The following is a 55755-nucleotide window of genomic DNA, read 5'->3' as shown; positions in this document are numbered from 1 at the left end:
GCTCCGTCCAGGGCCGCGGGCTCAGCGTGATCGCCGGCGCGAGGATCACGTCGTAGCTGTCGAAGAAGTGCTGCCAGCGCTGGTAGATCGCGGTCTGCTCCTTCATCGCCCGCGTGACATCGAGGGCGGAATAGCCCAGCCCCTCCTCGACATTGGCGCGCACATTCGGGCCGACCTGGTCGGGCGTGTCGCGCACCTTGTCGAGATGGCCTGCGAGGAAGCCGACCGCGCGCAGGATCTCGAAGACCTCGTCCGTGCCGCTGCAGTCCGGCGTCGCCTCCTCGGCGGCATGGAAGAGATGGGAAAAGGCGCCGATCTTCTCGGCAAAGGTCTCGCGGACGAGCTTCTCGGTCGGGGCGAAGCCGAAATCGGGCGTCACCGCAACCTTGAGCGAGGCGAGGTCGATTGCCTCCGGCCTGGCGAAATCCTCGGCCCGGCGGACGGTCTTGCCATGGATCGTCGTCGCCAGCGGGTCGGCGGCATCGTCCCCGACCATCGTCGAGAGCAGCAGGCACAGGTCCGGCACATTGCGCGCCATCGGCCCCAGCACCGGGAGCGGATACCAGCCCAAGGCGCGCTTGTCGCTCGGCACCAGGCCCGGGCTCGGACGGAAGCCGACGATGCCGTTGAAGGCGGCCGGATTGCGCAGCGAGCCGCCGGTGTCGGAGCCGGTGGCGAGCGGCACCATGTTGGTCGCCAGCACGACGCCCGAGCCGCCGGAGGAGCCGGCCGCGCTCTTCGTCGGGTCGAAGGGATTGCCGGTCACGCCGTAGACGGCGTTGCGGGTGTTGGCGCCGGCGCCCCATTCGGGCGTGTTGGTCTTGCCGGCGATGATCGCGCCGGCCTTGCGCACCGAGGCGACGATCAGCTGGTCTTCCTTGGGGACGAAATCGCGATAGAGCGGGCTGCCATAGGTGGTGCGTAGGCCGGCGACGTTCTCCAGATCCTTGACGCCGACCGGCAGGCCGTGGAGCGCCCCGAGCGTCTCGCCGCGCATCGTGGCCTCGTCCGCGGCGCCGGCGGCCTTGCGGGCCGCCTCGTCGTCGCGCGCGACCATGGCATTGACCGCCGGGTCGACCGCGTCCATCCGGCGGATGCAGCTCTCGAGCAGCTCGCGGGCCGAGAGTTTCTTCGTGCCGATCAGGGCGCGGGCGGCCGTGGCGGTGAGATCGCAGGGTTCGGTCAAGGCATCGGTCTCCATTGCGTCCGCGCCCCGGCAAACGCTATGCCGGGTCGGCCGAAGGGCAGCCTAGGAAAAAGGCAGGCACCATGTCCATGAAAGATCGATGCATGGCGGACCACCGCTGCGGCATGGCGCGATGACGACGCAGCCGGCGTCCTTCTGGCGCGAGACGCGCGATGGCGTGCAGATCGCCGTCAGGCTGACGCCGCGCGGCGGCCGCGATGCGCTCGACGGGAGCGAAACCCTGTCCGATGGACGCTGCGTGCTGAAGGCCCGCGTGCGCGCCGCGCCGACGGAAGGCGAGGCGAATGCGGCTCTGATCCGGCTCCTGGCCGGGGTGCTGGACCTGCCGCGGTCGCGCATCTCCATCGCGGGCGGCGCCACCGCCCGGCTGAAGACCGTCGCCGTGGAAGGGCAGAGCGCCGATCTCGCCCCAAGGTTGGTGGCTCTTCAACTCCCACGCGCTTGACGAATTCGGGCATTTCCTGTTCCAGAAGCGGCATGGACAACGATGCGCAGCATTTTCCCAGGCGCCTGACGGAAGGTTACCGCTCCTTCCTCGACGATCGATTCGTCCGCGAGAAGGGCCGTTACGAGGAACTCGGCGAGAACGGCCAGACCCCGAAGATCATGCTGATCGGGTGCTGCGATTCGCGCGTCTCGCCGGAGGTGATCTTCGATGCCCGGCCCGGCGAGATGTTCGTCGCCCGCAACATCGCCAACCTCGTCCCGCCCTACCAGCCGGACGACCAGCTCCACGGCACCTCGGCGGCGCTCGAATATGCGGTGCAGGCCCTCAGGGTCGAGCACATCGTCGTGCTGGGCCATGGTCGCTGCGGCGGCATCCGCGCCTTCGCCGATGACAGCCAGGCGGCGCTCTCGCCCGGCGACTTCATCGGCAAATGGATCACCCTGATCGGCCCCGCCGCCCAGCGCACCGGCGGGCGCGGCCGCAACGAGAGCTTCGAGGATTACCTGGCGCGGCTGGAACTCGCCTCGATCCAGCAGTCGATCGAGAACCTGCGCACCTTCCCCTGCGTGAAAATCCTCGAGGAGAAGGGCCGCCTGCAGCTCCACGGCGCCTTCTTCGCGGTCCATACCGGCGTCTTGATGATCCTCGACCCGGCGACCGGACAGTTCATCCCCGCCGTCGGCGAGATGCCCAAGCGCGTCCAGCAGATCCGCTGCGTCGAGGGCTGAGCGTCACTCTCCATCCGCGAGCGGGTGGAGATCCCTCACCATGCTCTTCAGCCGCTCGTCGAGGACATGGGTGTAGATCTGCGTCGTCGCGATATCGGCATGGCCGAGCAGTTCCTGCACGACCCGAAGATCGGCGCCGTTCTGCAGCAGATGGCTGGCGAAGGCATGGCGCAGCACATGCGGGCTGAGGGATGCGGCCGATAGCCCGGCCGCGCCGCCCAGGGCCTTGAGGTCGCGCGCGAAGGCCTGCCGCGTCAGATGCCCGCTCACGCCGTCGGAGGGAAAGAGCCAGCGCCCCTGCTCCTGCCCGGCTTCGCGAAGCGCCGCGAGCCAGCCCCGCGCCGCAGCCCGCGCCGCCTCGTTCAACGGCACCAGTCGCTCCTTGTCGCCCTTGCCGCGCACGATCAGGAAGCGCTCGCGCGTCGTCGCCGCCGAAATCGGCAGCGCGATCAGCTCGGAGACGCGAAGGCCGGTCGCATAGAGCATTTCGACCAGGCAGCGCATGCGCAACGCCTTGAGCCGCGCCGGCGGGGTCGCCCCCTCGCGCTCGCAGGCCTCGCGCGCCGCAGCCAGCAGGCGGTCGACATGGTCGACCGACACCACCTTCGGCAGCGGCCGGCCCTGGCGCGGCCCCTCGATCGCCGCGGCAGGGTCGTTCGGGCAGAGCCCTTCCGTATAGAGGAAGCGATGGAACTGCCGGACGGCGGAGAGCCGCCGCGCCGCCGAGGAGGCCTTCAATCCGCGCGCCGCGACATCGGCGAGCCAGTCGCGGATGGTGCCGGCGGTGACGGCATCCAGCGACATCCCCGCAATGAAGCCGAGGTAATCCTCGATGTCGCGCTCATAGGCGTCGAGCGTGTTGCGCGCGGCGCCGCGCTCGGCCGCCAGCATGTCGAGGAACGCGTTCAGCCTTTGCCGCGGAACGCGGCTCATTTCGGCTGCAGCTTCGCCGGCGGCACGATCTCGACCATCTCGCGCTGCTCCGGCTTCACGAAGGCGACGAGCGCGAGCATGCCGGCAAGGACCAGTCCCGCGATGACCGCGATGACAAACAGGAAGCGCAGCAGCGTCGGCACGTCTGGCGAAGACCCCAATCCCGGAGACCACCTCTTATCCGGGTGCCGGCCGGGCGAAGCAAGGGCGCAGGCGCCACAGCTCGGCTCGATCGAGCCCGTGACGAAAGCATGACGACAGGGCAGGCCCGTGCTACATCGCCGGCAAACGCGACATGACGAGATGACGACCGCCGCTCTCCCACTCCCCCAGACCGCCGATTTGCGCGGCGCGCTCGGCCAGCGCGCGCTCGTGCTCGTCGGCATGATGGGTTCGGGCAAGAGCTCCGTCGGCCGCCGGCTCGCGAACCGCCTCGGGCTGAGCTTCGTCGACGCCGATACGGAGATCGAGACCGCGGCCGGCATGTCGATTCCGGAGATCTTCGCCCAGCGCGGCGAGGCCGAATTCCGCGACGGCGAGCGCCGTGTCATCTCCCGCATCCTGGCGACGCAGCCGGCGCTGGTGCTGGCGACCGGGGGCGGCGCTTTCATGAACACGGAAACGCGCCAGCGGGTGAAGGAGCTCGCCATCTCGATCTGGCTCAAGGCCGAGCCCGACGTGCTGATGCGCCGGGTGCGCAAGCGCTCGAACCGGCCGCTGCTCCAGACGGCCGATCCCGAGGCGACACTGCGGTCCATGCTCGCCCAGCGCGAGCCGGTCTATGCGCTCGCCGACATCACCATCCAGTCGCGGGACGTGCCCCACGAGGCCGTCGTCGACGACATCGTCGCGGCGCTGGAGCGCCATCTCGCCGAGGCGGCAACGCGCGGAGTTTCAGCCTGATGATCCTTGCCCCCTCCACTCCGGCGGCCCGTACCGTGGTGCCGGTCGCGCTCGAGGGCCGCGCCTACGACATCCATATCGGCCGCGACCAGCTCGCGGAAGCCGCCGCCCTGATCGCCGCGCTGGCGCCGGGCGCCCGCGCCGCCCTCGTCACGGACGAGACCGTCGCGCGCCTGCATGCGGACGCGCTCGAGGCCAGCCTCGCCCGGGCCGGCATCGGCACGACCCGGATCACCATCCCGCCCGGCGAGGCCTCGAAATCCTATGCCCGCTTCGCCGCCGTCTGCGACGCGCTGCTCGATGCGAAGATCGAGCGCAACGACCTCGTCATCGCCTTCGGCGGCGGCGTGGTCGGCGACCTCGCGGGCTTTGCGGCGGCGGTGCTGCGGCGCGGCGTCCGCTTCGTCCAGATCCCGACCACGCTGCTGGCCCAGGTCGATTCCTCGGTCGGCGGCAAGACCGGCATCAACTCGAGCCATGGCAAGAACCTGATCGGTGCCTTCCACCAGCCCGCGCTGGTCGTCGCCGACACCGCTTTGCTCGACACGCTGAGCCAGCGCGAGTTCAAGGCCGGCTATGCCGAGGTGGTGAAATACGGGCTGATCGACGACCCCGCCTTCTTCGACTGGTGCGAGGTCAACTGGAGCCGCGTCATCGCCGGAGGCCCCGAGCGCGACCAGGCGGTCGCCGTCTCCTGCCGCGCCAAGGCGGCCATCGTCGCCCGCGACGAGCGCGAGGAGGGCGACCGCGCCTTGCTCAATCTCGGCCACACCTTCGCGCATGCGCTGGAGCGGCTGACGGCGTATGATTCCAGCCGTCTCGTCCATGGCGAGGCCGTCGCCATCGGGCTCGCCCTCGCCTTCCGCTTCTCGCAGCGGCTGGGGCTCTGCCCGGGGCAGGATGCCATCCGCGTCTCGCGCCATCTCGACAATATCGGCCTGCCGAGCCGCCTGCAGCAGGTGCCGGGCGGCGCCGGCAGCGCCGAGGACATCGTCGCGGCCATGGCCCAGGACAAGAAGGTCAAGCGCGGCGCGCTGACCTTCATCCTCGCCCGCGGCATCGGCCGCAGCTTCATCGCGCCGGGCATCCCGGCGGACGACGTCCGGGGCTTCATCGCCGACGAGTTGGCGGGCTGAGCCTCGGCCTTCTCAAGGGCTGAACACCAGCACCACGAACACGAAGAACACGCTCAGATGCACGGCGCCTTCGAGCATCGTCGTGCGCGTGCCGGTGAAGGTCAGCGTGCTCAGCAGCAGCGTCATCGCCAGGATGATCATGTTGGCCTCGGACAGGCCGAGCACGACCTCCTGGCCGGTGAACAGGCCGATCGCCAGCACGGCGGGCACGGTCAGCCCCAGCGTCGAGGCGGCGGCACCCAGGCAGAGATTGATCGCGCGCTGCAGCTGGTTGGCGCTGATCGCGCGCAGGGCCGCGATGCATTCCGGCGTGAACACCACCATCGCGATCAGGATGCCGCCGAGCGCCACCGGCGCGCCGAGCTTGATGATGCCGAAATCGAGCACCGCTGCCAGGCTCTTCGACAGGATGACGATCGGCAGGATGTTCGCGAGCAGCAGCAGCACATGCGTCAGGGTTGCGCCGCCGCCATGGCCTTCGCCCGCGAGCGGGCCCAGCTCGACCTTCCTGTCACCGGTTCCGGCAGGCGGCGTGCGCACCGGGGGCGCCTGCTCGCGCGTCGGCTCCAGGAAGAAGGAACGGTGGCGCCCGGTCTGGAGCACCAGGAAGGCGCCGTAGAGCGCGAGGGTGAAGAGGGAGAAGGAAACCGATTGCAGCGTGGTCAGCGTGCCGTTGCCGGTCGAGGTGGTGAAGTTCGGCAGCACCAGCGGGATCACCGTCAGCGGGATGATGACGGCGAGATAGGACGACGCGCCTTTCAGATTGTAGCTCTGGGCGAAATGGCGCCGGCCGCCGACGATCAGGCCGATGCCGACGACGCCGTTGAGCACGATCATCAGCACCGCGAACATGGTGTCGCGCCCCAGCGTCGGCGCGCCCTTGGCGCCGAGCATCACGGCGGAGATCAGCGCGACCTCGATGATCACGATCGACAGCGTCAGGATCAGCGTGCCGTAGGGCTCGCCGAGCCGTTCGGCCAGGATCTCGGCCTCGTGCACCACGCCGAACGCCGCCCAGATGATGATGCCGAGCAGCCAGGCGAAGATCAGCGCGGAAGCGAGCGGCGCGCCCAGCTGGGCCAGGAGCCCGTCGCCGAACAGCAGGAAGGCGGCAACCGTCGCCCAGGCACAGGCGAGGCGGAGGATCATCGTGCTCAAGAGCAGGTCCCGGACATCAGGTGGTGTGAAACAGGCATGCGAAAGCCGGCCCCGAAAGGCAGCACTCTTCCACGTAACACATCTGGGTGTCGTTTGTTCGCGCCACGCCGCGGCTCTGGACGAACCGGCCGGGCCGTCGCTCAGTCGCGCGAGATCTTCGCCGCGAGCGGGCTTGGGCCCGGCTCGCCCCCGGCTGCAGCGACCTTGTCCGTAACGAGATATTGCGCGCGCGCTAGCGCCGCGAAGCGCCCGCCTCTGGCGACCAGCTCGTCGAACGAGCCCATTTCCTCGACCCGCCCCTGCTCGAAGACGAGGATGCGGTCGGCATTGCGGATGGTGGCGAGGCGGTGGGCGATGACGAAGGTGGTGCGGCCCTTCATGACCTCCTCCAGCGCCTTCTGCAGCTTGACCTCGGTCGCGGCGTCGAGCGCCGAGGTCGCCTCGTCCAGGATCAGGATCGGCGGGTTCTTCAACAGCGCGCGCGCAATCGACAGGCGCTGGCGTTCCCCGCCGGACAGGGTGCGGCCGCGCTCGCCGACAAGGGTATCGAGCCCGTCGGGCTGGCGCGCCATCACCTCGCTCGCCTGCGCCCGGTCGAGCGCCTCCATCATCTCGGCATCGGTCGCCTCGGGCTTGCCGACGGCGAGATTCTCCCGGATCGAGCGGGCGAACAGCATCGGCTCCTGGAAGACGACGCCGATATTGCGCCTCAGCGAGATCAGCGAGATGTCGCGGATATCCGTCCCGTCGACGGTGATCCGGCCCGATTGCGGGTCGAAGGCGCGATGCAGCAGCCCCAGCGTCGTCGACTTGCCCGAGCCCGTCGAGCCCACGACCGCGATGGTCTCGCCCGGCCGCACGGAAAAGGAGACGTCGCGCACTGCGGAACGCTTGCCGTCATAGGAGAAGGAGACATCCTCGAAGGCGACCGCGCCTTCGAGGCGGCCGGCGTCGCGAGCTCCCGCGGGGTCGCGCACGCTGGGCAGCGTGTCGAGCACCTCGAAGAATTCCCGCATCTTCGGCGCCTGCATGAAGATGAAGTTCACGAAGGAGACGATCTGCTCCAGCCGCCCCACCAGCATGGTGGCGAAGCCCATGAAGGTGACGATCTCGCCCACGGTGGTCTGGCCGTGCATCAGGAGCCAGGTGCCGACGACGAAGATGCACAGCACGGTCAGCGTCGCGGAGGCCCGCGTCGCCACCGTCGCCATCGCCCACCAGGAGAGCACCGGCATCTGCGCGGCGAGCAGGCTTTCCATGGTCGAGCGCAGGCCCCTCACCTCCGCCTCGACGCGGGTGAAGCTCTGGATGACGGGCACGTTGCCCAGCGCATCGGAGGCGCGCTCGGCAAGGTTCGAGTGATAGGTCTCGACATGGCGCTGCAGCCGATCGGTCTTGCGCAGCACGAAGGCGGTGAGCGAGCCGAACAGCGCAACGAGGCCGATCAGCAGCAGGCCGAGCTGCCAGTTCTTCCACAGCGTGAAGGGCAGCAGCACGAAGAGCGCGACGATCGAGGCGCAGTGCTCCCGAAAGAAGGAGAGCCACAGCCCCCACATCGCATTGGTGCCGTCGAGCATCACCTTGAGCACGCGGCCGGAATGGGTCTGGGTGTGATAGGCGAGCGGGAGCGTCAGCGCATGCTCGAAATAGCGCGCCATCACGCCCAGCCGGCTGCGGTGGGCAAGCTTGTCCGCCTGCAGCGCCACGAAGACGCCGAGACCGATATTGGCGAGGCCGAAAGCGACCCAGGCGAGGATCAGGAACTGGATGGCGTCCCAGGTCAGCCGCCCTCCCGAGGACTGGATGCCCGTCAGCCGGTCGATCAGCGCGCCGAACAGCATCGGCTCGGCGAAGGCGACGCCCGCGAGGAGGATATTGGCGAGCGCCAGGATCGCGCCCAGCCGCCGCTCCGGGCCGAGTTCTGACAGGACGCGGGTGTAGAGCGAGAGCAGCGACATCGAGCCACAGCTTTAGCGGAACGAGGGCGCCCTGCAAGCCGCCAGGCTGGCGTGTCCCTCGAGGGCGGCGCCGATGCGGGGCGGCACGCGAAAGGGCCCGAAGCCACCGAGGGACGTCAGTTCCCGTCGAGGCATGCGATCAGCGCTGCTTCCGTCACCTCCGCCATCGCCATCGGAAGCTTCAGGGCCTGCGTCTTCTGGCCCGGCCGCATCAGCAGGATCACGGTCTCAGCTCCGGGGCAGGCCGGATCGGCGCAGATGATCTCGTTGACCGCGACGCTCGCCTGCTCCGGCAGGTCGAGCAGCCGGCGGATACCGGCCTTGAGCCTTTCGGCCGCGGCCTTGGCCGCGATCCTCGCCTCGTCGTCCGGGCGCGCCCCGTTCCTGCCGAAGAGCCCGAGGCGCATCGCGCGATCAGGCCGGCAGCGTCAGCACGCCGGCCGCGCCGTCCTCGGCCCCGAAGGCGAGGCGCTTGCCGCCCTTGTCCCAGGCGAAGGCGGTGATGCCGCTGCCGCGCTGCGCCGGCCGCACCAGCAGCTCCGAGCCGTCCGTCAGCCGCACCAGCAGGATGCAGCCGTCATCGTAGCCGATCGCCAGCACCAGGGCGCCCGGATGGAAGGCGACGCGGGTGACGCGGGCATGGCGCACGCCGCATTCGCGCGGCGCCTTGCCCTGCGGGCCGTCCCCCTGGAACGGCCAGACGATGGCGCCGTCCGCCCCGCTGGAGGCCAGCCACAGCCCGTCATGCGACCATGACAGGGAGCGCGGCTTGGCCGGATAGCCGGTCATCCGCATATGGCCGGCCTTGTCGCCGAGCTTCCAGCCATGCAGGGCGTTTTCCTGCATCGAGGTGACGACGAAGCGCCCGTCCGGGGACCAGGCCGCGTCGAGATGCGAGCCCTTCCACTCCAGGAATTCGGGCGTGGCCTCCGTGTTCGGATACCAGAGCGAAACGCCGTTCATCTGGGCGATGGCGAGCCGATAGCCCTTCGGCGCGAAGACGAGGCCCTGAGGCGTGCTCGCCGTCTCCAGCGTGCGCACGCGGCCCTTCTCGTCGCGGGCCTGCACGCTCTTGCCGCTGTTCCAGGCGAGGTTGCCGGACGGCGACAAGGTGATCGCGTCGATCCAGCGGCGCTTCGGATCCTTGGCCAGTTCCTCCGGCGCGCCTTCCATCCGGGTGACGACGACGCGGCCGTCATCGCCGCCGGTGATCAGGCGCTCGGCGTCGCCGGTGGCGCAGAGGATGCCGCCGCCATGCGCCTCGACCGTGTCCGTGGCGCCGTCGCGCCAGCGCAGCACCTGGCCCTCGGCGAGCGCGAAGGCGAGCCCCTGCTTCAGCCAGCGGACGGCAACGACATGCGCCCCGGCTTCGATCGGGACGACATGCTCGCGCAGCGAGACGGAGGAAGCGGGTGCGGTGTTCATGCGGGGGGTCTAGCGCAGCTTGGGAGGCGAGGGAACGTCCTCGCCGTCATTCTCGGACGCAGCGAAGCGAACACCCGGGAATCTCCGGCAGGAGATGCTCGGGTCAAGCCCGAGCATGACGAGGAGGACTTACGCCGCGCAGGCTTCGAAACCCTTGCGCAGCTCGTTCTCGTTGAGGTCGCGGCCGATGAAGACCAGCCGGCTCTGGCGCGTCTCGCTGGGCTTCCAGTCACGCTGGAGATCGCCGTCGAGGATCATGTGCACGCCCTGGAAGACGAAGCGGCGCTGCTCGTTCTTGAAGGCGAGGATGCCCTTGGAGCGCAGGATGTTCGCCCCCTGGAGCTGCGCGACATCGTTGATCCAGGGCATGAACTTCTCGGGGTCGACCTCGCCGGGGATCGTCAGCGAGATCGAGCGGATATCATCGGAATGGTGGTGGTGATGCCCGGATTCGAGGAAATCCGGCTCGATGTCGAGGATGCGGTCGAGATCGAAGGCGTTGCGGTCCAGCAGCGACGGGATATCGACGTCGCAGCGCTGGGCCTTCTGCAGCTTGGCATAGGGGTTGATGGCGCGGATCGCGGCCTCGACCTCGGCCAGCTCCTCGGCCGAGACGAGGTCGGTCTTGTTCAGGATGATGACGTCGGCGAAGGCGATCTGGTTCTTCGCCTCCGGCGCGTCCTTGAGCCGCTCCTTCAGCCATTTCGCATCGGTGACGGTGACGACCGCATCGAGGCGGGTCGCGTCTCCGACATCCTGGTCGACGAAGAAGGTCTGCGCGACGGGGGCCGGGTCGGCGAGCCCCGTCGTCTCGACGATGATCGCGTCGAACTTGCCCTTGCGCTTCATCAGCCCGTCGAGAATGCGGATCAGGTCGCCGCGAACGGTGCAGCAGATGCAGCCGTTGTTCATCTCGAAGACCTCCTCGTCGGCTCCGACGACGAGGTCCCCGTCGATTCCCGCCTCGCCGAACTCGTTGACGATGACGGCGAACTTCTTGCCGTGCTCCTCGGTGAGGATGCGGTTCAGAAGCGTGGTCTTGCCGGCGCCCAGATAGCCGGTGAGCACCGTGACGGGAATCTTGTCGGACATGGGTCTGCCTTGGGGTCTACCTGATGGCTGATGGCGCGGAACGGCCTGGCTGTCAGGCCGGGCCGGCGGCGAGCGCCTTCTCGATCTCGCTTATATTGTGCTTCATCATGTCGATGTAAGTCCCCGCCGGGCCCGAAGCGTCGGAGAGGGCATCGGAGTAGAGCGTCCCGCCGACTTTGGCGCCGCTCTCCTTGGCGATCTGCTCGATCAGGCGCGGATTGGTGACGTTCTCGAGGAAGACGGCCGGCACCTTCTGCGCCTTGATCTGGCGGATGATGCGGGCGACGTCCCTGGCCGAGGCCTCCGATTCGGTCGAGACGCCCTGCGGCGCGATGAACTCGACGCCATAGGCCTTCACGAAATACCCGAAGGCGTCATGGGTGGTGATGGCCTTGCGCCGGGCGGCCGGGATGCGCGCGACCGCCGCCTTCACCTCGCCTTCGACCACGTCGAGCTTGGCGAGATAGGCCGCGGCATTGGCGTCGTAGCTCGCCTTGCCGGCCGGATCGGCGGCATCCAGAGCATCGCGGATATTGGCGATGTAGATGCGGGCATTGGCGATGCTCTGCCAGGCATGCGGATCGTCATGGCCGTGGTCGTGGCCGCCCTTGGCGTCGTGCCCCTCCTCCGCCGACTCGATCGGCTTGATGCCCTTGGTCGCCGTGGCGACCGTGGCCTTGCTGCCGGACGACTTGATCAGCCGGGGCAGCCAGCCCTCGAGATGCAGCCCGTTGATGACGACGAGCCTGGCGCCCGCCATCGCCTTCGCATCGGCCGGCGTCGGCGAATAGACATGGGCATCGCCGTTCGGGCCCACCAGCGGCGTGACGCTGACGCGGTCCCCGCCGACCTGCCGGACGAAATCCGCCAGGATCGAGAAGCTCGCGACCACCGGCAGCTTCTGGGCGGCGTTGTCCTGCGCAAAGCCGACGCCCGGCAAAGCGGCGAGCGCGAGCCCGGCGGCGAGGGAGGCGCCAAGGGCGCGGCGGTTGATCATGACGAGGCTCCAGCCAATATGAAACGATATAACGTTTCTATCTCTGGAGATGTGGCCGCATCAAGGCGCGGCGCGCAAGGCCGCCCTGCGAGCCGAACAGGAGCGAGAAAATATAAAGGACACCCGCCGCCAGGATGACGGCCGGCCCCGCCGGCAGGCTCGATCCCGCAGCATAGGAGACGACGAGGCCGGCATAGCCGGAGAGGATGCCGAAACCGGTGGCAAAGAGCAGCAGGCGGGTGATGTCGGCCGTCCAGAAGCGCGCGGCGGCCGCGGGCAGCATCATCATGCCGACGGCGAGCAGCGTGCCGAGCGCGTTGAAGCCGGCGACGAGATTGAGCACGACCAGCGCGAGAAAGGTCAGGTGCACGACGCCGCCCGAGCGGCTGACCGAACGCAGGAAGCCCGGATCGACGCATTCCAGCACCAGCGGCCGATAGAGCGCCGCCAGCGTCGTCAGCGAGATCGTGGTGACGCTCGCCAGCAGGATCAGCACATCGTCGTCGAGCGCCAGCACATTGCCGAAGAGGACATGCAGGAGGTCGATCGCCGAGCCCCGCAGCGAGACAATGGTGACGCCGAGCGCCAGCGAGATCAGATAGAAGGCCGCGAGCGAGGCATCCTCCTTCAGCACCGTCGCCCGCGCCACGGCGCCGGCCAGCAGCGCCACGGCAAATCCGGCCGCGAGCCCGCCGAAGGTCATCGCCGGCAGCGAGAAACCCGCCACGAGATAGCCCAGCGCAGCACCGGGCAGGATGGCGTGGGCCATCGCGTCGCCGGTCAGGCTCATCCGCCGCAGCATCAGGAAGACGCCGATCGGCCCCCCGCCGACCGCGAGCGCAACGATGCCGACGAGCGCGCGGCGCATGAAGTCGAATTCGGCGAAGGGGCCGATGAAGAGATCGTACAGCATCGGCGGCTGTTCTTTCAGGCCGCGTCGCGGCGGCAGGGCTCGGCCTGGCGATCGAAGGCCTCGACCATGCGCCGCGCCTCGAGCAGGTTCTCCGGCGTCAGCACCTCCGCCGTCCGGCCCCAGGCGACAGCCTCGCGCGCCAGCAGCAGCGTCCGCGGGAAGGCCCGCCGCACGGTCTCGATATCGTGCAGCACGGCGACGACGGTGCGGCTCTCGCCATGCCAGCGCTGGACCAGCGCCAGCAGATCGGCGGTGGTGCGGGCATCGATCGCGGTGAAGGGCTCGTCGAGCAGGATGATCTCGGCATCCTGCAGCAGGAGCCGCGCGAACAGCGCCCGCTGCATCTGCCCGCCGGAGAGCGTGCCGATCGGGCGCCGCTCGAAGCCGGTCAGCCCCACGGCCGCGATCGCATGCTCGATCCTGTGCGCATCCGGGGCGCCGATGCGCCCGAAGATGCCGGCCCGGTTCCACAGCCCCATGGCCACGAGGTCATAGACATGGATCGGGAAGGAACGATCGAGATCGGCCGATTGCGGCAGATAGGCCAGGCGCTTGCCCTTGCTGAAGGCGATGCTGCCGGACAGCGGCGCAAGTGTTCCGGTGATGCCCTTGAGCAGGGTCGATTTGCCGGCGCCGTTCGGCCCCACGATGGCGGTGAGGCTGCCCTCCTCGATCGTGCCGGAGAGATGGTGGACGGCCGGATGGCGGTCGTAGCCCAGCGTCAGATCGGCGAGACGAATGGCGGACATGGCCGTTCTCCTCAGCCGATCACGAGAAGCGTCGCGACCCACACCAGCGCGACGACGACGGCCGCCAAACCGACGCGTGCCGCAGCCGACAGCCGCAGCAGCGACCAGCCCGGCGCCTCGGGAACGGCATGGACATGATCGTGCTGGTGCGCGTGGGCCATGTGCCACGATATAATGTTACAGGCCGGCCCGCACAAGCGCGATGCGCGGGCCACCCACAGCGCTGCTTAACGAGCTCGGAACGTCGCCGTCAGAGCGGGTGGTACTGGTACATCCAGGTTTCGGTCAGGACCGCCTCGCCGGCCTTGAGATAGCAGCGCATCTCGACAGGATCGCCGCCCTCGACCGAAAGGTCGAACTGGGCGCGCCAGTGCCCTGCGACATCATCGGGCACCGCCTCGGCGAAGACATAGGAGAAACTGCCGCGCGAGCTCCACAGAACCACCTCCGGCTTCACGCCGAAGGGGATCGTCTCCAGCGCAGGCCCAAGGAACTCGACCATGAATTTACGCACGCCGCGCGGACGCACGGTTCCGGGCTGCCCGCCATTGCCGAGCCGCGTCGCGACGACGCGGCCAAGCTTCGTCGGATAGGGCTCTTCGTCGAGCCAGAAGAGCTTGTAGGCGAGTTCATAGGCATTGCCGGCCTTGGCCGGTTCGTGCGGCACCCACATCGCCACGATGTTGTCGTGGATCTCGTCGTCGGTCGGGATCTCGATCAGCTGGACCGCGCCCTTGCCCCAGGAGCCGACCGGCTCGACCCACGCGCTCGGCCGGCGCTCGTAGAACACGCCGTCGAGATAATGATCCACCTTGCGGTCGCGCTGCATCAGCCCGAAGCCGCGCGGGTTCTCGTCGCCGAAGGCGGAGGCCGTGGTCCGCGGCGGGTTGTTGAGCGGCCGCCACGCGCGCTCGCCCGCCCCGGTCCAGAGCGCGAGCCCGTCGGAATCATGCACCTCGGGCCGCCAGTCGACGGCGGTCGCCTTCGCCGTCTCGGAATACCAGTACATCGAGGTCAGCGGCGCGATGCAGAGCCGGTCGACGTCCTTGCGCAGATGCAGCGCGGTCTCGATCTCCATCGTGACACCCTTGCCGCGATGCATGCGGAAGCGATAGGCGCCCGCCGCGCTCGGCCCCGAGAGCAGCGCATAGACCACGACATATTCGGCGCCCGCTTCCGGCGTCTCCAGCCAGACATGGGTGAAGTCGGGAAATTCCTCCGGCTTTCCGGCCACGGCCGGATCGATCGCGAGCCCGCGCGCCGAGAGCCCGTACTGGTAGAGCTCGCCGATCGCCCGGAAATAGGAGGCGCCGAGGAAGGCGACCCAGTCGTTCTTCTTCCAGTCGAGCGTCTCGCCCTTGCGGCCCGGATGGCCCGTGCGGCTTTCCTGGAAGCGGAAGCCGGCGAAGCCCGCCCCGGTCGGCAGCTCCTTGGCCGGGGAATCCGCCGGCATCTCGAAATAGCTGTCGTCATAGACGATCTCGCGGGCCTTGCCGGCCTCCACGACATGCATCCGGACCGGCTTCTGGAAATAGCGTCCGAGATGGAAGAAGGTCACCGGCCAGGGCGAGGGCCCGTTCGCCCACAGCGCCATCTCCGGCTTGAACCTGATCTTGCCGTGGGCGTCGTAGTCGATCCGCTGCAGGATCTCGGGGCTCGGCGATTGCGGCGCCTCATAGGGCACGGCGGCCATCTGCCTGGCGCGCGCCTTCAACGCCTCGAAGGTGAAATCCTGCGCCTGGCCGAGCTTCAGCCCCTGCTGCGCGAGAGCCTGCGAGGAGAAGCCGAGCGCCGCAAGGGTGGCGGTCGCTCCGGCGCCGGCCAGCAGGGTGCGGCGGTCGAGAAGAGGCTGACGGGGGCTGTCCTGCCCGGCGCTGTCTGGCATGTCGATCCCGGTTTGCGTGTCGTCTTCAAGGCTCGCGCGGAGCTGCCGGAACGGCAAGGGCCGCCGCGCGCCTGTCCCCAGATAGGCAGCCGATCATGGCGAAACCAGCCCGCGCATGGGGCATGACAAAGGAAGCGCGCGGCCGGAGCCGCGCGATGGCACGCCTGCGCGCCGCCTCAATCGACCGTGGTCAGATGCTCGATCTTCAGCACGCGGCGCATCAGATGGACCATGCCGTAGGCTGCAAACAGCGAGAAGAGCGCCATCATCGCGTATTCGAACAGCGCGCCGAGCTCGAACAGGCCGGCGAGCGCCCAGCCGGCGGCCAGCGCCACGCCGAAGAGCTCGACGGCGATCAGGATGCCGAGCGAGATCACGATGGTCAGGCTGCGCCAATTGGTGTGCCGTCCGGCCATGCTGTCCTTCCTCCGGCTGCCGCCCTGGCGGCAGCGCTCCTGCGGGCGCCGATGCGCGCCGCCATGCATCCGACGCAACTAGCGGAGCCGGCCGCGCCATGCAACAAAATCGCGGCCCCGCCCATCGGCCTCGACCAGATGGGGCGCTGTTCGGAGATCGCAAGGAACTGATGCTCGATACGCCTGTCTTCGGCTCGGCCGCGGTTGCCGCGCCCCATCGTCTCGCCTCGGAGGCCGGCCGGGCGATCCTGGCCGAGGGCGGCAACGCCGCCGAGGCCATGGTCGCGATGGCGGCGACGATCGCCGTCGTCTACCCGCATATGAACGGCATCGGCGGCGACGGCTTCTGGCTGGTGCACGAACCGGGCGGAAAGATGCACGGCATCGAGGCCTGCGGCCCCGCCGGCTCGCTCGCCACCATCGAACGCTACCGCCGGCAGGGCTATGACGCGATTCCGGCGCGAGGGCCGGAGGCAGCGCTGACCGTCGCCGGCGCGGTCGCCGGCTGGGCGCTGGCGGGCGAACTCGCCAGGGCGCTGGGCGGCCGGATGCCGTTGCGGGAATTGCTGCTGGACGCGATCGCCCATGCCCGCGAAGGCTACGCCATCTCCGCATCCGAATGCCGCAACCAGCCCAACGAGCTGGCGGCGCTGAAGGCGGCGCCGGGCTTCCTTGCCGCCTTCTGGCCAGAGGGAGAGGCGCCCAAGCCCGGAACGCGGCGCAACAACATCGCCTTGGCCGATACGCTGCGGCATCTTGCCGATGCCGGGCTGGACGATTTCTATCGCGGCGATGTCGGCCGGGAGATCGCCGCCGATCTGGAGCGCATCGGGGCGCCGGTGACACGCGGCGACCTCCAGCGCTTCAAGGCCCGCAGCGTCACCCCCCTCTCCCTGTCCCTGCCGGGCCTCACCGCCTTCAACCTGCCGCCGCCGACGCAAGGGCTGGCCTCGCTGCTGATCCTCGGCCTGTTCGAGAAGCTCGGGCCGGCTGCGCTGGACTCGTTCGGCCATCACCACGGGCTGATCGAGGCGACCAAGCGCGCGCTCAGCCTGCGGGACCGGCACGTCACCGATCCGGCCCATGCCGATATCGCCCCGGCCGAGCTGTTGAGCGAAACGGCGCTTGCCCGCGAGGCGGCCCTGATCGACGCCAGGCGCGCCGCGCCCTGGCCGGTGAAGCAGAGCCACGGCGACACCGTCTGGATGGGCGCGATCGACGCCAAGGGATTGGCGGTGTCCTATATCCAGTCGATCTACTGGGAATACGGCTCCGGCTGCGTGCTCCCGGCGACCGGCATCCACTGGCAGAACCGCGGCACCTCCTTCTCGCTCGATCCGGCGGCGGTGAACCCGCTCCAGCCCGGCCGCAAGCCCTTCCACACGTTGAACCCGGCTTTGGCGCGCTTCAGCGACGGCCGCGTCCTCGCCTATGGCTCGATGGGCGGCGACGGCCAGCCGCAATTCCAGGCGCAGATCCTGACCCGCTACCGTCTCGGTCAGAACCTCGCGGAGGCGGTCGACGCGCCGCGCTGGCTCTATGGCCGCCTTTGGGGCTCGGCCTCGACGGCGCTGAAGGTCGAGAACCGCTTCGACCCGGGGCTGCTGGAACGGCTCGACGCCGCCGGCCATCCCGTGGAAGAAGCGAGCGAGGCCTATTCGGAGGGCTTCGGCCATGCCGGCATGCTGGTGAAGCATCCGCGCGGCCATGTCGAAGCGGTCCATGACCCGCGTTCGGACGGGGATTCGAGGGGGATCTGACACGCATGACCTATGACGACCCGTTCCGCTGCTTCGTCCCTTATCCCGACGTCGCGGTGAAGCACGCGCCGGCCGGCCCGCTCGCCGGGCTGACGCTGGCAGTGAAGGACCTGTTCGACGTCAAGGGCTACCCGACCGGGGCAGGCTCGCCGATCGTGCTGGCGCAATCCGGGATCAAGCCGAAGACGGCCCCGGTCGTGAAGGCGCTGCTGGAAGCCGGGGCGCGCTTCGTCGGCAAGACGCATACCGACGAGCTCGCCTTCTCGCTCAACGGCAAGAACGCCCATTTCGGCTCGCCCATCAATCCGGCCGCGCCGGCCCGCATCACCGGCGGCTCCTCCTGCGGCTCGATGGCGGCGGTGGCGGGGCGCCTCGCCGACATCGCGCTCGGCTCGGACACGGGCGGCTCGGTGCGCGCGCCGGCGAGCTATGGCGGCCTCTTCGGCATCCGCCCGACCCATGGCCGGCTCTCGCTGAAGCGCGCCTGGCCTCTGGCCGAAAGCCTCGACACGCCCGGCTGGTTCGCCCGTGACGGCGAGACCTTCGCCCGCGTCGGCCAGGTCCTGCTCGGCAAGGACCGCCTCGAGCTGCCGGAGCAGCCGCGCCTCCTCCTGGCCGACGATCTCTTCGCGCAGGCGGTGCCGGAGGCCGAGACGATCCTGCGCAACGTCGTTCAGCGCGCCATGCCGGGCCTGGGCCAGCCCGAGGTGGTGAAGGTGGTGCGCGACAGCGAGGCGCTCTACTGGGCCTTCCGCTGGATCCAGGGCCGCGAGGCCTGGGCCGCGGACGGAGCGATGATCGAGCGCTTCGCCCCGCCGCTCGGCCCGGGCGTGGCCGAGCGCTTCGCCTTCTCCAAGGCGGTGACCGACGAGGACTATGCCAGGGGCGAGGCGACCCGGAAGACCTTCCGCGCCCGGCTCGCCCGGCTGCTCGGACAGGACGGCGTGCTGATCCTGCCGACCATGCCGGACATCGCGCCGCTGGTCAGCGCGCCGGAGTCGGAGCTCGAGGATTTCCGCAACCGGGCCCTGCGCCTGCTTTGCCTCTCCGGCCTCTCGGGTTTCCCGCAGGTGACGATTCCCGTCGCGCAGCGCGACGGCGCGCCGCTCGGCCTCTCGCTGCTCGGCCCGAAGGGCTCGGACAAGTCGCTGATCGCCTTCGCGCTGGCCTATGAGCGCGCAACGAGGCTGCGGATCGCCTAGATCACAAGGTGAGAGGAGGCCGCCATGAGCGGACATCATCACGACCACGACCATACGCACGACAACCACTACACGCCGATCGAGGCGCGCGTGAAGGCGCTCGAGACGCTGATGGTCGAGAAGGGCTATGTCGATCCCTCGGCGCTGGACGCCATCGTCGAGACCTATGAGACGAAGGTCGGCCCGCGCAACGGGGCCCGCATCGTCGCCAGGGCCTGGACCGACCCGGCCTATGCCGAGCGGCTGAAGGCGGACGGCACCGCCGCCGTGGCCGAGATGGGCTATGGCGGGCGCGGCGGCGAGCACATCGTCGCCTGCTTCAACACGCCGGAGGAGCACAACCTCATCGTCTGCACCCTGTGCTCCTGCTATCCCTGGCCGGTGCTGGGACTGCCGCCGGTCTGGTACAAATCCCCGCCCTACCGGGCCAAGGCGGTGATCGACCCGCGCGGGACCCTGGCCGATTTCGGCGTGAGCCTGCCCGAGGGCCAGCGCATCCGCGTCTGGGATTCCACCGCCGAGACGCGTTTCCTCGTCATCCCGATGCGCCCGGCCGGCACGGAAGGCTGGAGCGAGGAGAAGCTGGCGAGCATTGTCAGCCGCGATTCGATGATCGGCACCGGGCTGCCGCGCATCGAGGACGCCGTGGAGGATGCACGATGAACAGCGCCCACGATCTCGGCGGCCAGATGGGCTTCGGCCCGGTCGTGCCCGAGCCGAACGAGCCGGTTTTCCACGCCGACTGGGAAAAGCGCGTGCTCGCGATCAATGTCGCGGCAGGCGCCATGGGCGCCTGGACCATCGACGAGATCCGCCATCACCGCGAGAGCCTGCCGCCGGCGCAGTATCTCTCCTCCTCCTATTACGAGATCTGGCTCGCCGCCCTGGACAAGGCACTGGTGAAGCACGGCTTCCTGACCTCGGCCGAGCTTCTCTCCGGCACGCCCGCAGCGGAGCGCCGCGAGCCCAAGCGCGTGCTCAAGGGGCAGGAGGTGCCGGCGGTGCTGCGCCGCGGCTTCCCCTATGATCGCGAGGCGAAGGCGCCCGCCCGCTTCGCCGTGGGCGATGCCGTCCGGACCCTCGTCATGCACCCGCAGCACCACACCCGCCTGCCGCGCTATGCCCGCGGAAAGCTCGGCACGATCGAGCACGTCACCGGCTGCCATGTCTTCCCGGACAGCTCGGCCGAGGGCCATCACGACGAGGCGCAATGGCTCTACACCGTGGTCTTCACCGGCAAGGAACTCTGGGGCCGCGACGGCGACCCGACATCGACCGTCAGCATCGAGGCCTGGGAGAGCTATCTTGAGCCGGCTTGAATCCGATCTCGCGGCGGCGCTCGCCGCCGGCACGCCGATCCCGCGCGACGCGGACGGACCGGTCTTCGCCGAGCCCTGGCAGGCGCAGGCCTTCGCCCTGGTCGTCGCGCTGCAGAACCGCGGCGTCTTCACGGCGGAGGAATGGGCGCAGGCGCTGGGCGCCGAAATCCGCGAGGCGCTGGCGGCCGGCGGCTGCCGCGACGGCTCGGACTATTACGAGCGCTGGTGCGAGGCGCTGGAGCATCTGCTGATCGAAAAGGGCCTCGCCTCGCATGAGGGCGTCGACGCGCTCGCCGCCTCCTGGGCCCGCGCCGCCGAGGCGACGCCGCACGGCACGCCGATCCGGCTGGAGAACGACCCGCTGCGCTAGCGCGTCATGGTCGGGCTTGACCCGACCATCTCGTCAACCAGTGCCTTCTCGTGCCGGGAGATTCTCGGGTCTGCGCTTCGCTCCGCCCGAGAATGACGCCCTGTTCAGCTCCCCATCCCGCCGATCCAGAGGCCGAGCGAGAGCGCGACGCCGAGCACGACGATGAACGCCGCCGCCAGCAATTCGAGGCCGGCGAGCAGGCGCACCGCCCGCAGGCTGCCGCTGCTGGCCATCCTGAGCGCCGCGAATTTGAAGAAGACCGCGAACGCCGCCAGTGCCCCGGTGGTGATCGCGGTGCCCAACGCCATCGCCAGGGCCGAGGCGATGCCCGCCCAGTAGAGCCCCTGGGAGGCGGCGAAGACGAGGATGATCAGCGCCCCGGCGCAGGGCCGCAGGCCCGCCGCGAAGACGACGCCGGCCATGTCCCGCCAGTCCCGCAATCGCGAGACGGTTTCGGCATCGGGCAGATGCGCATGATCGCAGGTCGCCGGGTCATGCGCCGCCCCGCTTTGCCCGAGCGCGACGAAGCTGCCGCTCTTGCGCCAGAGCACGGCGAGCCCCACCAGCGCGACCAGCAGGAAGCTGCCCTGCTCGATCAGGCCGGTCGCGACGTTCATCTGCGCCGCCGTCGTCCGGAAGATCAGCGTCGCCACCGAGACGATGCCGATCGCGACCAGCGCCTGCAGGATCGCCGCCGCCGCGCTCAATCCCAGCCCGCGCCACAGGCTGCGGTTGTCGGCGACGATATAGCCCGAGATCACCGCCTTGCCGTGCCCGGGGCCGGCGGCATGGAACACGCCATAGCCGAAGGACAGGCCCAGAAGCCCCCAGATGGCGGCCGGCGACTGCGCGACCGCCTTCAGCGTCGCGGTCAGCTCGCGATAGAAGCTCGACTGCCAGGCGATCAGCACCGCTCCGATGCCGGTGGTCGAGGGCAGGGCCTCGCGCGGCAGCGCCGTCCCGAAGGGATTGCGGGGGGGCGGCGGGGCCGGCGGGCTGTGGAGCGCGATCAGCCAGGCGATGAGGCCGATCGCGCCCGCGACCAGTGCCAGCGCCAGGGCCGCCGTCAGGATGCGCGCGGAAAGCGCTCGTGGTGCCGGCACCGCCGCCGAGGTCAGGGACATGCCACCAGCGCCCGCGTCGTCACCTCGTACCCGCTCATGTCCGGCGTCGCGGTGATATCCTCCTGCGCCAGTTTCTGCGCCACGTCGTCGGCGAGCTTGGGCGGCCGGTTGACGCGCACGATGCAGGCGGCCGGCGCGTCGCGCGTGACCACGGCGTCCGGCGCATCGACGATCTCGAAGGCGACGAAATAGGTCGGGTCGCCGATCTCGATGCCGAAGGAGCGGCTCTTCGCCGGCGGGCTCTTCAGCGGCAGGGTGTAGTTCAGGGTCAGGATCTTGTTGTCGAAGACCAGCCCCGCATCGCTCGGCGTGCCGAACTCCTGCTTGCGACCATTGACCTTGGCGAGGGTGAAGAACCCGACATCCGGCAGCGAATCCATGTTCACCTTGGCGAGGTCGGCGAGTTCGTCCGGTGTCAGCTTGCCGTCGCCATTCTTGTCGAGCCCCTGGGTGATATAGGCCGAATACGCCTCGTCGAAGCTCCAATGGTGACGGATCGCCTTCACTGCGCCATCGGGGCCGAACAGGATTTCGGCCTTGGCCTTCACCCAGACATGCGGATGGGCCAGCGCCGGGCCGGCCAGGGCGAGAACGAGCAGCGCCGAGAGCAGGATGCGTCCCGTCAAGAAACATGTCCTCCGCAGGGCCGGGCAGGAATGACGTCACCCGAGCACACGTGACCACACGAGCCATCGCCGCGAATCGGGGCCAAATCGCGGCGTTCATCTCGCGTCATTGCGCCTCTCGGGGCAAGCCGCGGCGCGATTGACCGGGCACCGGCCGCCGTGACAGCCTGACAGGCGATGATCCACCCTGCCCCTCGCCTTCTTCCGGAGACGCTGAGCCCGTGATCGCTGCCGACGAGTTGCGCTCGATCGCCGCATGGTCGCGCGACCTCGCGGAAGAGGAATTCGAGGAGGCGCGCCGCGGCGTCTCGCTGAAGAGCTACGGCAAGGGCGCCTCGATCTGCCATGTCGGCGACCGCCTGGAATCCTGGACCGGGGTCGCCGAGGGGCTGGTCAAGATGGCGACGACGTCGAAGACCGGCAAATCCGCCACCCTCGCCGGCATGCGGGCCGGCGCCTGGTTCGGCGAAGGCACGGTGATCAAGGCCGAGCCGCGTCGCTACGAACTCGTCGCGCTGCGCGAGACGCGCCTGGCCCTGATGCGGCGCTCGACCTTCATGTGGCTGTTCGAGCATTCGGCGGCGTTCAACCGCTTCCTCGTCCACCAGTTCAACGAGCGGCTGGCCCAGTTCATCGCCCTGGCCGAGACCGAGCGCACGCTGGATTCGACGGGGCGGCTGGCGCGCAATCTCGCCTGGCTGTTCAACCCGATCCTCTATCCCGACCTCGGCCGCACGCTGGCGATCTCGCAGGAGGAACTGGGCATGCTGGCGGGGATCTCGCGGCAGGTCGCCAATCAGGGACTGGCCCGGCTGGCGGAAAAGGGCCTGATCGAACTCGGCCATGGCGAGATCACCATCCGCGACCTCGACCGCCTCGCCGCCTATGGCGGCTGATCATTGCGACTGACGAGATGCAGGTGCCCGGCCATTTCCGGGGGAGGCCAAGCAACAGAATCTCGATTTTCTGCTGCGACACACAATTCTGCAAGACGATAGTCGCCGAAAGACGAATTGTCTGTCAAGCGCACCCTTGCAAAGCTGGGTGTGGCCTGCGAGCCTCATATCAGAACAAGGCCGCAAAGGCCGAGAGCGAAGCCGCCGCAATGCACGGTGGCTCGACAGGGAGAACGCGATCGTGGCGAGCGGCATCGAAGGCCGGGCGGACACCTTTCCGAAATTGCTGATGCGCAATGCGCGGGACCGCGCCGGGCGCATCGCCTTTCGGCACAAGGACCTCGGCATCTGGCAGTCCTGGAACTGGGCTGAGGTGGCCGAGCAGGTGCGCGGCTTCGCGCAGGGCCTGAAGCAGCTCGGTTTGAAGCGCGGCGAGAAGGTCGCCATCGTCGGCTACAACCGGCCGCGGCTCTATTGGTCGATGTGCGCGGCACAATGGCTCGGCGCCGTCCCGGTGCCGGTCTATGCCGACAGCGTCGCCGACGAGATGGCCTATGTGCTGGACCATGCCGAGGCCGCCTTCGCCGTGGTGCAGGACCAGGAGCAGGTCGACAAGATCCTCTCCATCACCGACCGGCTGCCGCATCTGCGCCAGATGCTCTATGACGAGCCGCGCGGCCTGCGCGACTACGACCATGCCACGCTCCATGCGATCGAGAGCGTGATCGCGGACGGCGCTGGCGCCCTGCGGGAGCAGGCCGCAGCGGAGGTGCTCGACCGGGAGATGGCGGCCGGCCAGGGCTCCGATCTCGGCATCATCCTCTACACCTCGGGCACGACCGGGCGGCCCAAGGGCGTGATGCTCAGCCACACCAACGTCATCGTCGCGGCCGAGATCGGCTGCAGCTTCGACGGGCTGAGCGAGACCGACGAGGTCATCGCCTATCTGCCGATCGCCTGGGTCGGCGACCATGTCTTCTCCTATGCGCAGGCGATGCTGGCGGGCTTCTGCGTCAACTGCCCGGAAAGCCCCGAGACGGTGATCGACGATCGCCGCGAGGTCGGCACCACCTATGCCTTCGCCCCGCCCCGCGTCTTCGAGACGATGCTGACCCTGACCATGGTGCGCATGGAGGATGCCGGCGCGCTGAAGCGCCGGATGTTCCACTATTTCCTCGACGTGGCGAAGCGCTATGGCGAGCAGATCCTCAACGGCGAGAGCGTGCCGCTGAAGGGCCGGCTCCTCTACAAGCTCGGCGATCTCCTGGTCTATGGCCCCCTGCGCAACCGCTTCGGCCTGACCAACATCAAGGTCGGCTACACGGCGGGCGAGGCGATCGGCCCCGAGCTCTTCCGCTTCTATCGCTCGATCGGCGTCAACCTGAAGCAGCTCTACGGCCAGACCGAAGCCGGCGTCTACATCACCATGCAGCCCAATGGCGAGATCAAGGCCGACACGGTCGGCAGGCCCGCGCCGCTGGTCGAGATCCGCATCGACGACAATGGCGAGGTGCTCTACCGCTCGCCCTCGATCTTCGGCGGCTATTACAAGGACCCGGAGAAGACCGCCGAGACGATGACGGCGGACGGCTTCGTCCGCTCCGGCGATGCCGGCTTCTTCGACGAGGGCGGCCACCTCAAGATCATCGACCGCGCCAAGGATGTCGGCAAGCTCGCCGGCGGCGAGCTGTTCCCGCCGAAATATCTCGAGAACAAGCTGAAATTCTATCCCAACATCAAGGAGGCGGTCGCCTTCGGCCAGGGCCGCGACTACGCCACCGTCGCGATCAACATCGACCTCACGGCAGTCGGAAACTGGGCCGAACGCAACAACGTCGTCTACGCCTCCTATCAGGAGCTCGCCGGCCACGACCTCGTCTACGACATGATCGCCAGGCACGTCGACGAGGTGAACCGCTCGCTCGCCGCCGAGCCGATGATGGGCGGCGCGCAGATCCAGCGCTTCCTCATCCTGCATAAGGAGCTCGACGCGGACGATGGCGAACTGACCCGCACCCAGAAGGTCCGCCGCGGCTTCATCGCCGAGCGCTACGCCCCGCTGGTCGCGGCGCTCTATGACGGCTCCCGGATCGCCGACATCTCGACAGAAGTGACCTTCGAGGACGGGCGCAAGGGCGTGATCTCGGCCCGCGTCAAGGTGCGCGACGCCAGGACCTATCCCGTCACCACCGAGGGAGCGCCGGCGCCGGCGAGGGCGGCATGAATGCGGAGCCGATGACCATGACCGGCACTCCCATCCGCGACACAGGCGAGGTCCTGCTGTCGGTGGAGGCGATCTCCCTGCGATTCGGCGGCGTGAAGGCGATCAGTGACGTCTCCTTCGACATCCGCAAGGGCGAGATCCGCGCCATCATCGGCCCCAACGGTGCCGGCAAGACCTCGATGCTGAACTGCATCAACGGCTTCTACCAGCCGCAGGAGGGCCGCATCGTCTTCAAGGGCGAGCGCCGCGCCAAGATGCGCCCGCACCGCGCCGCGGCCGGCGGCATCGCCCGCACCTTCCAGAACGTCGCGCTGTTCAAGGGCATGTCGACGCTCGACAACATCATGACCGGCCGCACGCTCAAGATGAAGAAGGGCTTCTTCTGGCAGGCGCTGCGCCATGGGCCCGCCATGCAGGAGGAGATCGCGCATCGCCGCGTGGTCGAGGACATCATCGACTTCCTGCAGATCGAGCACATCCGCAAGCTGCCGGTCGGCAAGCTGCCCTACGGCCTGCAGAAGCGCGTGGAGCTGGGCCGGGCGCTGGCGATGGAGCCCGAGCTGCTGCTGCTCGACGAGCCGATGGCCGGCATGAACCTCGAGGAGAAGGAGGACATGTGCCGCTTCATCCTCGACGTGAACCAGCAGTTCGGCACGACAATCGCGCTGATCGAGCACGATATGGGCGTGGTGATGGACCTCTCCGACCGCGTCGTCGTCCTCGAATACGGCCGCAAGATCGCCGACGGCACGCCCGACGAGGTCAAGGCGAACCAGGCTGTGATCGACGCCTATCTTGGCGTGGCGCACTGAGGAGATGGCCCGATGAGCGACATCGCCACCCGTCCCGCGCCGAGCCTGCTGGCTAGCCCTATGGTCAGGTTCGGCCTGATCCTCGTCGCCATCCTGCTGGCGATCGCGATCGGCGTCCGGCTCGACCCGACCAACACCCTCTACGCCATCTTCGTCGACCCGTTCCAGCAGATGGTCCAGGCGCCGGACCTTCTGGCCCAGACGGTCTGGGAAGGGCTCGTCTCCGGCGTGCTCTACGCCCTGATCGCGCTCGGCTTCGTGCTGATCTTCAAGGCCTCGGGCGTGTTCAACTTCGCCCAGGGCATCATGGTCGTGTTCGCGGCGCTGACACTGGTCGGGCTCTACGAGAAGGGCGTTCCGGCCTTCCTCGCGGTCATCATCACGCTTGGCGTCATGTTCGCGCTGGCGGTGACCATCGAGCGGGTCGTGCTGCGCCCGCTGGTCAACCAGCCCGACATCATCCTGTTCATGGCGACCTTCGGGATCACCTATTTCCTCATCGGCTTCGGCGAGGCGCTGTTCGGCGGCAACCCCAAGCAGATGATCGCCGACCAGCTCTGGCTGCCGCGCGGCGCCATTGACCTGAAAATCCTCGGCGGGCTGGTGACGCTGCAGAAGATCGACATCGCCGCGGCGGTCATCGCCTCGCTGATGATCCTGCTTCTGGCGCTGTTCTTCCAGTACACCCGCATCGGAAGGGCCCTGCGCGCAGTCGCCGACAGCCACAAGGCGGCGCTCTCGGTCGGCATCTCGCTGAACCAGATCTGGGTCATCGTCTGGTTCACCGCCGGCATCGTCGCACTGATCACCGGCATCATGTGGGGCGCCCGCTCCGACGTCTCCTTCGCGCTGGAGATCGTCGCGCTGAAGGCGCTGCCCGTGCTGATCCTGGGCGGCTTCACCTCGATCCCCGGCGCCATCGTCGGCGGCCTCATCATCGGCATCGGCGAGAAGATCGGCGAATTCTACTGGGGTCCGCTGGTGGGTGGCGGCATCGAGAGCTGGCTGGCCTATTTCATCGCGCTCGCCTTCCTGCTGTTCCGGCCGCAGGGCCTGTTCGGCGACAAGATCATCGAGCGGATTTGAAGATGGGCAGTCGGCAATCGGCACTGGGCAATAGGAAAGCGCGGCTACGACTGCCGACTGCCGATTGCCGACTGCCCAGAGGAGCGTAGCGACGATGTTCTACCGCGAGGCCGGCCAGTACAAATCCACCTATGCCAGCGACATGGCGGTCTTCCCGCTGCGGGAGGACAGGATCGGCATCGCCGTCATCCTCGCGGTCGCCTTCGTCGCCATCCCCTTCTTCGGGAGCGACTTCTTCATCGCCTCGGTGATGATCCCCTTCCTCGTGTTTTCGCTGGCGGCGATCGGGCTCAACATCCTCACCGGCTATACCGGGCTGATCTCGCTCGGCACCGCCGCCTTCATGGGGGTCGGCGCCTATGGCTGCTACAAGCTCACCACGCTGTTCCCGGGCGTGAACATCATCGTGCTGATCCTGCTGTCCGGCCTGTTCTCGGCCGGCATCGGCGTGCTCTTCGGCCTGCCCTCGCTGCGCATCAAGGGGTTCTATCTGGCGGTCGCGACGCTCGCCGCGCAGTTCTTCCTGCAATGGTGCTTCGTGCGCGTGCCCTGGCTGTTCAACTACAACGCCTCGGGCTCGATCGAGGTGCCGCAGCGCACGCTGTTCGATATTCCCCTGACGGGCGCCTCCGCCTCCCCCGAAACGCGCTATTTCGTCTGCCTCGGCATCGTGGTGACGCTGACCTGGTTCGCCTCGAACCTGGTGCACGGCAAGCTCGGCCGCTCCTGGATGGCGGTGCGCGACATGGACATCGCCGCGGAGCTGATGGGCATCAAGCTGCTCAACGCCAAGCTGATGGCCTTCGCCGTCTCCTCCTATTTTGCCGGTGTCGCCGGCGCGATGATGATCTTCCTCTGGTATGGCGGCGGCGAGGCTGCGGACGTGTTCTCGATCCGCCTCTCCTTCAACATCCTGTTCATGGTCATCATCGGCGGACTTGGCTCGCTGCTCGGCTCCTTCTTCGGCGCGGCCTTCCTCTCCATCCTGCCCACCGCGCTGAAATTCGGCCTGCCGGCGCTCGGCGTGCCGATCGGCGGCGCCACCGCCGAGCATGTCACCTTCATGCTGGTCGGCGCGCTGATCATCATCTTCCTGATCGCGGAGCCGCACGGCCTCGCCCGGCTCTGGCAGATCGGGAAGCAGAAATTGCGGACGTGGCCGTTCCCCTATTGAGCGGCCCCGATCCGACGAACGACCGGCGACGACGAAGCGCCGGCGGACAACGGCACCGGAGCGGCAACAGCCGCCCGGCGAGGAAACGAAGGCAAGGCACCCTGGGAGGGTCATGATGAAGACGACGACGCTGATGAAGGGCACCGCGCTGGCGGCCCTGCTGTCCTCCGCCGCGATGGCCCCGGCCATGGCGCAGGACAGCGTCTATTTCGCCAACAACGCCTATCGCACCGGGCCCTTCTCGGGCTCCGGCATCCCGATCGGCGACGGCATGCGCGACTACATCACGATGATCAACGAGCGCGACGGCGGCGTGAACGGCGTCAAGATCGTCTATGAGGAATGCGAGACCGGCTACGACACCAAGAAGTCGATCGAGTGCTACGAGCAGGCCAAGGCGAAGAACACCATCGTCTATTCGCCCTGGTCGACCGGCGCGACGCTCGCCGCCATCCCGCGCGCCCATGTCGACAAGATCCCGATCCTGTCGATGGCCTATGGCCTCTCGGCTTCGGCCGACGGCACCAGCTTCCCGTGGGTCTTCATTCCGCCGCTGACCTATTGGGACGGCGCCTCGCTGATGGTGAAGCACATGGCGGCCGAGCTCGGCGGCATGGACAAGCTCAAGGGCAAGAAGCTTGGGCTGATCCATCTCGACGCGCCCTTCGGCAAGGAGCCGATCCCGGTGCTCGAGAACCTCGCCAAGAAATACGGCTTCGAGCTGAAGCTCTACCCTGTCGCGGCGGCCGACATGCAGAACCAGGGCTCGCTCTGGCTCTCGATCCGCCGCGACCGGCCAGACTACCTCTACAACCAGGGCTGGGGGGCGATGAACCCGACCGCGGTCAAGGAGGCGGTCAAGAACAACTTCCCGATCAACAAGCTGGTCGGCGTCTGGTGGGCGGGCGGCGACGACGATGCGCGCGCCGGCGGAGCCGAGGCAAAGGGCTACAGGTCGCTGAACTTCAACGCGGCCGGCCAGAACTTCCCCGTGATCCAGGACATCATCAAGCATGTCGTGGACAAGGGTAAGAGCACGGCGCCGAAAGAGAAGGTCGGCGAGAACCTCTACAACCGCGGCGTCTACAACTCGATGCTCGTCGTCGAGGCGATGCGCACCGCCCAGAAAATCACCGGCAAGAAGGTCATCAACGCGGAGGACATGCGCCGCGGGCTGGAGAGCCTCAATGTCGATGAGGCGCGCCTGAAGGAAATCGGCATGGCCAACTTCGCCTCCCCGGTGAAGATCACCTGTGCCGACCATTCCGGCCATCACAAGGCCTATGTCGCCGAATGGGACGGCACGAAGTGGACGCAGAAGGGCGACTGGATCGAGCCGATGAAGGACGAGGTGCGCCCGCTGATCGAGGCCAACGCCAAGGACTACACCGAGAAGGCCGGCAACTGGCCGAAGCGGACCGAGCCCTGCGAGAAATCGTCCTGAGTTAGGGACAGCAGGCAGTCGGCGACCGGCAGTCGGTTCTGCGGCTGCCGGCCGCCACTGCCTGCTGCCGACTGCCCACTGCCGGGGAACCGCCATGTCCACCGCCACCCTCGAAAAGCCAGCCGCGACGGCGCCTGCCGCCGACACCATCCTCGCCCTCAACAACATCGAGGTGATCTACGATCACGTCGTGCTGGTGCTGAAGGGCGTCTCGCTGACCGTGCCGCGCAAGGGCATCGTCGCGATCCTCGGCGCCAACGGCGCCGGCAAGACGACGACGCTGAAGGCTATATCGAACCTGCTCAAGGCCGAGCGCGGCGAGGTCACCAAGGGCTCGATCGTCTTTGATGGCGAGCGCGTCGACAGGATGTCGCCGAGCGAGCTGGTGCGGCGCGGCTGCATCCAGGTGATGGAGGGCCGCCATTGCTTCGGCCATCTCTCGATCGAGGAGAATCTGCTGACCGGCGCCTTCACCCGCCGCGACGGCAATGCCGCGATCAAGCGCGACCTCGAGAAGATCTACGAGACCTTCCCGCGCCTGAAGCAGCGGCGCAGCTCGCAGGCCGGCTACACCTCCGGCGGCGAGCAGCAGATGTGCGCCATCGGCCGCGCCATGATGTCGAAGCCCAAGATGATCCTGCTCGACGAGCCCTCCATGGGCCTCGCCCCCCAGATCGTCGAGGAGATCTTCGAGATAGTCCGCCGCCTCAATGCCGAGGACGGGGTCTCCTTCCTCGTCGCCGAGCAGAACACCAACATGGCGCTGCGCTACGCCACCTATGGCTACATCATGGAGACCGGCCGCGTCGTGATGGACGGGGAGGCCGCGATGCTGCGCGAGAACGAGGACGTGAAGGAATTCTACCTCGGCGTGGCCGAGGGCAACAAGAAGTCCTTCCGCGAGGTCAAGAGCTACAAGCGCCGCAAGAGATGGCTGTCGTGAGGACAGACGACGCTCCTCGACGCCGTCATCCCGGACAAGCCGCAAAGCGGCGCCGATCCGGGATCCATGCCGGAGCATGGCCGTTTAAGGCTCAGGCATGGATCCCCGGTCTCCGCTTCGCTTTGCCCGGAATGACCCCAATTTCAGTTCAGCAGGAGCGGTCCGGATGACCGAGCATCACGACGCTCTCGAGACCCGCGCGCCCGACGCTCGCGAGGCCGATCTCTTCGCCAGGCTGCCCCGGCTCCTCGCCGCAGCGATGCAGGCCCCGGCCTATGCCGAGCGCCTCGCCGGCATCGACCCGGCCGCGATCACCGACCGCAACGCGCTCTCGACCCTGCCGATCCTGCGCAAGGCCGATCTGCCGGCACTGCAGAAGGCCGCCTTGCCCTTCGGCGGGCTCGTCCCCGCCGCGCCCGGCTCCTTCGGCCGTCTCTTCACCTCGCCCGGCCCGATCTTCGAGCCGGAAGGCGCAGGCTCGGACGCCTGGGCGGCCGCTCGCGGCCTCTTCGCCGCCGGCTTCCGTCCGGGCGACATCGTGCTCAACACGTTGAGCTATCACCTGACGCCGGGCGGTTTCATCATGGACTCCGCCGCCCGCGCGCTCGGCTGCGCCGTGATCCCGGCGGGGCCGGGCAATACCGAGCAGCAGCTCGAGGTGATCGCCGCCTACCGGCCGACGACTTACGCCGGCACGCCGGATTTCCTGAAGATCCTGATCGAGGCGGCCGAGACGCGCGGCGTCGACATCACCTCGATCAGACGGGCGGCGGTGTCCGGCGCCGCCTTCCCGCCCTCGCTCCAGGCCTGGGTCCGGGGGCGCGGCATCGATGCCTACCAGCTCTATGCCACCGCCGATCTCGGCGTCATCGCCTATGAGACGCCGGCGCGCGAGGGGATGGTCCTGAACGAGAACCTCATCGTCGAGATCGTCCGCCCCGGCACGGGCGATCCCGTGCCGGAAGGCGAGGTCGGCGAGGTCGTCGTCACCAATCTCGATCCGCACCACCCCCAGATCCGCCTCGCCGTCGGCGACCTCACCGCCGTCCTGCCGGGCACGAGCGCCTGCGGCCGCACGAACACCCGCATCAGGGGCTGGCTGGGCCGGGCCGACCAGACGGCCAAGATCAAGGGCATGTTCGTGCGCCCCGAGCAGGTCGCCGAAATCGCCAGGCGCCATGCCGAGATCGCCAAGCTCAGGCTCGTGGTCGGACGCGCCGACGAGACCGACACGATGACGCTGAAGGCCGAGATCTATGCCGAGCCGACGGGGCTGATCGATGCCCTCTCATCGACCCTGCAGCAGGTCACCAAGCTCAAGGGCCGCGTCGAGGTTCTGCCGCTGGGCGCCCTGCCGAACGATGGCAAGGTCATCGCCGACGAACGGCCGGTGGGCTGAGCAGCTCCTTCCGCAATAGGCGCGGGAGCCCCTCACCAGGCGATCGCTTTCTCCCCCTGCCCCTCCAGCCACGCATTCGCACGGCTGAACGGCCGCGACCCAAAGAACCCCCGCCGCGCCGATAGCGGCGATGGATGGGCACTGGCAATGACCAGATGCTTCGCCTCGTCGATTAGCCCGCGCTTGGCCTGAGCGGGGGCGCCCCAGAGCAGGAAGACCACATGCGGGCGCTGCCGCGAGACTGCGGCGATGATCTCGTCCGTGACCTCCCGCCACCCGATGGCGAGATGCGAGCCGGCCTTGCTCGCCCCCTCCCGCACGGTCAGCGCGGTGTTGAGCAGCAGCACGCCGTCCCGCGCCCAGCGCGTCAGGTCGCCGTCGGAAGGCGGCGTGGCCCCGAGATCCTCGCCCCACTCCTTGTAGATGTTGACCAGCGAGCGCGGCAGCGGCGTCGGCCCGACATAGGAGAAGGCGAGGCCGTTGGCGTGGCCGGGCGTCGGATAGGGGTCCTGCCCCAGGATGACAACCCGCACGCTCTCAAGCGGCGTGAGCGACAGCGCGGCGAAGACGCGCTCGGGCGAAGGCGCCACGACATGGCCGGCGGCACGCTCGGCGTCGACGGCGGCGCAGGCCCGCGCCGCCGCGCCGCCGGGCGCAAAGGCCGGAAGCGCGTGCCAGCCCGCAGAATCCCCGCTCGCCAGAAAGGCCGCGAGCGCCGTCGTGCAGCTCACTTCAGGACCGCCCGCCCCTCGACCTTGGCATCGACCGTGCCGAGCCGGCGCAGATAGACCATGACTTCATTCGCCATCAGCTTGCCGTCGGTCGCTCCGATCAGCGTCTTGCCGCGGCCGAGCGCGGTGTAGCCGTCGCCGCCCTCCAGCATGAAGTTGTTGGTCGCGACGGTGTATTTCGCCGCCGGATCGATCGGCTTGCCGGCAACGGTGATCGAGATGATGCGCGAGCCCGGCGGCTGCTTGATGTCCGCCTCGAAGGTGAGGCCGGAGACGACGGGGAACCTGCCCGAACCCTGGGGCGCGGGCGACAGACCGTTCTCCAGCGCGTCCTTCACATCCTTGCCGGTGATCTCGACCATCGAGGTCGCATTGCCGAAGGGCAGCTCGCTGAGGATATCGCGGCGGGTCAGCATCGCGCCCGCCGGATACTGCTTGTTGGCGCGGATGCCGCCGGCATTGCTGATCGCGAGTTGGGCGCCGGTGGCATCGCGGATCGCGTCGGCGATCAGGTTGCCGATCGCGGTCTCCTGCGTGCGGATCACGCCCGTGCGCGAATCGAGCGGGGCGGCGAGCTTGGCGACATCGACATCGAGCTCCTTCGTCAGCTCGGACTCGTAGCCCTTCACGATCGCCGCCACCTCCGGGTCCGGCGTCGCCGAACGGGAATCGTTGACCCGGAAGGTCGGCGTCCAGGCGACCTGCCGGGCCGCGCCCTCGCCCTTCACCGAAACGGCGATGTCGATCGCGGTGACGTAATTGCCCTCCTCGTTCGACTCCACCATCACCACCTTGCCATCATAGGCGATGGCGAGGTCGTGGTCGTGCCCGGTCAGGACGATGTCGACGACGCGCGAGCGCACGATCTCGTAATCCATCGCCCGGTCGGCATGGACGACCGCGACGAGGATGTCGGCGCCTTGTCCCTTCAGCGCCTTGGCCTCGCGCTTGAGCGCCTCCATGGTCGAGGAGAATTTCAGGTCGCCCGAATGCGAGATCTGCGGCGTCGGGTCATAGGCCGTACCGATGACGCCGACCTTGATGCCGCCGAGCTCGAAGATGCGGCTGTCCTCATGGCCGGGCAGCTTCTCGCCCTTCGCATCGCGCAGATTGGCGGCGAAGGTCGGATAGGTCTGCGCCGCGACGAGCTTGAGATAGTTCTCCTTGCCGAAGTCGAACTCGTGGTTCCCGGGCACGAAGACGTCGAGCCCCATCTTGTTCTGCATGGCGACGATATGCGCGCCCTGGTCGAAGCCCGACATCAGCGAGGGCGAGTAGCAGTCGCCGGCATGGCAGAACAGCAGCGGGACGCCCCTCGCCCGCTCCGCCTTGGCGATGCCGGCCGCGCGCGCGAAGCCGCCGCGGCCCTTGTCGTCGCTCATCTTGTAGATGTCGTTGACGAGCAGCAGGGTGAAGGCCGGCGCGGGCTGCTGGGCCTGCGCGACGGGGGAGGTCGCGGCGAGCGTGGCCGGCGCCGCCAGGACGCCGAGGGCCTTGCGGCGGGTGAGCTTGGTCATGGCGGAAGCCCCGATCCTGAGAACCGCTCCAGACTAGCAAGACTTGCGCCCCTCGCGCCAGAGCGCGGCCGTGCCTGACGCCATTGTCGCACCGCAGTGGCATTCGGTCCTTGAGGCTGGACGAAACCGCGAACTCGTCTAAATCAGCCTGCAAGGAGAGCCCGCCGATGACCGTCGATATCGCCACGCTCGCGAAACCCGCCTCGCTTCCGCCGGACCATCCGAAGATCCGGCACGGTCGCATCGGCGTGCTGCTGATGAATCTCGGCACGCCCGAGGGCACGAGCTATTGGCCGATGCGCGCCTATCTCAAGGAGTTCCTCTCCGACAAGCGCGTCATCGAGGAGCCCCGCTGGAAGTGGTGGCCGATCCTCAACCTCATCATCCTCTCGGTGCGGCCGAGCCGGAAAGGCAAGGACTACGCCTCCATCTGGAACAACGAGCGCAACGAGGGGCCGCTCAAGACCATCACGCGGTCGCAGGCCGAGCAGGTGGCCGAGCGGCTGAAGCCGCTCGCCGGCGACCGCGTCGTCGTCGACTGGGCGATGCGCTATGGCTTTCCCGATACCAGGAGCCGGATCCAGGCCCTGCTCGAGCAGGGCTGCGACCGCATCCTCCTGGTGCCGCTCTATCCCCAATACGCCGCCGCGACCTCGGCGACGGCCTGCGACCAGGCCTTTCGCGCGCTGATGCAGATGCGCTGGCAGCCGGCCGTCCGCGTCGCCGCGCCCTATTACGAGGACCCGGCCTATATCGGCGCGCTCGCCCGCTCGATGCGCGCCTCGCTGGCCAAGCTCGACTTCGACCCGGAGGTGATCCTCTGCTCCTTCCACGGCATGCCGAAGGAGTATCTGCTGAAGGGCGACCCTTATTACTGCCAATGCGCCAAGACCTGGCGTCTGCTGCGCGAGGAACTCGGCTTCTCGCCCGAGCGGTTCCCGCTGACCTTCCAGTCCCGCTTCGGGCCGGATGAATGGCTCCAGCCCTATACCGACAAATCGGTGGAGGCGCTGGCGAAGGCGGGCAGGAAGTCGATGGCGATCGTGGCGCCGGGCTTCTCGGCCGACTGCCTGGAGACGCTGGAGGAACTCGACGGCGAGAACCGCGAGATCTTCCTGCACAATGGCGGCGAGAAATTCGCCTATCTGCCTTGCCTCAACGCGTCCACCGAAGGCATCGATGCGATCACGGCCGTCGTCGAGCGCGAGTTGATGGGCTGGCTCTGAGCCGGGCTCCGATCCGTTCCGCCCGCCCATGAAAAAGGCTGCCAGATAAGCAAAAGCCCCCGAAACGGGGGCTTTTGAGCCTTTGCGTTAGGCAGCGCGGAAATCGCGCCGATGTTAGGCAACTCTCGGGGGCAGGAGATTGCGCCTTCAGCGCGTTCCCGCGAACTGGCTGGCATAGGCTGCCGGCGAGGAATCGAGGCGGCTGGTCCTGAGGTTCGTCGCGCGGCGGGGCGGCAGCGGCGCCGTCACATTGGACGGCGTACCCGGAACCTGCACCGCGACATCCGCGACCGGCGCGGCGCTCTGCGTCGCATCCGGCGCCGAGCCGCCGAAGAAGGGCACGAAGCCGAGTGTCCGCTGCAGCAGCGTCTTGTCCTGGACCGGGGCCGATCCCGCGCTGGCCAGCGCCGGGCCGGGCTCGGCATTTCCGGGCTGGACGCGGGCGAGCTGCGTCATGGCCGGAGTCGCGACCGGCTTCGTCGCAGGCTTCGCAGCCTCCGCCTTCACAGGCTCGGTCTTGGCAGTCTCCGGCTTGGCGGCCTCTTCGACCGGCGCCGCGGAAACGGCCGCCAGGATGGCGTTCTCGTCGGCGGAGGCGGCACGCACGGTCGCCTTCGCCCGGCCCTTGTCGTCGAGCACCACGACCCGGGGTCCCGAGGCGAGCGCGTCCTCCCGGCTGATGCCGACATCGCGCGAGGCCCAGGAGGCGGTGCGGTTCAGGGCCTCGGCGCCGCCCGCGGCCAGCGCGCGCTTGAACGAGGGGTGCTGGTCGCCATCGTCATAGACCAGCCGGATCGCCGGCGTGCCCTTGGCGACGAGCGCGGCGATCCGCGAGGCGTCCTGATGCTCCTTCTGAGCCACCTCGGCCGGCTCGCTGCCGCCGTTGAAGACATAGCGGCTGCCGGCCACCGACACGGCCGGTTCGTCGCGCGTGACCTCGAAATAGTCCGAGCCCTGCTTCAGGTTCTTCCAGAAGGCGATGTTGGGGTCGAGCCGGTGCTGCGCCAGGTTCTCCGGCGTCATCCGGAAGGGCAAGGCCTGCATCTGCACGGCCCGCTGGCCGGCGTTCTGCGCCTCGCGCACCAGGGCATAGATCTCGCCGATCTGGTCGTCCGTCATCGAGTAGCAGCCGGCCGAGGAGCAGGCGCCATGCACCATCAGATGCGCCCCGGTGCGGCCCAGGGAGCGGTCATAGACGTTGGGATAGCCCATGTTGAACGAGACGTAATACGAGGAGTTCGGGTTCATCTGCGCCGGAGTGATGGCGTAGAAGCCCTCCGGCGCCATGCGGTCGCCCTCGCGCACCTTCGGGCCGAGCTGGCCCGACCAGCGGCACATCGGAAAGGTCTTCAGCAGCGCGTAGCGGCCATCGGCCTTGCGCTTCCAGACCTCCAGCTCCGACTCCTTCTTGTAGGAGCGGATCAGGACCGGCTGGTCCTTGTTCATGCCCTTCTCGGACATCAGCGCGTAGGTCGCGCTCGGAATCGGGATGTTGTGCCGCGAGGCGCCGCGGGAGCGCTGCTCCTCGCAGGCGCCCAGGGTCAGCGCAACCAAAGCCAGGATTGCGAGTTGCTTCAATGCCACGTCGTCATTCCCATCGAACGGCAGGCCGGGTGCGCGACCTGTGACTTCGCAAGACGGCCGAATTGTGCCGGTCGTCCGGTTTAGAAGCGTTAGCCTTGACAGTCCCTTACCATGGCCGTGCCGAGTCTGGCCATATGGTCAATGAACGATGAACAAAGGGGCGGTCACGCACCTTCTGCCGTCAGATATGGCGGCCGATGGCGAGGAACTTCTCAGCCCGCTTTTCTACCAGCGACGGCGCATCGAGATTCGCCAATTCCCCGAGCGAGGCTTCGATGGCATCGCCGGCGCGGCCCAGGGCCAGCCCGTGGTCGCGATGGGCGCCGCCCACCGGCTCGGAGACGATCCTGTCGATGACGCCGAATTTCAGCAGGTCCTGGGCAGTGATCTTCATGCCCGTCGCGGCGTCCTGGGCCCTGGCGGTGTCGCGCCACAGGATCGAGGCCGCGCCCTCCGGCGAGATCACCGAATAGATCGCGTGCTCCATCATCAGCACCCGGCTTGCGGCCGCGATCGCGATCGCCCCGCCGGAGCCGCCCTCGCCGATGACCAGCGCGACACTCGGCGTCGGCAGGCCGAGCCAGGCCTCGGTCGAGCGCGCGATCGCCTCGGCCTGGCCGCGCTCCTCGGCATCGATGCCCGGATAGGCGCCGGCGGTGTCGACGAAGCTCAGCACCGGCAGGCCGAAGCGGCCGGCGAGCTCCGCCAGCCGCACCGCCTTGCGATAGCCTTCGGGCCGCGGCATGCCGAAATTGTGCCGGATGCGCGTCTCGGTCGAGTCGCCCTTCTCCTGGCCGATCACGCAGACCGGCTGGCCGCGGAAGCGGCCGAAGCCGCCGACGATCGCCTCGTCCTCGCCGAAGGCGCGGTCGCCGGCCAGCGGCGTGAACTCGGCGATCAGCGCGGCGCAGTAATCCTTGAAATGCGGCCTCTGCGGATGGCGGGCCACCAGCGTCTTCTGCCAGGGCGTCAGCGCCGCATAGATCTCCTTCAGCGACTGGCTCGCCTTGGCGTCGAGCTTGCCGATCTCCTCGGACAACGAGATGCCGTCGCCGCGCGCCTCGAGCGCCCGCAGTTCGTCCGCCTTCGCCTCGAGCTCGGCGACCGGTTTCTCGAAATCCAGATAGCTACGCATCGTGATCCAGTTCAGCTTCCGCGCCGTGACGGCAGGCGGATCGGTGGTTTCTCAGGAAACCCGGCATGAAAAGCGGCGGACCTTGGCCGCGCCCGCACGCGCTTGTCAACCCGTGAGAGGGGGGTCGTCGGGCTTCGAAAGACGCGGCGTCGGCGCGGACTGCGGCAGCAGCACCGGGCGCAGCGCGAAACTGCGCCGCGTCGCGCGCAGCGGTGCGCGCCGGTAGAACTGCTTGGTCGCGTCGATGACGTGGACGCCCGCGAAGGGCAGCGAGAGCGTGGCGCCGACCTGCTCCCACACGGGTGCCGAGCGCATCAGCAGCCGCCGGTGCAGCGGCGGCACGTAGAGGACCTCGGTCCAGTGCTCGGGCGAGAACTCCGCCGCGCGCATCAGGGCGCTGAGCTGGCGGCGGCTGAAGGGGCGGCCCTGACCGAAGGGCGTCCCGTCCATCCGGGCCCACAGGCCGCGCCGGTTCGGGACCACCAGGATCATCCGGCCGCCCGGGTTCAGCACGCGCGAGACCTCTTCCAGCAGATCGTCGGGGCTTTCCGTCTCCTCCAGCGCGTGGACGAGGACGGCGCGGTCGATCGAGGCGGTCGGCAGCGGCAGCAGCGTCGGCTCGACGAGGGCGGAGGCGGAGAGGCCGGGCGAGGGCCAGTTCACCACGCCCTGCGCCGCCGGCATGAAGGCGATGCTGCGCTCGGCCTCCATGCCGAGCACCGACAGATAAGGCGTCGAGAAGCCGAGGCCGAGCACGCGCTGGCGGGCGCAGTCGGGCCAGAAGCGGAGCATCGCCTGGCCGATGAAGCGGCGCGCGACATGCCCGAGCGGACTGGCGTAGAAGCTGCGCAGGTCGACGACGTCGAGGGACATGAGCCTGAGATGGCCGGTGCGGCTGCGGATGGCAAGGGCGCGAATGCTGCGGCGGGCGGTGGCGGGCGGGGAACCGATGCCCCCGTGCCGGCTTGATCGCGGGCCACGCTTGGCTCATTCAGGAGCCGCGAGCCCCCGGGATCGCGCGCCGTCAGCCGGAGGAATCCATGCCGCTCGATCTCCACGTCTTCCGAACGCTCAGCGACAATGCCGGGGCTTTGCTGCACGACCCGGCGAGCGGCGCCTGCGCTGCCGTGGACGTGCCCGATGCCGGCGAGGTGCTGGCCGCCGCCCGCGCCAGGGGCTGGACGATCAGCGACGTCTTCATCACCCACGCCCATCACGACCACACCCAGGGCGTCGCGGCGGTGAAGCAGGCGACGGGCGCCAGGGTCGTCGGCCCGGAGGATGCGCGCGCCGCCGCCCCGCTCGACCGCGTCATCGGCGAGGGCGACACCGTCTCGCTCGGGCAGGAGACCTTCGAGATCTGGCATACGCCGGGCCATTCCGACGGGCATCTGAGCTATATCGGCCTCGGCTCGAAGGTCGCGCTGGTCGGCGACGTCGTCTTCGTCATGGGTTGCGGCCGCGTCCAGCCCGGCCAGATGGACGCGATGTGGACCTCGCTGTCGCGCATCATGGCGCTGCCCGGCGACATCCGCCTCGTCGGCGGCCACGACTATACCCTCGCCAATGCCCGCTTCGCCCGCTCGGTCGATCCGTCCAATGCGGCGCTGTCGGCGCGCTTCGCCGAGGCCGAGACGGCCAAGGCGGAGGGCCGCTTCTGGGCCCTGACGACGGTTGCCGAGGAGCAGGCGACCAATCCCTTCTTCCGCGCCGGGGAAGGCGCGCTCGCCGCCGCGGTCGGCCGCGTCGGCGCTCCGGCCGCGCAGGTCTTCGCCGCCTTGCGCGAAGCCAAGAACAAGTTCTGACCGGGCGCCGCATCATGTCGCACCGGCTCGACGGCCTGACCGCGGCGGAGGTGATCCGCCTGCTCGACCTGAAACCGCATCCGGAAGGCGGGCACTACCGCGAAACCTTCCGCGATACGGCAGGCCCGGACGGGCGCGGGCACTCGACCGCCATCTACTACCTGCTCGATGCGGGCGAGACCTCGGAATGGCACCGGGTCGATGCCGCCGAGATCTGGCATCATTATGCCGGCGCTCCGCTGGTGATCACCGTCTCGCCGAACGGGCATGACGCGTCCGCGCATCGCCTGGGGACCGACCTCGCCGCCGGACAGCGCCCGCAATTCGTGGTCGAGGCCGGCTGGTGGCAGAGCGCGACCTCGCTCGGTGCCTGGACGCTGGTCGGCTGCACGGTCGCGCCGGGCTTCGCCTTTTCCGGCTTCGAGATGGCGCCGCCCGATTGGCGGCCGACGCCGCGCAAGCCTTCGGCGGCATGACGAATTCGCAGGGATTAGAGACGATGTCGATCACCAAGGAAGACGCCGCCCTCGCCCTGGAATGCGAGCGGCGCATCATCAACGCCTGGCCCTCGCTGTCGACCCTGATCGTCGGCGACTGGGTGCTGCGCTTCGCCAATGGCTATTCCGGCCGGGCCAATGCCGCGACGCCGCTCAGCCACGGAGCCGAGCTCGACGACACGATGCTCGACCTGATCGAGGAACTCTACCGCGCCGATGGCCTGCAGCCCTGCATCCGGCTGACGCCGCTCGTGGCGCCGGCGACCCGGGACGCCGTGCTGGCGCGGGGCTACCGCGTCAAGGATGCCTCCTTCGGCATGATCGCGCCGCTCGACGGCGTGCCGGTGGCCGGCGAAGGGGAACTCCAGATCGAGGCGAGGCCCGAGGCCGAATGGATCGCCGGCGTCGCCGCGCAGCAATCGGGCGTGAAGACCCATGCCGGCAACCTCGCCGCCATCGTCGAGAAGGTCCGGCTGCCCGCCGCTTTCGCGACATGGTTGATCGAGGGAGAGGCGGTCGCCTTCGGCATGGGCGTCGCCGAGCGCGGCATGGCCGAGATCGGGTTGATCTGCGTCGACCCGGGCCACCGCGGCAAGGGTCTCGGCCGCAGCATCGTCACCGGCCTGATGGGCTGGGCTGGCGCCATGGGCTGCCACAGCGCCTATCTCCAGGTCGAGCAGACCAATGCGGTGGCCAACAAGCTCTACCGCAGCCTGGGCTTCCGCGAGCTCTACGCCTACGAGACGCGCATCCTCGAGTGACCGGCAGCGGGTGCTATCGTCATTGCGAGAAGCGAAGCGACGAAGCAATCCAGGGGGACCTTGTCGAACGGTTCAGCCGGCCCCTGGATTGCTTCGCTGCGCTCGCAATGACGCGCAAGGTCAGCGCGTCAGCAGCGCGGTTCCGTAGAGCCCGACCGCGAAGACGGTGTGGCCGACGATGTTGAGCACGCGGATCTGCGTCGCATTCGGCCGCTTCGAGGCCGCGATGCCCATCCCCATGCCGGGCTGCAGCATAAACCAGCCGCAACCGACCGTGGCGAGCCCGACGATCAGGGCCGGCAGGAAGGTCGGGTTGCGCGCCCATCCGGTGCCCCAGACGCCCAACAGCACCGCCGCGAACAGGATGCCGACACCATAGTGGAAGGCCCAGCCGATGGCGGCCTCTCCGGTGACAGGTTCCGTCTTGCCGATATCCGCATGCGCGACGCGCCCCCGCAGCAGATGCGCGAACCAGCGCCCCGGCGGCGCCCAGTTCGGCTTCGGCAGGCCGAAAAGCCGGAGGAACTGGGACCACAGATCGAACAGCACGGTCGCCCCGACGCCGATCACGACGGCCCTGCCGATGAAGTCCTGCATGATCCGCCCCCAGCGCTTTTCCCTTTTGAACTCTTGGAGCGATGCCGGCAGCCCGCGTCAAGCAGGCCTGGCGCGGCCCGGCCCCCTCCGCAGCGCCTGCTCCGTCCGTCGCGGAACACCGCATGCCGTTGCGGGGTTGCCTTGTCTCGACGACAGCGGGGGCGAAAGAGCATGAGCGGCGCAGCGGCCGAGACATCGGGCAGGCAATCGACCGGACCGCACGGCGCCGAGGAACTGCCCTCCGTCGTGGTGACGAGCTATAATCTTGAGACACGCGACGAGGAGGGCTTCGTCGGCGACAAGGCCAGCCGGCGCGCCTTCGTCGAGAGTCTCGATGACCTGCGCACGCATCTGAAGCGCAGCGGCGACGACCCGCTCGACGGCGAAACCGCGGCGATCTCCAAGAAGGAGCTTGACGCGCTGCTGAAGGATGGCAGCGCCGCCGAGGCGGCGATCGTGCTCAGCGCGATCGAGAACTTCGCGCAGTCGCTCGCCTTCGTCATCCGCCGCTTCATGCGGCTGAAGAGCTGGGCCGCGATCGAGCGCATTGTCGTCGGCGGCGGCTTCCGCGAAAGCCGGATCGGCGAGCTCGCCATCGCGCGGGCGGCGATCATCCTGCGGACGGAAGGCCGGCAGATCGACCTCGTCCCCGTCGGCCATCACCCCGACGAGGCCGGGCTGGTCGGCAGCGCCCACCTCGCCCCGAAATGGATCTTCGAGGCCTATGACAGCCTCGTCGCGGTCGATATCGGCGGCTCGAACATCCGCGCCGGCATTGTCGAGCTGCGGCAGAAGAAGGCCGACGACCTCAGCAAGGCGCGGGTCTGGCGCTCCGAACTCTGGCGCCATGCCGATGAGGAGCCGAGCCGCGACGCCGCGATCAAGCGCCTCGGCAAGATGCTGAAGGAGCAGATCGCCGCCGCGAAGGAGGAGGGCCTGCGGGTCGCCCCCTTCATCGGCATCGGCTGCCCCGGCGTGATCGAGGCGGATGGCAGCATCGAGCGCGGAGCGCAGAATCTGCCTGGCAACTGGGAGAGCAGCCGCTTCAACCTGGTCGAGAGCGTGCGCGAGATGGTGCCGGAGATCGGCGGCCACGACACCGAGATCGTCATGCACAACGACGCCGTGATCCAGGGCCTCAGCGCGATGCCGGCGATGCAGGATGTCGAGAACTGGGGCGTCCTGACCATCGGCACCGGCCTCGGCAATGCGAGCTATCGCAACCGGACGAAGCCCCAGCCAAAAGGCAAGCAGGCGAAGAAGGGGTGAGACGGCGCGGCCGGCAGTCCGTGCCATCTTGAGGTCGCCTTTCCCGGTGAAGAGGCTTGGGCGGGTCGAAGCCCCGTTCCCCGCTGGCCTGTCCCGGAGCTCTTCCTTGCCGGTTCTCCAAAATCCGTCTGCGACTTGCCAGCACGCTGCGCGCATGCCGAGTGTCGCAACGCGGGCGAATCATTCCGAGCAGGGCAACGCGGCCATGGCCAAGTCTCCGGAACCATACCAGTCTTCGGAACCACAGCATTTTGGGGCGCTGAACCGCCTCGCCTCCCGCGCAGCGGCCTTTCTGGCGCTGCTCCTGCTGATCGTCGGCATCGCTTTCGGCCCGGCCTTCGCGCAGCAGCCGGCGCCGTCCGCCCCGCCGGACCCCGGCAGCGTCCGGGCCAGGCTCGATTCGATCCGCACCGAGCTGACCGGGATCGAGGTCGTCGTCGACGCGCCGAGTTCCAGCGACGCCGATCTGCAGCGCCAGCGCGTTCGTCTCCAGCCGTCGCTCGATCATCTCCGGGTCCTGATCGAGGAGCAGACGCCGCGCGTCGACCAGGCCAAGGCCAAGCTCGACCAGCTCGGGCCCAAGCCGGACGCCAACGCGCCACCCGAAAGCCCGGACATCGCCCGCGAGCGCGACGCTCGCATCAAGGCTTACGGCGATGCCGACGAGACGCTGCGGCTGGCGAAGGCGGCCCTGCTCCAGGCCCAGCAGCTCCAGACCGCGATCGGCGACAAGCGGCGCGACATCTTCGCCAAGGCGTTGTTCGCAGCCGGGCCCTCGATCCTCAACCCCGAGGTCTGGGGCAATGCGGTGGCGACGGCGCCCGAGGATCTGCGCGCCTCGGGCTATATCTTCGGCGGCTGGCTGGAGGGCGTGAACGACGCCCTGTCGGGCACGCGCGGGCTCGTCATCCTTCTCTCCCTGCTCGTCGCGCTGCTGCTCTATCTGGTACGGGCCCGCTATCTGCCGCGCTTCAAGGCGCGCTACACCAATATGACGGAGTCGGGCGGGCTGCACTGCCTCTATGTGGCGCTCGCCCATATCGTCGCGGGCGCGGCGCCGCCGGCCCTGGCGAGCTGGCTGATCTACAAGGCCTTCGCCACCACCGGCCTGCTGCCGCCGCGCATCCAGCCCGTGATCTGGGCCTTCGTCGTGGGGCTCGCCTTCTTCGCCTTCGTGCAGGCGCTCGCCGACGCGATCTTCGCCTCGGGCAACCGCCAGCGCCGCCTGATCAGCGTGATGGACACCACCGCCCGCAGCGTCGTCTGGATCGCGAGCTCGCTCGCGCTGGTGATGGCCGTCGGCAAGGTCTCCGAAGCCTGGCTTCAGGCGATCGCCGCCGGCCTTGCCATCTCGATCATCGTCAAGGCCGGCTTCGCCATGCTGTTCGCGCTGACGCTGATCGCGGGCCTCTACCAGATCCGCGACGACGAGGAGATCGAGCAGGAGGCGTGCCTTGGACCCTATGTCCCGGTCGATGGCGCCAGGCTCGGCCCGTTGCGCATCATCGGCTGGATAATCGGCATCGCGATCATCGCGGCCGCGCTCGGCGGCTACGTCGTCTTCGCCTCCTTCCTCGCCGAGCAGACGCTGTGGATCGGCGTCATCGCCTGCCTCTATCTTCTGGTCCACCAGTTCATCGATCTCGGCATTCCGCGTCTGCTGAGCGGCAAGGGCCGTCTCGCGATGACGCTCAAGGCGGGCGTCGGCCTGCGCAGCGCCACGCTCGACAAGATCTCGGTCATCTCGGTCGGCCTGCTCAAGCTGCTGCTGATCATCGTCGCGGTGCTGCTGGTCCTCGCGCCATGGGGCCTGGAATCGACGGATTTCTTCGTCTCGGTCCGTGCCGCCTTCTTCGGCGTCCAGGTCGGCGGCGTCACGATCTCGCTCTCGACCATCGTCATCGGCGTCTTCGTCTTCGCGCTCGGCGTCGCCGCGACCAAGGCGATCCAGCGCTGGCTGGAGAACCAGTTCCTGCCGACGACCTCGATGGATCTCGGCCTGCGCAACTCGATCACCACCGCCGCCGGCTATGTCGGCTTCACCTCGGCGGTCGCCATCGCGGTCTCGGCCGTGGGCCTGAGCCTGGAGCGGCTGACCCTCGTCGCCTCCGCGCTCTCGGTCGGTATCGGTTTCGGCCTGCAATCGGTGGTGTCGAACTTCGTCTCGGGCCTGATCCTGCTCTGGGAGCGTCCGATCCGCGTCGGCGACCAGGTCGTGGTCGGCGATGTCGAGGGCATCGTGAAGCGGATCAATGTCCGCTCGACCGAGATCGCCACCTTCGACCGCGCCACGGTCATCGTCCCGAACTCCAACCTGATCTCCGGCGTCGTCCGCAACCGCGTCCGCAACGACCGCACCGGGCGCGTGCTGATCTCGCTGTCGGTGCCGCGCACGCTCGATGCGGGCGAGGTCAGGGCCATGCTGTCGGAGGTCTCCGGCAACCATGGCGACGTCATGCAGAAGCCGCCTGCGACCGTGCTGTTCAAGAAGCTCGGCACCGCGACGATGGATTTCGACCTGATCTGCGTGGTCGCGGATGTCGAGATCGTCGGCCGCGTCACCAGCGACCTGAACTTCGCGATCCAGAAGCGGCTGGCGGAGATGGAGCCTGCCGCGGCCACGCCGGAGCTTCTGGTCAAGGGGCTGGACGGCGTCGAGCAATCGCTGGGCGAGATCGCCGCCGCCGTTTCAAGCCGCGAGCCGCCGCGACGCGTGGCGCCGAAGACAGCGCCTGCGGCGCGCCGGCCATTGCCTTTGCCGGACGCCGAGGAAACCGGAGACGAAGCAGCCGAGACGGCCGCCAAGCCTGCCCCCGCGACATCGGCCGAGCCGGCCAAGGACGACAAGGAATGACGCCATGCTTCTCCGCCACAGGCAACGCCCCGATGCGGGCCGCTTCCGCATGAGCTGCCCCGCCGCCATTGCCGGCGCGCTCGCCCTGCTCGGCATCGCCGGCTGCACCGAGCCGCAGCGCCAGGCGCAGCAGCCCGCCTTCTATCGCGACCTCGGCTCCGCCGCCGCCCAGGTCGATGTCGAGCAGGCCCGCGCCATGATCTCGGCCTATCGCCTGAATGCCGGCCTCGGCGCGCTGACGCTCGATCCTTCTCTGGTCGAGGCCGCCCAGCGCGAGGCGGACGCCATGGCCCGTTCCGACAGGCCGGCCCAGGCGGATGCCGTGAAGGCCCGGCTGGCGAGGGAGGGCGTCTCCGGTGCGGAGGCCAATCTCTCGGCCGGCTATCGCCGCCTGGCCGAGGCCTTCTCGGGCTGGCGCGATTCGCCCCAGCACGACCGGGTGATGAAGGATGCGCGCGCAAAGCGCATGGGCCTCGCCACCGCCTATGCCCCTGGCTCGAAATATCAGGTCTACTGGGCGCTGATCCTCGCGCCCTGACGAGCGGGCCGGCGGCAGCGGGGCGCGGCGCCCTCGCTCCCGCCACGCCCTGTCAGCCTCGGCACCGCCCGCCCCTTACGCCGGCCCGCCGGGCCGGCTAGCCTGCGATCCATGCCGCCGCGCAAGCTTCCGACCCTGACCACGGCGCAGGCCCGCCAGATCTGGCTGCGAGCCCAGCGCCTCGACATGCGCGAGCCCTTCGGCAGCGGCCCCGAGGCGGCCCGCGCCGCCGTCGAGCAGCTCGGCTATGTGCAGATCGACACGATCAACGTGATCGAGCGCTGCCATCACCATATCCTCTATTCGCGCATCCCGGCCTATCGCCGGTCGGACCTCGCGCATCTGCAATCGGTCGAGAAGAGCGTCTTCGAATACTGGACCCATGCCCTGTCCTATGTGCCGACGCGCGACATCCGCTTTGCCCTGCCGGCGATGAAGGCCCATCGCGAGGAGCCGAAGCGCTGGTCGGCGGTCGGCGCGCGCGAGGAGACGCGCAAGCTCCTGCGCCGCATCCGGCGGGACGGGCCGCTCTCCATCCGGGACATCGCGGAGGAGCCGGTCGAGAAGGCGCATCTCTGGGCCAGCAGGAAACCGTCCAAGGGCCTGCTGGAGCGCGCCTTCTACGATGGCGAGCTGGCGATCGCGGCCCGGTCCGGCATGCTCAAGACCTATGCGCTCTTCGACCGGCATTTCGGCTGGGAGAAGCGCCCGGCCCCGGCGACCGAGCGGCAGGTCGCCGCCTACAAGCTCGACCGGGCGCTGCGCGCGCAAGGCATCGTCAGCCTCGACTCCATCTGCCATCTCGACGCCCCCGCCAAGAAGGGCGTCGCGGCGCAGATCGCCACGCGGCTGCGCAACCGGACGCTCGTGCCGGTCATGCTCGAAGGCGCCGGCAAGACCGCCCATTGGGCCGCTCCCGAGACGCTGGAGACCGTGGCGGAGCCCGAGCCGGGGCTCGTCCACATCCTCTCGCCCTTCGATCCGCTGATGATCCAGCGCAGGCGCACCAGCCTGTTCTTCGGCTACGGCCATGTCTTCGAGGCCTATCTGAAGCCGGAAAACCGCGTCTACGGCTATTTCGCCCTGCCCGTGCTCATCGGCGACGAGGTCGTCGCCGTGCTCGACCTCAAGACCGACCGCGCCGCCGGCCGGCTGCTGATCCAGCGATGGACCTGGCTGGAGGGCGCCGAGAGCGCCGAACGCAAGGCCCTGATCGAGGGGGAATTGCAGCGATTCGAGCGTTTCCAGCTCGCACTGGACGAGGCGGCGGTGGAGTCTGAGCCCGAGACCACAGAAATGCCGGCTTGATCGTCGCTGTTGCCCGGCAGGGGAAGGGGGCAGGCAAGCGGATGATGTGGAGAGCGCGACCGTCAGGACCTGCCCCTGGTCGGACTTCAGCCTGACCATGGCCGCCGCGATCCGGGCTCGGCCTTCGATGCCACCCCCCGGCCTGCCGATTGCCGCGATTCTGCATGCGGCCCTGTTGGCCTGGCTGGCCTCGGTCGCGACCCGGAGCTTCGAGAGCGTTCCGATCGCGGAGGAGAGCGTCGAGGTCGAGCTGCGGACTCAGGAGGAATTCGAGGCGCTGATCCGGCCGAAGCCGGCGCCGGCCGTCGCCCCCGTACCTGCCGCGCCAACCTTGCCCGAAGCTCCTCCAAAGCCGGATGCGTCTGCACCCTCGCCACAGCCCCCGGTGCGGCCTTCTCAACCGGCCCCCGTCGATGCCGACGGCATGGTCCATCCGCCGCGCATGCTCTCGCAGCGGGTGCTGTCAGATCCGCGCAGTCGCGAGACCGTCGCGTTGCTGCCGCGCCTCGCGCCGGGCGAGCGCGTCGAACAGTTGTGTGGGCTGGAGGCGATGGGCCAGATCCATGAGTGGCAGCGTGATTTCGAGCCGGATCGCGTCACCGCCTATGCGCTGGCGGGCACGAAGCTCTCGGGCCGGGTCTTGACCGCGGAAGGCGCGGCTTTTCGCAGCAAGCGGCGCTGGTACGGGTTGCGCTTCGCCTGCACGGTCTCGCCTGACCTGACACGGATCACGGCCTTCGCCTTCCATGTTGGCGAGCCGATCCCGCAGGAGCGCTGGGAAGCCCTCGGCCTGCCGGCCGTCCACTGATCTCAGGCGCCGAGCAGGTCGATCAGCGGCGGAATGAGCGGCTCGTCGGCCGGCGGCATGGCGAGATCGCGCAGCTTGCCGGGGCGGACCCATTTCAGGGCCTGCGCCTCCCTCGACATGGGCGTGCCTTCCCAGCGCCGGCAGACATAGAGCGGCATCAGCAGGTGAAACTCGGGATAGGCATAACTGGCGAAGGTCAGCGGCGCCAGGCAGGCTTCCTTCACGGTGATGCCGAGCTCCTCGTGAAGCTCGCGGATCAGCGCGGGCTCCGGCCGCTCGCCGGCTTCGAGCTTGCCGCCAGGGAATTCCCACAGGCCGGCCAGCGCCTTTCCCTCGGGACGCTGGGTGACGAGGACGCGGTTGTCGGCATCGATCAAGGCGCAGGCGACGACGAGGAGAAGCTTCACGAGGGGGCGATCTCAGTTGCCGGAGAGAATGACATGGACGGGCTCGGTTTCCTTGCCCGTCAGCGTCACCGTGTCATAGACCGAACCGCCCTCGCGGGAGAAGGCCGCCTCGTCGCCCCAGATCACCTGTGTGGTCAGGTAGTAGGTGCCCGGCGCGACATTGTGGAAGACGAAGCGGCCATTCGCCTCCGCCTTGGTCGTGCGGCTGTAGTCGGAATAGGCCGGGTCGACCGCATCCTCGCGGGGATAGGCCGCGTGCGGAATGTATTTGCCCCGGCCATAGAGATTGGCGAAGCGCTCGCGCGCGAAGCCGGTCGCCGGGATCAGCCGCACCACCTGCCCGGCCGCATTGACGACGACGCCGCTCGCCTTGGTGCGGAAGGCGTGGCCGGTGATGATCCCGGTCCCACCCTTCTTGATGAAGGCCGCCTCCTCGGTCGAGAACGCCACCGTCGCCGGCTTGCGCTCGACGCAGGCCCCGAGAGCCGCGGCCAGCAGGCCCGCCGCCACGAACGCATGTCTCATGATCTCACGCCCCACGCCTGCCGGCTCCGGCAGCCCCGGCGAGGATGATGCCGCCGCAGCCGCGAGCCCGCAACTGCGGAGCGCGCTCAGGACGCGTCAGGAGCGATAGTCGCCGTTGATCTCGACATAGGCCTTGGTGAGATCGCAGGTCCAGACGGTGGACTTGCCGCGCCCGAGCCCGAGATCGGCCGTGATGACGATCGTATCGCCCTTCATATAGTCCGACACGGCGGCTTCGTCGTAGGACGGCGCACGCGCGCCCTGCTTGGCCACGAGAATGTCGCCGAAGCCGATGTCGAGCCGGTCGCGGTCCGCCGGCTCGCCGGCCTTGCCGACCGCCATCACCACCCGGCCCCAATTGGCGTCCTCGCCCGCGATGGCCGTCTTGACCAGCGGCGAATTGGCGATGGAGAGCGCGACGCGCTTGGCCGAGCGCGAGGACATCGCCCCGGTGACCCGCACCTCGACGAATTTCCGCGCGCCCTCGCCGTCCTTGCAGACGAGATGGGCGAGTTCCAGCAGGATCGAGTTCAGCGCCCGCTTGAAGCCGGAGAGGCGCGGATCGCCGATCTGAGTGATGGCCGGCACGTCCCTGGCCTTGCCCGTCGCGAACAGCATCAGCGTGTCCGAGGTCGAGGTGTCGCTATCGACCGTCACGGCGTTGAACGAGCCCTTCACGCCCTTCGACAGCAGCGCCTGCAGCACCGGCGCCGCGATCGGCGCATCGGTGAAGACGAAGGAGAGCATCGTCGCCATGTCCGGCGCGATCATGCCCGCGCCCTTGGCGATGCCGGCGATCAGCACCTCCTTGCCGTCGATCTTCGCCTTGCGGCTCAGCGCCTTCGGGAAGGTGTCGGTCGTCATGATCGCCCTGGCGGCGTCGATCCAGGGGCCGTCCGCGGCCCGCTTGGCACAGTCCTGCAGCACGCCCTCGAACTTCGTCGCGTCGAGCGGCTCGCCGATCACGCCGGTCGAGGCGATGAAGACCTCCTGCGGCTGGCAGCCGGCGGCCTTGGCGGCGATCTCGGCGGTCAGCTTGACGGAATCGCGTCCCTTCAGCCCGGTAAAGGCGTTGGCATTGCCCGAATTGACGACGACGGCCCGGGCCGAACCCTGCTTCAGGTTCTCCCGGCACCAGTCGACCGGCGCGGACGGGCATTTCGAACGGGTGAAGACGCCGGCGACCTGCGTGCCCTCGTCGAGCAGCGCGAACCAGACGTCCTGGCGCCCCTTGTAGCGGATGCCGGCCTCGGCGGTGGCGAAGCGCACGCCCGCGATCGGCGGCACCTTGGGTTGGCGCTTGGGCGCGAGCGGGGAAACGGGAACGTCCTTGCCAGCCATCGGGCATTCTCCTGCGGGCTTGGCCGTGCCGTATCGCGGTCGCGGCCGGCGTCATTGGAAGCCGCCCTGCCCTCTGCCGCAGAGCGATGACGAAAACAAGAAGGGCGGCCGCAAGGGCCGCCCTATAAAATGAAGATCTCCGTCATGCTCGGGCTCGACCCGGGCATCTCCGGGGAGAGATTCTCGGGTCTGCGCTGCGCTGGGCCCGAGAATGACGGCCCTGAATCAGTTCTTCTTCGGCTCGGCAGGAGTGGCGGGGGCCGCGGGGGTGGCCGGCGCCGCCGGAGCAGCCGGCTTGTCGAGCCGCTCGATCTTGGCCTTCTCGCGCAGCGCCAGCACCAGGTCCTGCTGCGCCTTGCGCTCGAGATACTGGTCGATCTGCGGCTTCACTGCCGCGAAATCCGGCAGCGGCTTCGAGCGCTTGTCCTCCAGCTTGATGATGTGCCAGCCGAACTGGCTCTTCACCGGCGGCGAGACTTCGCCCTTCTTCAGCTTGAAGGCGGCTTCCGCGAATTCGGGCACCATGCGGTCCTTGGTGAACCAGCCGAGATCGCCGCCCTCCTTGCCGGAGCCGGGATCCTTCGACAGCTCGCCCGCGACCTTGGCGAAGTCCTCGCCCTTCTTCAGCCGTGCCTCGACCGCCTTGGCCTGGTCCTCGGTCTCGACGAGGATGTGCCGGGCATGGGCTTCCTCCTCCGGGGCCATCGCCTTGGTGGTGTCGTCGAAGAGCTTTTTGGCCGCGGCTTCCGTCACCGCCTTCTTGCCCTCGTTCGTCAGGTACTGATCGAGCAGCACCTTGTCGCGATAGTAGGCGAGGCGGGCGGTGAAGTCCGGCGTATCGCCGATCTTGGCGTCGGCGGCGGCCTTGGCGCCGATCTTCAGGTCGACGAGGTAGTTGATCACTTCGTCCCGGCGCCGCTCCTCGGGCAGCTGGGCCAGGCGCTCGCCGAGGTCCTCGGTGGCGAGATCGACCTCCTTCTGCGTGATCGGCAGGCCGTTGACCCTGGCGACGACGGTGTCGGCGGGAACCGGCGCGGGCTGGGCGAAGGCAGGTCCCGCCATCAGCACGACGAGACCGAGCGCGGCGACGATACGGTTGGACTTCATGCGGACACGGCCTTTCGCAGAGGAACCGGCAGGATTGGGAACCGAAATGATTGCGGCTGCACTGCCAGTTGAACGCGGCAAAGGCAAGGCGGATCCGGCGCTTCCGGAGCGCGTGGCAGCCGGGCCGCGCCGGGCGCTGCGCCGGCCCTCGCGCCCGTCTCTTGGAAGCGCTGCTCCAGCGCACCACATGCAGGCTCGAATTCATCCGCGCCTTTCGGGCTCTTCGAGGCGAAACGCGCGCTGGACCCTTCCCGCGCACGCGTCTAAACACGCGGTCGCATTCGAGAATACCCGCGCTTCGGCCCGGGCGCGGCCGGCTCCGGCCCCTGCCCGCCGGACGTCGAGACACCACCTGAAAGGCCCAACATGCTTGGCGCGCTCGCAAAGAAACTCTTCGGCTCGTCGAACGACCGCCGCGTCAAGGGCTACCAGCCCCGCGTCGCGGCGATCAACGCGCTGGAAAACGAGGTGGCCGCCCTGAGCGACGAGGCGCTGAAAGCCCGCACCGAGGAGTTCCGGCAGCAGCTGGCGGCAGGCAAGAAGCTCGACGACCTGCTGGTGCCGGCCTTCGCCACGGTGCGGGAGGCGGCCAAGCGTGTGCTCGGCCAGCGGCCCTACGACGTCCAGCTCGTCGGCGGCATGGTGCTGCATGAGGGCGCCATCGCCGAGATGAAGACCGGCGAGGGCAAGACGCTGGTCGCCACGCTTCCCACCTATCTCAACGCCCTCGGCGGGAACGGCGTCCATGTCGTCACCGTCAACGACTATCTCGCCCGGCGCGACGCCGAGTGGATGTCGAAGCTCTACAACTTCCTCGGCCTCTCCGTCGGCATCATCGTGCACGGCCTCGACGACGAGGAACGCCAGCGCGCCTATGCCTGCGACATCACCTACGGCACGAACAACGAGTTCGGCTTCGACTATCTGCGCGACAACATGAAGTACGACGTCGCGCAGATGAGCCAGCGCGGCCACCATTTCGCGATCGTCGACGAGGTCGACTCGATCCTGGTCGACGAGGCGCGCACCCCGCTGATCATCTCCGGCCCGCTCGACGACAAGTCCGACCTCTATGTCTCGATCGACAAGGTGCTGCCGGGCCTCGTCCCGAGCGATTACGAGGTCGACGAGAAGCAGCGCACCGTCGCGCTCACCGAGGCGGGCAACGAGCATATCGAGGAGCTGCTGCGCGAGGCCGGCATCCTCCTGGAGGGCGACCTCTACGACGCCCACAACATCACCATCGTCCACCACGTCAACCAGGCATTGCGGGCCCATAGCCTCTTCACCAAGGACAAGGATTACATCGTCCGCAACGACGAGGTGGTGATCATCGACGAGTTCACCGGCCGCATGATGCCGGGGCGTCGCTATTCCGAAGGGCTGCACCAGGCGCTCGAGGCCAAGGAGGGCGTCACCGTCCAGCCCGAGAACGCGACGCTGGCCTCGATCACCTTCCAGAACTACTTCCGGCTCTATTCCAAGCTCGCCGGCATGACCGGCACGGCGGCGACCGAGGCCGAGGAATTCTTCCAGATCTACAAGCTGGAGGTCGTCGAGATCCCGACCAACGTGCCGGTGGCGCGCAAGGATGAGGACGACGAGGTCTACCGCACCTTCGAGGAGAAGGTCCGCGGCGTCATCCGCGAGATCAAGCTGGCGCAGGAGAAAGGCCAGCCTGTCCTCGTCGGCACCACCTCGATCGAACGCTCGGAGCTGATCGCCGAGATGCTGGAGAAGGCGGGCTACCAGCTGCTCGACTTCACCGACCCGACGGCGCTGGAGCCCGTCTACGCGGCAGCCCGCAAGGGCGAGACCGTCAAGGCCTTCGCCGTGCTGAATGCCCGCTTCCACGAGCAGGAGGCCTATATCGTCGCCCAGGCCGGCGTGCCGGGCGCCATCACCATCGCCACCAACATGGCCGGCCGCGGCACCGACATCCAGCTCGGCGGCAATGCCGAGATGCGCATCAGCCACGACCTCGCCGGCATGGAGGAAGGTCCGGAGCGTGATGCGCGGGCCGCCGCCATCCGCGCCGAGGTCGCCGATTTCAAGCAGCGCGTGCTGAAATCGGGCGGGCTCTACATCGTCGGCACCGAGCGGCACGAGAGCCGCCGCATCGACAACCAGCTGCGCGGCCGCGCCGGCCGCCAGGGCGACCCCGGCCGCTCCAAGTTCTTCCTGTCGCTGCAGGACGATCTGATGCGCATCTTCGGCTCCGACCGCATGGACGGCATGCTGACCAAGCTCGGCCTCAAGGAGGACGAGGCGATCGTCCATCCCTGGATCAACAAGGCGGTCGAGAAGGCGCAGGGCAAGGTCGAGGCGCGCAACTTCGACATCCGCAAGAACATCCTGAAATACGACGACGTCATGAACGACCAGCGCAAGGTCGTCTTCGAGCAGCGCCGCGACTTCATGAAGCAGCCGACGGTGCGCGAGACCATCGACGACATGCGCCAGGGCACCGTCGACGACCTCGTCGCCCGCCATATCCCCGAGGAAGCCTATCCCGAGCAGTGGGACACCGCCGGCCTGAAGCAGGAGGTGATCCAGTACCTCAACCTCGACCTGCCGATCGAGGACTGGGCGAAGGAGGAGGGCATCGCCGACAGCGAGCTGCGCGAGCGCATCCGCAAGCTTGCCGACGAGGACTATGCCGGCCGCATCGCCCGCAACAGCGAGGAGGTGATGACCTATGTCGAGAAGCAGGTCCTGCTCCAGACGCTCGACCATCTCTGGCGCGAGCACCTCGTCACGCTCGACCATCTGCGCCAGGTCATCGGCTGGCGCGGCTATGCCCAGCGCGACCCGCTGCAGGAATACAAGCAGGAAGCCTTCGAGCTCTTCGACGGGCTGATCGGCCAGCTGCGCCAGCAGGTCACCGGCCATCTGATGCGCATCGAGGTGCGCTTCGACCAGCCGGAGGAGCAGGCTCCGCTGCAGGTCCAGGACGGCGGCGCGACCGCAAACCCCTTCGGCAGCGGCTCGCCCTTCGCCGCGCCGGCCGCGGAGTCCGGGCGCGATCCGAACGACCCCTCGACCTGGGGCCAGGTCGGCCGCAACGAGCCCTGCCCCTGCGGCTCGGGCAAGAAATACAAGCACTGCCACGGCCAGTATATCTGACCTCGCGAACCGGCCGGCCCTCGCGACCCGCCCCTGTCATTCCGGGGCGGCCGTCAAGCCGAACCCGGAACCCACGACCGGGTGAGCGCTGCGAGGGGTTCCCGTCCGCGTGAGGGGAGAGGGTGGAGCCTGCTCGTGGGTTTCGGGTTCTCGCTGCGCGAGCCCCGGAATGACAGGGGACACAGCCTCTCCAGAAATTATCCCCGCCTCCCGCCGCGCCCTTAACCTGCCCCCACCTCGTCCCCGGGGGGCAGCCATCCGGAGGTGTGCCGTTGGTGGGGACGCGGTCGGC

The 55755-nt window shown here is 68.5% G+C and carries 53 protein-coding genes (1 of these 53 only partly in view); 27 read left to right on the top strand and 26 right to left on the bottom strand.

All coding sequences use genetic code 11. From position 1 onward, the window contains the following. Window positions 1-1186: the 5' portion of an amidase gene (locus BW981_RS14595; RefSeq protein ID WP_076440561.1), read on the bottom strand. Its footprint begins 308 nt before the window's first position; only the first 1186 of its 1494 coding nucleotides appear in the window; it begins with the start codon at window positions 1184-1186; its stop codon lies off the left edge, out of view. 133 nt (window positions 1187-1319) lie between these two features. Between BW981_RS14595 and BW981_RS14590 the strand changes: the two genes are divergently transcribed. Both BW981_RS14590 and BW981_RS14585 read left to right on the top strand, forming a co-directional pair. Further along, a complete protein-coding gene (locus tag BW981_RS14590; protein WP_076440559.1) occupies window positions 1320-1652 on the top strand; it encodes a DUF167 family protein in 333 nt (110 codons plus the stop codon). 32 nt (window positions 1653-1684) lie between these two features. Next, complete coding sequence (locus BW981_RS14585; RefSeq protein WP_076440439.1) at window positions 1685-2383, top strand: carbonic anhydrase; 699 nt, start codon at window positions 1685-1687, stop codon at window positions 2381-2383. A 3-nt stretch (window positions 2384-2386) separates the two neighbouring features. Here the strand turns inward: BW981_RS14585 and BW981_RS14580 are convergent, their stop codons facing one another. Together BW981_RS14580 and BW981_RS14575 are read right to left on the bottom strand one after the other, a co-directional pair. Beyond that, window positions 2387-3316 carry a site-specific tyrosine recombinase XerD gene (locus BW981_RS14580; protein WP_076440437.1) on the bottom strand — a complete coding sequence of 310 codons (930 nt, stop codon included), beginning with the start codon at window positions 3314-3316 and terminating at the stop codon, window positions 2387-2389. Further along, entirely contained in the window at window positions 3313-3459 is a 147-nt protein-coding gene (locus tag BW981_RS14575; protein ID WP_076440435.1) for a histidine kinase, read from the bottom strand. The genes BW981_RS14580 and BW981_RS14575 overlap by 4 nt, the downstream gene beginning before the upstream one ends. Before the next feature lie 160 nt (window positions 3460-3619). Here BW981_RS14575 and BW981_RS14570 point away from each other — a divergent pair, with 160 nt between their 5' ends. After that, window positions 3620-4219 (top strand): shikimate kinase, encoded by a 600-nt coding sequence (locus tag BW981_RS14570; RefSeq protein ID WP_076440433.1) that lies wholly within the window; start codon window positions 3620-3622, stop codon window positions 4217-4219. Continuing rightward, window positions 4219-5355 (top strand): 3-dehydroquinate synthase, encoded by a 1137-nt coding sequence (aroB, locus tag BW981_RS14565; protein WP_076440431.1) that lies wholly within the window; start codon window positions 4219-4221, stop codon window positions 5353-5355. Before BW981_RS14570 ends, aroB begins: the two co-directional genes overlap by 1 nt. Before the next feature lie 12 nt (window positions 5356-5367). Here the strand turns inward: aroB and BW981_RS14560 are convergent, their stop codons facing one another. The 11 genes from BW981_RS14560 to BW981_RS14515 form a co-directional block, all read right to left on the bottom strand. Further along, entirely contained in the window at window positions 5368-6504 is a 1137-nt protein-coding gene (locus tag BW981_RS14560) for a calcium:cation antiporter (protein WP_076440429.1), read from the bottom strand. 149 nt (window positions 6505-6653) lie between these two features. Next, window positions 6654-8471, bottom strand: coding sequence for a glucan ABC transporter ATP-binding protein/ permease (locus BW981_RS14555; protein WP_076440427.1), 1818 nt, complete (start codon window positions 8469-8471; stop codon window positions 6654-6656). Window positions 8472-8587: 116 nt separating this feature from the next. Then, window positions 8588-8878, bottom strand: a complete 291-nt coding sequence (locus tag BW981_RS14550; RefSeq protein WP_076440425.1) for a hypothetical protein — start codon at window positions 8876-8878, stop codon at window positions 8588-8590. A 7-nt stretch (window positions 8879-8885) separates the two neighbouring features. After that, window positions 8886-9896 (bottom strand): WD40 repeat domain-containing protein, encoded by a 1011-nt coding sequence (locus BW981_RS14545; protein ID WP_076440423.1) that lies wholly within the window; start codon window positions 9894-9896, stop codon window positions 8886-8888. Window positions 9897-10025: 129 nt separating this feature from the next. Beyond that, on the bottom strand, window positions 10026-10988 hold the full coding sequence (locus BW981_RS14540; protein WP_076440421.1) for a CobW family GTP-binding protein: 963 nt from the start codon (window positions 10986-10988) through the stop codon (window positions 10026-10028). A gap of 52 nt (window positions 10989-11040) precedes the next feature. Continuing rightward, window positions 11041-11985 carry a metal ABC transporter substrate-binding protein gene (locus tag BW981_RS14535; protein ID WP_076440419.1) on the bottom strand — a complete coding sequence of 315 codons (945 nt, stop codon included), beginning with the start codon at window positions 11983-11985 and terminating at the stop codon, window positions 11041-11043. Window positions 11986-12022: 37 nt separating this feature from the next. Next, on the bottom strand, window positions 12023-12898 hold the full coding sequence (locus tag BW981_RS14530; RefSeq protein WP_076440417.1) for a metal ABC transporter permease: 876 nt from the start codon (window positions 12896-12898) through the stop codon (window positions 12023-12025). A gap of 14 nt (window positions 12899-12912) precedes the next feature. After that, on the bottom strand, window positions 12913-13647 hold the full coding sequence (gene aztA, locus BW981_RS14525; RefSeq protein WP_076440415.1) for a zinc ABC transporter ATP-binding protein AztA: 735 nt from the start codon (window positions 13645-13647) through the stop codon (window positions 12913-12915). 11 nt (window positions 13648-13658) lie between these two features. Next, window positions 13659-13808, bottom strand: a complete 150-nt coding sequence (locus tag BW981_RS23100; protein ID WP_175624138.1) for a hypothetical protein — start codon at window positions 13806-13808, stop codon at window positions 13659-13661. An 89-nt stretch (window positions 13809-13897) separates the two neighbouring features. Beyond that, the gene (locus BW981_RS14520; RefSeq protein ID WP_076440557.1) at window positions 13898-15532 is read right to left on the bottom strand and encodes an OpgD/OpgG family glucan biosynthesis protein; all 1635 of its coding nucleotides are present in this window, start codon (window positions 15530-15532) and stop codon (window positions 13898-13900) included. A 176-nt stretch (window positions 15533-15708) separates the two neighbouring features. After that, window positions 15709-15948, bottom strand: a complete 240-nt coding sequence (locus tag BW981_RS14515) for a hypothetical protein (RefSeq protein ID WP_076440555.1) — start codon at window positions 15946-15948, stop codon at window positions 15709-15711. A 170-nt stretch (window positions 15949-16118) separates the two neighbouring features. On the opposite strand from BW981_RS14515, the gene BW981_RS14510 reads away from it, so the two are divergent. Genes BW981_RS14510 through BW981_RS14490 form a run of 5 tightly spaced genes read left to right on the top strand, consistent with a single transcriptional unit; the run spans window position 16119 to window position 20599 of the window. Continuing rightward, the gene (locus tag BW981_RS14510) at window positions 16119-17708 is read left to right on the top strand and encodes a gamma-glutamyltransferase family protein (RefSeq protein ID WP_076440413.1); all 1590 of its coding nucleotides are present in this window, start codon (window positions 16119-16121) and stop codon (window positions 17706-17708) included. Between the two features lie 5 nt (window positions 17709-17713). After that, entirely contained in the window at window positions 17714-18910 is a 1197-nt protein-coding gene (locus BW981_RS14505) for an amidase (RefSeq protein WP_076440411.1), read from the top strand. 24 nt (window positions 18911-18934) lie between these two features. Further along, window positions 18935-19573, top strand: coding sequence for a nitrile hydratase subunit alpha (nthA, locus tag BW981_RS14500; protein WP_076440409.1), 639 nt, complete (start codon window positions 18935-18937; stop codon window positions 19571-19573). Next, a complete protein-coding gene (gene nthB, locus BW981_RS14495) occupies window positions 19570-20229 on the top strand; it encodes a nitrile hydratase subunit beta (RefSeq protein ID WP_076440407.1) in 660 nt (219 codons plus the stop codon). Before nthA ends, nthB begins: the two co-directional genes overlap by 4 nt. Further along, window positions 20216-20599: a nitrile hydratase accessory protein gene (locus BW981_RS14490; protein ID WP_076440405.1), complete on the top strand. Its 384-nt coding sequence runs from the start codon at window positions 20216-20218 to the stop codon at window positions 20597-20599. Before nthB ends, BW981_RS14490 begins: the two co-directional genes overlap by 14 nt. Before the next feature lie 104 nt (window positions 20600-20703). On the opposite strand, the gene BW981_RS14485 is transcribed toward BW981_RS14490, so the two are convergent. Both BW981_RS14485 and BW981_RS14480 read right to left on the bottom strand, forming a co-directional pair. Next, window positions 20704-21723, bottom strand: coding sequence for a nickel/cobalt transporter (locus tag BW981_RS14485; protein ID WP_076440403.1), 1020 nt, complete (start codon window positions 21721-21723; stop codon window positions 20704-20706). After that, window positions 21714-22349, bottom strand: a complete 636-nt coding sequence (locus BW981_RS14480) for a DUF1007 family protein (RefSeq protein WP_175624137.1) — start codon at window positions 22347-22349, stop codon at window positions 21714-21716. The genes BW981_RS14485 and BW981_RS14480 overlap by 10 nt, the downstream gene beginning before the upstream one ends. A 221-nt stretch (window positions 22350-22570) precedes the next feature. Here BW981_RS14480 and BW981_RS14475 point away from each other — a divergent pair, with 221 nt between their 5' ends. From BW981_RS14475 to BW981_RS14440, 8 genes are all read left to right on the top strand, one after another. Beyond that, window positions 22571-23245 carry a Crp/Fnr family transcriptional regulator gene (locus tag BW981_RS14475; RefSeq protein ID WP_076440399.1) on the top strand — a complete coding sequence of 225 codons (675 nt, stop codon included), beginning with the start codon at window positions 22571-22573 and terminating at the stop codon, window positions 23243-23245. Between the two features lie 289 nt (window positions 23246-23534). Beyond that, window positions 23535-25469 (top strand): AMP-dependent synthetase/ligase, encoded by a 1935-nt coding sequence (locus BW981_RS14470; protein ID WP_076440553.1) that lies wholly within the window; start codon window positions 23535-23537, stop codon window positions 25467-25469. 17 nt (window positions 25470-25486) lie between these two features. Further along, window positions 25487-26281, top strand: coding sequence for an ABC transporter ATP-binding protein (locus BW981_RS14465; protein WP_244560335.1), 795 nt, complete (start codon window positions 25487-25489; stop codon window positions 26279-26281). Window positions 26282-26452: 171 nt separating this feature from the next. Continuing rightward, window positions 26453-27367 carry a branched-chain amino acid ABC transporter permease gene (locus tag BW981_RS14460; protein ID WP_076440552.1) on the top strand — a complete coding sequence of 305 codons (915 nt, stop codon included), beginning with the start codon at window positions 26453-26455 and terminating at the stop codon, window positions 27365-27367. A gap of 94 nt (window positions 27368-27461) precedes the next feature. Next, window positions 27462-28541: a branched-chain amino acid ABC transporter permease gene (locus tag BW981_RS14455; protein ID WP_076440395.1), complete on the top strand. Its 1080-nt coding sequence runs from the start codon at window positions 27462-27464 to the stop codon at window positions 28539-28541. 112 nt (window positions 28542-28653) lie between these two features. Continuing rightward, window positions 28654-29985 (top strand): ABC transporter substrate-binding protein, encoded by a 1332-nt coding sequence (locus BW981_RS14450; RefSeq protein WP_348521408.1) that lies wholly within the window; start codon window positions 28654-28656, stop codon window positions 29983-29985. Window positions 29986-30079: 94 nt separating this feature from the next. After that, the gene (locus BW981_RS14445; protein ID WP_076440393.1) at window positions 30080-30928 is read left to right on the top strand and encodes an ABC transporter ATP-binding protein; all 849 of its coding nucleotides are present in this window, start codon (window positions 30080-30082) and stop codon (window positions 30926-30928) included. Between the two features lie 166 nt (window positions 30929-31094). Further along, window positions 31095-32327 (top strand): phenylacetate--CoA ligase family protein, encoded by a 1233-nt coding sequence (locus BW981_RS14440; RefSeq protein WP_076440391.1) that lies wholly within the window; start codon window positions 31095-31097, stop codon window positions 32325-32327. Between the two features lie 32 nt (window positions 32328-32359). Here BW981_RS14440 and ung read toward each other — a convergent pair whose 3' ends face one another. Both ung and BW981_RS14430 read right to left on the bottom strand, forming a co-directional pair. Continuing rightward, on the bottom strand, window positions 32360-33058 hold the full coding sequence (gene ung / locus BW981_RS14435) for a uracil-DNA glycosylase (RefSeq protein WP_076440389.1): 699 nt from the start codon (window positions 33056-33058) through the stop codon (window positions 32360-32362). After that, window positions 33055-34575: a bifunctional metallophosphatase/5'-nucleotidase gene (locus tag BW981_RS14430; RefSeq protein WP_076440387.1), complete on the bottom strand. Its 1521-nt coding sequence runs from the start codon at window positions 34573-34575 to the stop codon at window positions 33055-33057. The genes ung and BW981_RS14430 overlap by 4 nt, the downstream gene beginning before the upstream one ends. A 167-nt stretch (window positions 34576-34742) precedes the next feature. On the opposite strand from BW981_RS14430, the gene hemH reads away from it, so the two are divergent. Beyond that, window positions 34743-35801, top strand: coding sequence for a ferrochelatase (gene hemH, locus BW981_RS14425; protein ID WP_076440385.1), 1059 nt, complete (start codon window positions 34743-34745; stop codon window positions 35799-35801). A 147-nt stretch (window positions 35802-35948) separates the two neighbouring features. On the opposite strand, the gene BW981_RS14420 is transcribed toward hemH, so the two are convergent. The 3 genes from BW981_RS14420 to BW981_RS14410 form a co-directional block, all read right to left on the bottom strand. Further along, window positions 35949-37385 carry a hypothetical protein gene (locus tag BW981_RS14420; protein ID WP_139333770.1) on the bottom strand — a complete coding sequence of 479 codons (1437 nt, stop codon included), beginning with the start codon at window positions 37383-37385 and terminating at the stop codon, window positions 35949-35951. Between the two features lie 181 nt (window positions 37386-37566). Beyond that, on the bottom strand, window positions 37567-38520 hold the full coding sequence (locus BW981_RS14415; protein WP_076440381.1) for an acetyl-CoA carboxylase carboxyltransferase subunit alpha: 954 nt from the start codon (window positions 38518-38520) through the stop codon (window positions 37567-37569). 105 nt (window positions 38521-38625) lie between these two features. Further along, window positions 38626-39393 carry a class I SAM-dependent methyltransferase gene (locus BW981_RS14410; RefSeq protein WP_076440379.1) on the bottom strand — a complete coding sequence of 256 codons (768 nt, stop codon included), beginning with the start codon at window positions 39391-39393 and terminating at the stop codon, window positions 38626-38628. A 167-nt stretch (window positions 39394-39560) separates the two neighbouring features. Between BW981_RS14410 and gloB the strand changes: the two genes are divergently transcribed. The 3 genes from gloB to BW981_RS14395 are packed head-to-tail and all read left to right on the top strand — an operon-like array spanning window position 39561 to window position 41583. Continuing rightward, the gene (gloB, locus tag BW981_RS14405; RefSeq protein WP_076440377.1) at window positions 39561-40325 is read left to right on the top strand and encodes a hydroxyacylglutathione hydrolase; all 765 of its coding nucleotides are present in this window, start codon (window positions 39561-39563) and stop codon (window positions 40323-40325) included. A 14-nt stretch (window positions 40326-40339) separates the two neighbouring features. Then, a complete protein-coding gene (locus tag BW981_RS14400; protein WP_076440375.1) occupies window positions 40340-40801 on the top strand; it encodes a cupin domain-containing protein in 462 nt (153 codons plus the stop codon). A 23-nt stretch (window positions 40802-40824) separates the two neighbouring features. Then, complete coding sequence (locus BW981_RS14395) at window positions 40825-41583, top strand: GNAT family N-acetyltransferase (protein ID WP_139333769.1); 759 nt, start codon at window positions 40825-40827, stop codon at window positions 41581-41583. A 120-nt stretch (window positions 41584-41703) separates the two neighbouring features. Here the strand turns inward: BW981_RS14395 and BW981_RS14390 are convergent, their stop codons facing one another. After that, a complete protein-coding gene (locus tag BW981_RS14390) occupies window positions 41704-42180 on the bottom strand; it encodes a DUF2938 domain-containing protein (protein WP_076440371.1) in 477 nt (158 codons plus the stop codon). Between the two features lie 171 nt (window positions 42181-42351). Between BW981_RS14390 and BW981_RS14385 the strand changes: the two genes are divergently transcribed. The 5 genes from BW981_RS14385 (at window position 42352) to BW981_RS23410 (ending at window position 48957) form a co-directional block, all read left to right on the top strand. Beyond that, complete coding sequence (locus tag BW981_RS14385; protein ID WP_076440369.1) at window positions 42352-43449, top strand: ROK family protein; 1098 nt, start codon at window positions 42352-42354, stop codon at window positions 43447-43449. A 205-nt stretch (window positions 43450-43654) separates the two neighbouring features. Further along, window positions 43655-46303 (top strand): DUF3772 domain-containing protein, encoded by a 2649-nt coding sequence (locus tag BW981_RS14380; protein WP_175624136.1) that lies wholly within the window; start codon window positions 43655-43657, stop codon window positions 46301-46303. A gap of 4 nt (window positions 46304-46307) precedes the next feature. Continuing rightward, window positions 46308-46841 (top strand): CAP domain-containing protein, encoded by a 534-nt coding sequence (locus BW981_RS14375; protein WP_244560334.1) that lies wholly within the window; start codon window positions 46308-46310, stop codon window positions 46839-46841. 111 nt (window positions 46842-46952) lie between these two features. Beyond that, the gene (locus BW981_RS14370; protein ID WP_076440365.1) at window positions 46953-48149 is read left to right on the top strand and encodes a winged helix-turn-helix domain-containing protein; all 1197 of its coding nucleotides are present in this window, start codon (window positions 46953-46955) and stop codon (window positions 48147-48149) included. Between the two features lie 46 nt (window positions 48150-48195). Continuing rightward, window positions 48196-48957: a DUF930 domain-containing protein gene (locus BW981_RS23410; protein ID WP_244560333.1), complete on the top strand. Its 762-nt coding sequence runs from the start codon at window positions 48196-48198 to the stop codon at window positions 48955-48957. 2 nt (window positions 48958-48959) lie between these two features. On the opposite strand, the gene mutT is transcribed toward BW981_RS23410, so the two are convergent. From mutT to BW981_RS14345, 4 genes are all read right to left on the bottom strand, one after another. Continuing rightward, complete coding sequence (gene mutT, locus BW981_RS14360) at window positions 48960-49364, bottom strand: 8-oxo-dGTP diphosphatase MutT (protein WP_076440363.1); 405 nt, start codon at window positions 49362-49364, stop codon at window positions 48960-48962. A 12-nt stretch (window positions 49365-49376) separates the two neighbouring features. Beyond that, window positions 49377-49889 (bottom strand): peptidase associated/transthyretin-like domain-containing protein, encoded by a 513-nt coding sequence (locus tag BW981_RS14355; RefSeq protein ID WP_076440361.1) that lies wholly within the window; start codon window positions 49887-49889, stop codon window positions 49377-49379. Window positions 49890-49985: 96 nt separating this feature from the next. Beyond that, a complete protein-coding gene (argJ, locus tag BW981_RS14350; RefSeq protein ID WP_076440359.1) occupies window positions 49986-51230 on the bottom strand; it encodes a bifunctional glutamate N-acetyltransferase/amino-acid acetyltransferase ArgJ in 1245 nt (414 codons plus the stop codon). Between the two features lie 225 nt (window positions 51231-51455). Continuing rightward, on the bottom strand, window positions 51456-52337 hold the full coding sequence (locus BW981_RS14345) for a peptidylprolyl isomerase (protein WP_076440357.1): 882 nt from the start codon (window positions 52335-52337) through the stop codon (window positions 51456-51458). A 366-nt stretch (window positions 52338-52703) separates the two neighbouring features. Here BW981_RS14345 and secA point away from each other — a divergent pair, with 366 nt between their 5' ends. Continuing rightward, complete coding sequence (gene secA, locus BW981_RS14340) at window positions 52704-55463, top strand: preprotein translocase subunit SecA (protein WP_076440355.1); 2760 nt, start codon at window positions 52704-52706, stop codon at window positions 55461-55463. Window positions 55464-55755 lie beyond the last annotated feature (292 nt).

Source organism: Allobosea sp. TND4EK4, from assembly GCF_900156025.1.
Lineage (GTDB): Bacteria > Pseudomonadota > Alphaproteobacteria > Rhizobiales > Beijerinckiaceae > Allobosea.
The sequence above is the reverse complement of the archived record's forward strand: the minus strand, read 5'-3'. Positions and strand labels throughout refer to the sequence as shown.

What these genes read in the sequence shown, in the direction of transcription:
- BW981_RS14590 (WP_076440559.1), top strand. Translation starts at nt 1,320, where the DNA reads ATGACGACGCAGCCGGCGTCCTTCTGGCGCGAGACGCGCGATGGCGTG.
- BW981_RS14585 (WP_076440439.1), top strand. Translation starts at nt 1,685, where the DNA reads ATGGACAACGATGCGCAGCATTTTCCCAGGCGCCTGACGGAAGGTTAC.
- BW981_RS14580 (WP_076440437.1), bottom strand. Translation starts at nt 3,316, where the DNA reads ATGAGCCGCGTTCCGCGGCAAAGGCTGAACGCGTTCCTCGACATGCTG.
- BW981_RS14570 (WP_076440433.1), top strand. Translation starts at nt 3,620, where the DNA reads ATGACGACCGCCGCTCTCCCACTCCCCCAGACCGCCGATTTGCGCGGC.
- aroB (WP_076440431.1), top strand. Translation starts at nt 4,219, where the DNA reads ATGATCCTTGCCCCCTCCACTCCGGCGGCCCGTACCGTGGTGCCGGTC.
- BW981_RS14560 (WP_076440429.1), bottom strand. Translation starts at nt 6,504, where the DNA reads ATGATCCTCCGCCTCGCCTGTGCCTGGGCGACGGTTGCCGCCTTCCTG.
- BW981_RS14555 (WP_076440427.1), bottom strand. Translation starts at nt 8,471, where the DNA reads ATGTCGCTGCTCTCGCTCTACACCCGCGTCCTGTCAGAACTCGGCCCG.
- BW981_RS14550 (WP_076440425.1), bottom strand. Translation starts at nt 8,878, where the DNA reads ATGCGCCTCGGGCTCTTCGGCAGGAACGGGGCGCGCCCGGACGACGAG.
- BW981_RS14545 (WP_076440423.1), bottom strand. Translation starts at nt 9,896, where the DNA reads ATGAACACCGCACCCGCTTCCTCCGTCTCGCTGCGCGAGCATGTCGTC.
- BW981_RS14540 (WP_076440421.1), bottom strand. Translation starts at nt 10,988, where the DNA reads ATGTCCGACAAGATTCCCGTCACGGTGCTCACCGGCTATCTGGGCGCC.
- BW981_RS14535 (WP_076440419.1), bottom strand. Translation starts at nt 11,985, where the DNA reads ATGATCAACCGCCGCGCCCTTGGCGCCTCCCTCGCCGCCGGGCTCGCG.
- BW981_RS14530 (WP_076440417.1), bottom strand. Translation starts at nt 12,898, where the DNA reads ATGCTGTACGATCTCTTCATCGGCCCCTTCGCCGAATTCGACTTCATG.
- aztA (WP_076440415.1), bottom strand. Translation starts at nt 13,647, where the DNA reads ATGTCCGCCATTCGTCTCGCCGATCTGACGCTGGGCTACGACCGCCAT.
- BW981_RS23100 (WP_175624138.1), bottom strand. Translation starts at nt 13,808, where the DNA reads ATGGCCCACGCGCACCAGCACGATCATGTCCATGCCGTTCCCGAGGCG.
- BW981_RS14520 (WP_076440557.1), bottom strand. Translation starts at nt 15,532, where the DNA reads ATGCCAGACAGCGCCGGGCAGGACAGCCCCCGTCAGCCTCTTCTCGAC.
- BW981_RS14515 (WP_076440555.1), bottom strand. Translation starts at nt 15,948, where the DNA reads ATGGCCGGACGGCACACCAATTGGCGCAGCCTGACCATCGTGATCTCG.
- BW981_RS14510 (WP_076440413.1), top strand. Translation starts at nt 16,119, where the DNA reads ATGCTCGATACGCCTGTCTTCGGCTCGGCCGCGGTTGCCGCGCCCCAT.
- BW981_RS14505 (WP_076440411.1), top strand. Translation starts at nt 17,714, where the DNA reads ATGACCTATGACGACCCGTTCCGCTGCTTCGTCCCTTATCCCGACGTC.
- nthA (WP_076440409.1), top strand. Translation starts at nt 18,935, where the DNA reads ATGAGCGGACATCATCACGACCACGACCATACGCACGACAACCACTAC.
- nthB (WP_076440407.1), top strand. Translation starts at nt 19,570, where the DNA reads ATGAACAGCGCCCACGATCTCGGCGGCCAGATGGGCTTCGGCCCGGTC.
- BW981_RS14485 (WP_076440403.1), bottom strand. Translation starts at nt 21,723, where the DNA reads ATGTCCCTGACCTCGGCGGCGGTGCCGGCACCACGAGCGCTTTCCGCG.
- BW981_RS14470 (WP_076440553.1), top strand. Translation starts at nt 23,535, where the DNA reads ATGCGCAATGCGCGGGACCGCGCCGGGCGCATCGCCTTTCGGCACAAG.
- BW981_RS14465 (WP_244560335.1), top strand. Translation starts at nt 25,487, where the DNA reads ATGACCGGCACTCCCATCCGCGACACAGGCGAGGTCCTGCTGTCGGTG.
- BW981_RS14460 (WP_076440552.1), top strand. Translation starts at nt 26,453, where the DNA reads ATGGTCCAGGCGCCGGACCTTCTGGCCCAGACGGTCTGGGAAGGGCTC.
- BW981_RS14455 (WP_076440395.1), top strand. Translation starts at nt 27,462, where the DNA reads ATGTTCTACCGCGAGGCCGGCCAGTACAAATCCACCTATGCCAGCGAC.
- BW981_RS14450 (WP_348521408.1), top strand. Translation starts at nt 28,654, where the DNA reads ATGATGAAGACGACGACGCTGATGAAGGGCACCGCGCTGGCGGCCCTG.
- BW981_RS14445 (WP_076440393.1), top strand. Translation starts at nt 30,080, where the DNA reads ATGTCCACCGCCACCCTCGAAAAGCCAGCCGCGACGGCGCCTGCCGCC.
- BW981_RS14440 (WP_076440391.1), top strand. Translation starts at nt 31,095, where the DNA reads ATGACCGAGCATCACGACGCTCTCGAGACCCGCGCGCCCGACGCTCGC.
- BW981_RS14430 (WP_076440387.1), bottom strand. Translation starts at nt 34,575, where the DNA reads ATGACCAAGCTCACCCGCCGCAAGGCCCTCGGCGTCCTGGCGGCGCCG.
- hemH (WP_076440385.1), top strand. Translation starts at nt 34,743, where the DNA reads ATGACCGTCGATATCGCCACGCTCGCGAAACCCGCCTCGCTTCCGCCG.
- BW981_RS14415 (WP_076440381.1), bottom strand. Translation starts at nt 38,520, where the DNA reads ATGCGTAGCTATCTGGATTTCGAGAAACCGGTCGCCGAGCTCGAGGCG.
- BW981_RS14410 (WP_076440379.1), bottom strand. Translation starts at nt 39,393, where the DNA reads ATGTCCCTCGACGTCGTCGACCTGCGCAGCTTCTACGCCAGTCCGCTC.
- gloB (WP_076440377.1), top strand. Translation starts at nt 39,561, where the DNA reads ATGCCGCTCGATCTCCACGTCTTCCGAACGCTCAGCGACAATGCCGGG.
- BW981_RS14400 (WP_076440375.1), top strand. Translation starts at nt 40,340, where the DNA reads ATGTCGCACCGGCTCGACGGCCTGACCGCGGCGGAGGTGATCCGCCTG.
- BW981_RS14395 (WP_139333769.1), top strand. Translation starts at nt 40,825, where the DNA reads ATGTCGATCACCAAGGAAGACGCCGCCCTCGCCCTGGAATGCGAGCGG.
- BW981_RS14390 (WP_076440371.1), bottom strand. Translation starts at nt 42,180, where the DNA reads ATGCAGGACTTCATCGGCAGGGCCGTCGTGATCGGCGTCGGGGCGACC.
- BW981_RS14385 (WP_076440369.1), top strand. Translation starts at nt 42,352, where the DNA reads ATGAGCGGCGCAGCGGCCGAGACATCGGGCAGGCAATCGACCGGACCG.
- BW981_RS14380 (WP_175624136.1), top strand. Translation starts at nt 43,655, where the DNA reads ATGGCCAAGTCTCCGGAACCATACCAGTCTTCGGAACCACAGCATTTT.
- BW981_RS14375 (WP_244560334.1), top strand. Translation starts at nt 46,308, where the DNA reads ATGCTTCTCCGCCACAGGCAACGCCCCGATGCGGGCCGCTTCCGCATG.
- BW981_RS14370 (WP_076440365.1), top strand. Translation starts at nt 46,953, where the DNA reads ATGCCGCCGCGCAAGCTTCCGACCCTGACCACGGCGCAGGCCCGCCAG.
- BW981_RS14355 (WP_076440361.1), bottom strand. Translation starts at nt 49,889, where the DNA reads ATGAGACATGCGTTCGTGGCGGCGGGCCTGCTGGCCGCGGCTCTCGGG.
- argJ (WP_076440359.1), bottom strand. Translation starts at nt 51,230, where the DNA reads ATGGCTGGCAAGGACGTTCCCGTTTCCCCGCTCGCGCCCAAGCGCCAA.
- BW981_RS14345 (WP_076440357.1), bottom strand. Translation starts at nt 52,337, where the DNA reads ATGAAGTCCAACCGTATCGTCGCCGCGCTCGGTCTCGTCGTGCTGATG.
- secA (WP_076440355.1), top strand. Translation starts at nt 52,704, where the DNA reads ATGCTTGGCGCGCTCGCAAAGAAACTCTTCGGCTCGTCGAACGACCGC.